The sequence below is a fragment of the Actinomadura sp. B10D3 genome, from assembly GCF_039871695.1.
GTDB classification, from domain to species: domain Bacteria; phylum Actinomycetota; class Actinomycetes; order Streptosporangiales; family Streptosporangiaceae; genus Spirillospora; species Spirillospora madurae.
The window spans coordinates 107,841-160,864 of sequence record NZ_JBDPLY010000005.1 but is presented as its reverse complement, the minus strand read 5'-3'; the positions used below and the strand labels follow the sequence as shown (position 1 = coordinate 160,864).

The window sequence follows — 53,024 nt, the reverse complement described above, 5'->3', positions numbered from 1 at the left end:
GGTGCCGGGTCCGGGGCGTCCGGTGGGGGACGCGGGCGGGGCGGCGCCGGTGGTGGCGGCGCAGCCGGATGGTCCGGCGCCGTGGGTGGCGACGCTGTACGAGTCGGATCGTGCGGGGGCGGAGCGGTTCCTGGAGCCGGTGGTGTTCCAGGGGTCGGGGCGTGCGTGGTGGGGTGGGCGGCGGCGCGGGCCGCAGTTCCAGCCGTATTGGCTGGGGTCGGGGGAGCCGGCGTTGGAGCGGCCGGGGCGGGTGGAGGTTCCGGGGCCGGTGGGGGAGCGTCCGCCGGAGCGGAATCTGGTGGCGGCTGTTCTGGCGTTGGCGGCTGTTCTGGCGCTGCTGGCGCTGCTGCTGGGGTTGCTGTTCGCGTGCCAGCCTGTGGCGGAGGAGCCTCCGCCTCCGCCTCCGGAGCCGACGCCGACGTTCCAGCAGCCGTCGCGGTCGCCGGCGCCGTCGTCGCCGGCGCCGTCTCCGTCGCAGCCGCCGACGTCTCCGGGTTCGCCGTCGCCATCGCCGTCCCCGTCGGGGACGGGCGGCGATGACGGCGCCCCGCTGTAGATCCGCGGGTCGCGGGGTTTGGCGCGTTGCGGGCGGGTGCGGGGGCGGTCAGCATGGGGGGATGCTGGAGAGTCTGGTCGCGTTCGCGGGCGCGGCGGTGCTGATCGCGATGGTCCCGGGCCCGTCGACGGTGGTGATCATGCGCGCGTCGATGCGGTCGGGGCCGCGCGCGGGCGTGGTGACGGCGCTGGGCAACGAGGCGGGCGTTCTGGCGTGGGGTGTGGCGGCGGCGGTGGGGCTGTCGGCGCTGCTGGCGGCGTCGCGGCTGGCGTATGAGGGGCTGCGGGTCGCGGGTGCGGTGGTGCTGGTGTGGTTCGGGGTGCGGGCGCTGTGGCAGGCGCGGCGTGGCGGCCGTCCCGGCGCGGACACCTCGGATACCTCGGACATTTCGGGCGGTGCGGACGTGGAGGGGCGGGTTGACGCCGGTGCGGGGGCGGCGGGGTGGCGGTGGTTCCGGCTGGGGCTGGTGACGAACTTCGCCAACCCGAAGGCGGGGGTGTTCGCGGTGTCGTTCCTGCCGCAGTTCGTGCCGGAGGGGTGGCCGGTGGCGGCGGTGCTCATCGGGTTCTCGGTGCTGTGGGCGATGATCGACCTGGTCTGGTACACGGCGGTGGTGTGGACGGTCGCGGCGGCGCGGCGGGCGCTGGGGCGCCCCGCGGTGCGGCGGCGGCTGGACCAGCTGTCGGGCGTGGTGCTGGTGGGGCTGGGTGTGCGGCTGGCCGCCGAAGCACGCTGACGGGCACGCCGGTTTGGCACATTTTCATGATCGCTTTTCGGGGTGGTGGCCGTAGCCTGGTGCGGTGACCGAGCTGGATGAGCTTGCCGACCGGTACGTCGAGGAGTTCGCGGCGCTGGACCCGTGCCTGGCGGCGCAGATGGGGATCGCGGGGCAGGACGCGCGGCTGACCGACTACGGTCCGGACGGGTTCGCGGCCCGCGCGGAGCTGTCGCGGCGGACGCTGGCGGAACTGCGCGGCGCCGGTGCCGGTGCCGGTGAGGCGGGGCGGGTCGCGGCGGCGGTGCTGCGCGAGCGCCTTGAGGTCGAGGTGGCGCTGGACGAGGCGGGTGTGCGGGAGGGGTCCCTGGACACCATCGACGGGCCGGTCCAGCGGCTGCGGATGGCGGTCGAGCTGCTGGACCGGGGCGCCGGCACCGACTGGGAGGCCGTGCACGGGCGGCTGCGGGCGCTGCCGGCGGCGCTGGCGGGGCTGCGGGTGTCGCTGGAGCGGGCCTGCGGGCGCGGGAGCGTGGCGGCGCGGCGTCAGGTGCTGCGCAGCGCTCGCGAGTGCGGGGACATCCGGGCGTACCTGGTGGATCTGGCGGGGCGGTACGGGGACGGGCCTTTGGCGGGTGCGCTGGGGGAGGCGGCGCGGGCGGCGTCGCAGGCGCTGGCGGAGTTCGCGTCGTTCCTGTCGGGGGAGCTGGCGGCGCGGGCGCCGGAGCGGGACGCGCTGGGCGCCGACCGGTACCGGCTGGGGGTGCGCGACTTCCTCGGGACGGAGCTGGACCTGGCCGAGACCTACGCGTGGGGGTGGGAGGAGCTGGCGCGGATCGAGGCGGAGATGGCCGCCGCGGCGGCGGAGATTCTGCCGGATGCGCCGCTGCCGGCGGTGATGGCGGCGCTGGACGCCGACCCCGCGCACCGGATCGGGGGTGCGGAGGCGTTCCGGGACTGGATCCAGGGGCTGGCGGACCGGGCGATCGCCGACCTGGACGGAATGCACTTCGACATCCCCGAGCCGCTGCGGCGGATCGAGTGCCGGATCTCGCCGGTGGAGGCGGGGGTCTACTACCTGGCGCCGGCGGAGGACCTGTCGCGTCCGGGGACGGTGTGGTGGACGTTGGAGGACCCGTCCGCCGACGTGGTGACGTGGACGGCGCCGACGACGATGTTCCACGAGGGCGTGCCGGGCCATCACCTGCAGCTGGGCGTGACCACGCTGAACCCGGCGCTGAACCGGTTCCAGCGGCTGTCCAGCGAGCTGCACCCGGGGCACAGCGAGGGGTGGGGTCTGTACGCCGAGCGGCTGATGGACGAGCTCGGCCATTACCGCGATCCGGCGCACCGGCTGGGGATGCTGGCGGGCGGGCAGCGGTTCCGCGCGGCGCGGGTGATCCTGGACATCGGACTGCACCTGGAGCTGCCGATCCCGGCGGGGACGGGCTTCCACGAGGGGGAGCGGTGGACGCCGGAGCTGGGGTGGGAGTTCCTGCGGGCGCGCAAGGGGCCCGATCCCGACGCGGCGGTGGCGTTCGAGATCGACCGGTATCTGGGGCGTCCCGGGCAGGCGATCGCCTACAAGCTGGGGGAGAAGGTGTGGCTGGAGGCGCGGGAGGAGGCGCGGCGCCGGGCGGGTGCGGATTTCGATCTTAAGGAGTTCCATCGGCGGGCGCTGGATCTGGGTCCGATGGGGCTGGACCGGCTGCGCGCCGAGCTCGCCCGCTTCTGAGGCTTCTTGCGGTCGGTCCAGGGAGCCGGGGGCGGGGTCAGAGGGATCAGACGGGTTCGGGTGGGAGCGGGAGGTGGCCCAGGCGTCCCCTGCCGTCCACACCGGTCTCGCGGAGCCAGCGGCGGGTGTTGCGCATGTGCATGACCTCGGTCTGGCCTGCGCTGGCGAGCTCCTCGGGGGGACCGGGGTCCTGCGGGCTGCTGCCGACGTGGCAGGCCTTCTCGTCGCCGGGCTCGATGACCCGCTTCTCGTAGTGGGGCGGCCACCGCAGCAGCATGCGGCGCCCGCACGTGGGGCAGGCCCACTCCTCCAGCCCTGACTCCTGTGTCCGGACCTTCCGCATCTCGTGCGTCCGATACAAGACGGTGGCCTCCTCGACCGTCGGCGGATTCCGGTAATCGGGTCGCGCAATAGTGATTGCCGACGTCAAGCCGGTTAAACGGCATGGGTAAGCGGCTTTAAGGTCTTGGCCGCGCTGGTTGTGGTCGGTCCGGAACCCCGGTGAGGGTGCGGTGGACGGCGGCGCCGAGCTCGGTGATCGCGGCGGCGGGGCGGCGCGCGAACGAGCCCCAGCCGAGGAAGCCGTGGTCCAGCCCGGTCCCGGTGATCAGGGTGACGGGCACGCCGGCGGCGCGCAGCCGTGCCGCGTGCCGTTCGGCCTGGGGGCGCAGCCGGTCGTACTCGGCGGTCGCGATGACCGCAGGGGGCAGCGTGGCCGGGTCGGGGTCCAGCAGCGGCGACACCTCCGGGAGGGTGCGGTCGGTGTCGCGCAGGTAGGCGTCCAGGGCCCGGTCGATGCGGGAGGGCGCGAAGTCTAGCCCGTCGGGGTCGGGCAGCGGCGGCGGCACCTCGCGCAGGTCCACGGCCGGGTACAGCAGGACCTGCAGGACGGGCCGGGCGGGGCCCGCGTGCCGCAGCCGCCCCGCGGCCGCGGCGGCGATCTGCCCGCCCGCGCTGTCGCCGGCGACGCCGACCCGCCCGGCGTCCACGCCGAGCCCCGCCGCGTTCGCGATGACCCAGCGGGCGGCGGCGGCCGCGTCGTCCACCGCGGCGGGGAACGGGTCCTCGGGCGGGCGCCGGTACCCGACCGACACCCACGCGACACCGCTCGCGGCGGCCAGCGCCCGCACGACCGGGTCGTAGGAGTCGACGTCGCCGAGGATCCACCCGCCGCCGTGGAAGTACACCAGGACGGGCGCCGGGCCGTCCCGCGCGGGCCGGTACAGCCGCGCGGGCAGCGGGCCCGCCGCGCCGTCCACGACCAGGTCGGTGACGGCGCCGGCGGGCGGGCGCGGGGAGCGGGCCAGGTCGGCGGCATGGGCGCGGCGCGCGTCCTCCACCGTGCCCCCGCCCGCCGCGTTGCCCGCCGCGCCGCCGGCAGGGGCGGCGAGCCGGTCGCGGATGAACGCCAGGTAGTCCGGATCGCGGCCCATCGCAACCTCCACCTCCGACCCTACGGGCCGCGCCGCCGCGGAAAACCCGTTGGGTGCGGCCGTGCGCGGGCCCTAAGATCGCCCGCGTGTGCACTATGACGAAGAGCGCGGCGCGGGTGATCGTCTCCGCCGCCGCCAACGCGCGGCTGCGCGGGCGTCGCCCCGCCCTGGACCACCGGGTGCGCGCCGCCGCCTGACCTTCCGCAGGCGACCGTTCCCCGCGTGCCGCGCACCTTCGCGCGCCGCGCGGGTCTTTTCACGCGGCCCCGTCACGGGCCGCATCCCCGGCGCCCTTTCTCCCCGGCATCCCTGGCACCGCGTCCGCTGACGGCGCGGTGCCCTCGTGCCGCGGGCCGGTGACCGTCCTGGGCCTCATCTATGTCCCTGACCATCGGGGACGGGCCCTGCCGCGCGCTTGCGCGGATTCTCCTGCGGCCCGCCCCGCCGGCCCCGCGCGGCCGGACGCCCGGAACGGCGACCGTGAACCACCCAGAACGCACCATGCCCCGCGGCCGTGCACGCCGCGAACTGTCCCAGAACCTCCTGGCCGACGCCGGCGTCATCGCCCGCTACGCCCGGACCGCCGGTGTCCCCGGCGGCCTGGTCGTGGAGGCCGGCGCCGGCGACGGCCGCATCACCGCCGCGCTCGCCGCGCACGCCGCGCGGGTGATCGCCTACGAGATCGACCCGGTGCCGGCCGCGCGGCTGCGGCGCCGCTGCCGCGCCCTCGCGAACGTGACGTGCGTGACCGGGGACCTGCTCGCCGCCCGGCCCCCGGACGCCGCGTTCCACCTGGCCGGGAACATCCCGTTCGCGGCCACGTCCCGGATCGTCGGCTGGGCGCTGGCGGCGCCGTCGCTGGGGTCGGCGACGCTGATCACGCAGCGCGAGTACGCCCGCAAGCGCACCGGCGACTACGGCCGGTGGAGCCTGCTGACCGTGCGGACCTGGCCGCGGTTCTCCTGGCGGCTCGGCGTCCGCGTGCCCCGCGACCGGTTCCGCCCGGTCCCGCGCGTGGACGGCGCCGTCCTGCACCTGGAGCGCCGCGACCGGCCGCTGGTGCCGCCCGAGGCGATGCCGGGCTACCTGCACTGCGTCGAGGTGGGCTTCACCGGCAGGGGCGGCACCCTGCACGCCTCCCTGCGCACCGTCCACCCCCGCCGCCGGGTCGACGCGGCGCTGGCGGCGGCGGACCTGCCCCGCGGTGCGATCGTCGCGCACGTCCACCCCGACCAGTGGGTCGCCCTCGCCCGCGTCCTGCACCCCTGGTGACCCGCAGGTGCCTGGCCGGCCGCCCGTGCGGCCGGCCAGGCACCGGGGCGGCCGCTCAGAAGGGGTAGGTGGCGATCTCGCCGCGGACCGTGACCCACTGCGTCTCGGTGAACGCCTCGATGTTGGCGTCCGGGCCGCCGAACCGCGACCCGTTCCCCGACGCCGCGACCCCGCCGAACGGGACGACGGGCTCGTCGTTGACGGTCTGGTCGTTGATGTGGACCAGGCCCGTCGGGACCGCGTCGGCGATCTTCATCGCCTGCCCGACGTCCCCGAGGATCCCCAGCGATAGGCCGTACTCGGTCGCCGACGCCAGCTCCACCGCCTCCTCGGGCGTGGAGAACGGCACGACCGGCGCGACCGGGCCGAACACCTCCTGCGCGTAGGCGGGCATGTCGGGGGTGACCTCGTCCAGGACGGTCGGCCGGTAGAACAGGCCCTCGTAGGTGCCGCCCGCCGCGAGCCGCGCACCGGCCGCGACCGTGTCCTTCACGAGCTTGTCGACATGGGTGAGCTGCCCCTCGTCGATGATGGGGCCGAGCGCGACCTGCCCGGACGCCGGGTCGCCGACCGGGAGCTTGTCGGCCTTGTCGGCCAGCGCCGCCACGTACTCCTCGTGCAGGCTCTCGTGCACCAGGTGCCGTCCCGACGTCATGCAGATCTGCCCCTGGTGCAGGAACGCGCCCCACGCGCCCGCCGACACCGCGTCGGCGACCCGCGCGCCCGGCAGCACGATCAGCGCGTTGTTGCCGCCGAGCTCCAGGTGGGCGCGTTTGAGGAGCCGCCCGCACACCTCGCCGATCTTGCGTCCGGCGGCGGTGGAGCCGGTGAACGACACCACCCGCACCTCCGGTGCCGCGACCACCGCCTCACCGGTCTCCCGCCCGCCGGGCAGCACGTGCAGCAGCCCCTCGGGCAGCCCCGCCTCCTGGAAGATCCGCGCGAGCGCCACCCCGCCGCTCACCGCCGTGCGGGGGTCGGGCTTCAGCAGCACCGCGTTGCCGAGCGCCAGCGCCGGCGCCACCGACCGCATCGACAGGATCAGCGGGAAGTTGAACGGCGCGATCACCGTGACGACCCCGGCGGGACGGCGCCGCGCCAGGCTCCACCGCGGCTGCGCCGACGGCAGCACCAGCCCCTGCGGATGCGACGCCAGTGCCGCCGCCTCGTAGCACAGGCTCTCCGCGAAGTGGGTCTCCAGGTCCCCCTTCGGGGGGATCGCGCCGGTCTCCCGCACGATCCAGCCGCCGATCTCGGCGGCGTGCTCGGCGAACAGCCGCCCCGCCTCCCGCAGCACCGCGGCGCGCTCCTCGTAGGTGCGGGCGGCCCAGTCCGGCTGCGCCGCCGCCGCGGACCGCGCGGCCCGCGCCACGTCGTTGGCGGACGCCTGGCCGAGCGTGCCGAGCGTCCCGCCGGTCGCGGGCTCGGTGACGTCGTAGACGCCGCCGTCCCCGGCCGTCCAGCCGCCGTCGAAGATCTTTCCGGTCCAGATGCCGGGGTCGAGCAACGTCATCGTTCCTCCTCGGAAGGGTCCGCGCTACCGGGGGCCCGCGCAGAGGGCGCACGTCCCCGACTCCACCCTCACCATGGCGGGCCCGTCAAGGAACATCATCATTCCGCTCAGCGGAAACACGGCGACGGGGAAAACCCGTTGCGGGCGGCGGCCGCGGCGGGCATTCTGGATCACGCAGGCGCCCCGGAACGGCCGGGCGCGGCACCGGTGGCCCGGACACGGAGGGAGGGGACGCAGATGAGCTGTCATTGTGGCGATCGCCCCCGAACCCGGTCCCGCGCCACCCGGCGCGCGGCCCGCTGACGCATCCGCCGCCCCTGCGGCGGCCCCGCCCGGGGTTGCGTCTCCCCGCATCTCTTCACGACCTCGTAGCTCAGCGGTCAGAGCACCGGCCCGTCACGCCGGACGCCGTGGGTTCGAATCCCATCGGGGTCGCGCGGCCCGCACCCGCGGGCCCCTGGCGCCGTGGCCGAGCGGTTAGGCGGCGGTCTGCAAAACCGTCCCAGGTGGGTTCGACTCCCGCCGGCGTCTCCCGTCCCGTCCCCGCGTCACCCTGGGGACGGGACGCCCCCTCCCCGTAGCTCAGCGGACAGAGCGCCGGCCTCCGAAGCCGGGAGCCGCAGGTTCGATCCCTGCCGGGGAGACGTCCGGGCCCGTCCCCTGCCGCAGGAGCCTTCAGCCGATGGCCAAGCTCAAGCGCCGCGACTTCCCACCCGCCTGACCGACCCGCCCGCGGTGGCCGGTGGCGACCGTCGCACGGTCTTATCAGGCCGGATGCCGTCCTGAACCTCCGGCATGCTGGGCGGCATGGCCGATCCCGCGACCCCGGTTGCTGAACCTGCTGTCCCTGCTGCAGACGCCCCGCGAATGGCCCGGCGCCGAACTCGCGGACCGGCTGGAGGTCAGCGCCCGCACCGTCCGCCGCGACATCGACCGGCTCCGCGAGCTCGGCTACCCCGTCGACGGCATCGGCGAGGCCTCCGCCCGTGCCCTGGCCAAGCTCGAACAGGTCCTGCCGTCCCGGCTGCGCCGCCGCGTTCCTCCAGGACAAGCTGTACTCCCTGGCCGCCGCCTACCGCGCCGGGGTCACCCTCCACCTGCCCGCCGCCCGAGCCGCCGCGCCCTGAACCTTCCGGCGGTCAGCCGCCCAGCGGGCGCCGCCGCGCCAGGATCCGTCGGTGGCTGATCCGCCAGCCCTCCGCGAGCCGTACCACCGTGTCCTCGTAGACCAGGCTCGCGGCCGTGCCGTCGGCGCCGATCCCGATCGCCTTGGACCGCGCCCGCACCTCATCGGCCGAGACCGGCGCCAGCACGATGTTGGTCACGTGATGCCCGACCGGGTTCCGCTCGCCCAGCTCCCGGCCCGCCCGCGCGCACGCCGCCACACCGTGCAGCGGCGGACTCCCCAGATCGCTGACGTCGTAGACGACGTCCTCGGTGAACACCTCGCCCAGCCGGTCCAGCTCACCGTCGTCGCACAGATGCCCGTGCAGCGCGATCAGCTCCCCGATGGCCGCCCTGTCCTCGTGCGTGATCACGCCCCACCGTCCCTTCCCGAACGAAACGGGGGGTTCCCCGTTTTCCGTCCGGTCACCGTAATCGGGGAGTTCCCCACTTGGCAACCTCGACCTGGCGCCCGCCACGCCCGGTGCGGCGATGGCCTGAAGTGGACGGTTGGCGGCGGACGTCCCTTCCGGGGGCGGGCGCCGGGCACACTGGCGCGCGTGCGGGAACCCACCACCCTGCGGAGCGGACGCGCGCTGGCCCTCCTGGCCGTCTCCGCGGCCTTCTGGGCCTACGTCTTCGTCTTCTGCGTCGTCCTCACCGTGACCGGGCGCCTGCCCAGCTACTCCGTCGGCCGCGTGGCCGGCATGGTGGCGATGACGGCGCTGGTCCTCTTCCTGGCCGTGGTCTCGGCGGCGTCCCTGCGCAGCCGGGTCGTGATCAGGGACGGCGGCATCGACATCGTCGGCGCCTTCCGCCGCCGCCGCCTTCCCTGGGACGAGGTCACGGGCTTGGCGCTGTGCCGCAAGTCGCTGTTCTGGGACGTGGAGATCCGCACCCGCGAGGCCAGGCACGCGGTGCTCACCACCCCGGTCAGCCTCATCCACGGCACCCACGACGAGCGCCATTTCCTCGCCCGCCGCACGCCCCCCGCCGTGTCCGCGCACGCTACGAGCGGCTGCAGGCCGCCTGGGACCGCCACCGCGCCGCTGACGCCTAGACACCGGCCGGTGCGGGGGAGAGGTCAGGAGGCGGGCCAGTCCCAGCGGGGGACCTCGCGCAGCGGGTGCAGCTCGTCGTCGGTCTCGGCGTGGGAGTTCTGCCGGGCGACCTGGGTGCCGAACTCCACGTGCTCGCGCAACGCCTGCCGGAAGGGCGCGTCGGCGGGCAGCCCGGCGGCGTCGGCCGCGGCCATGTACAGCTCGACGAACCGCAGGCGCTGCTCCTCGGTGATCTTCAGGTGCCGGTGGACGTCGATGAGGTGCGCGAACCCGCCCATCTCCCGGGAAAAGGTGTCGGGGCCGCCGAAGGTCTCGGCGGTGAAGGCGGTCAGGTGGCCGACATGGCCCGGGCTACCCTCGCCGAACAGCGGCTGGAGCAGCGGATCGGCCAGGACGCTGCCGTAGAAGATCTCGATGTGCCTGCGCAGGCCCTCGTATCCGCCGGCATGCTCGAACAGCGTTTCCATGATTACACCGTTACATGTCGATGATGGTGTGGTTCGTTTATCGCAGCGCAGTAGGGCGGCTGTCGAGGACCGCTTGTGGTCAGCGGCGTCGGTGCTCCGTCGCGTCCGGGGTGAAGGCGCGGACGGCGCGGTCCGCGCGGCGGGCGATCCCGGCCAGGTGCTCGGCGAGCTCGGGCGGGTCGAGCAGGGTGTAGTCGACCGGCAGCAGCGTGACGCGGTAGGCCAGGAACCGCATCGAGTCCGAGCGGGTGTGCAGCACGCAGGTGCGGTCGCCGGCCGGTTCCAGGACGCCCTGCCAGGCGGTGACGCGCTCTGCGGCCTCCTGGATCGGGACGTGCAGCAGCACCCGCGCCCGGATCGTCCCGGACCCGCCGGCCAAGGCGTCCATCGCCCAGGACGCGGCGTCGGCGCCGCCGGGCAGCTCGCGCCGCGGGCCGCGCACGCCCGTGCGGTGCGGGGCGGTGACCCGGTCGGCGCGGAAGGTGCGCCAGGCGGCGCGGTCCTCGTCGTGGGCGACCAGATACCAGCGGCGGCCGGCGGTGACCAGACGGTGCGGCTGCGCCAGCCGCCGGGTCGCGCGGCCGCCGGCGTCGGTGTAGGTGAAGCGGACCTTCTCGCCGGTGACGCAAGCCCCGGCCAGCAGCGCCAGGACGGCGGGGTCGGCCGCGGGCGGCGCGCCGTCCTGCGGCGGCAGCGGCACCGCCGCCTCGGTGAGGGCGGCCACCCGGTGCCGCAGCCGGTGGGGCAGGACCTGCTCCAGCCTGGCCAGCGCGCGCAGCGAGGAGTCCTCGATGCCGGCGACCGCGCCCGCGGCGGCGGTGCGCAGGCCGATCGCGATGGCGGTGGCCTCCTCGTCGTCCAGCAGCAGCGGCGGCATCGCGGTCCCGGCGGTCAGGCGGTAGCCGCCGGTGCTGCCGTGCGTGGCGTGGACGGGGTAGCCGAGGTCGCGCAGCCGCTCGACGTCGCGGCGGACGGTGCGGGCGGTGACGCCCAGCCGCTCGGCGAGCTCGCTGCCCGGCCACTCGCGGGGCGTCTGCAGCAGGGACAGCAGCCGCAGCAGCCGCCCGGACGGATCACGCATGGTCCCCATCCTGCCGCGCCACTAGGACGTTCACTGACCTAATGGGGTCCTAGCGTGGGTGGGACCGGGCCGGAACCGTCCGGCCAGGTCAGGGAACGGAGACCCACCATGCTGCGAGGATTCGCCACCATCAGCCACTGGGCGGACGACCTGGAGGCGGCCAAGGACTGGTACACCGAGCTCCTCGGCATCCCGCCCTACTTCTCGGCCCAGGGCCCGGGCGGCGGCACCGCCTACTACGAGTTCCGCGTCGGGGACTACGAGCACGAGCTCGGGCTGATCGACGCACGGTACCGGCCCGGCGGCGCCGCCACCGCCGGCCCGGCCGGCGCGATCATCTACTGGCACGTCGACGACCTGGAGGCGGCGGTGGCGCGGCTGCTGTCGCTCGGCGCCCGCGAACACGAGGGGATCACCGAGCGGGGCGACGGGTTCACGACCGCGTCGGTGGTCGACCCGTTCGGCAACATCCTCGGCGTGATGTCCAACCCGCACTACCTGGAGATCCTCGTCAAGGCCGCGCCCCGCTGACCCGCCGGCAGGCGGCCCCCGGCGGCCCCCGGCGGCCGGCGGATGTGACGTGCGTCTCTCCCCGACCCGAAGGTGTCACATCAGGGGATCCAGCGGCCTCATTAATCATATGGAGACCTTCGCGGTCCAGCCGCGCGACACCACGTGCCACACCCTGATGCACGCCGCCCACGACGCGTTCCGCCGCGACCTCGACCGGCTCGCGGCGGCCGCGGCGGCGGGCAAGGGGCGGGCCCCGTACGTGCGCGCCGGCTGGGACAACCTCAAGGAGCAGATCCGGCTGCACCACGGCCTGGAGGACGGGTGGCTGTGGTCCCGGGTGCGGCGCGCGGTGGCGGGACGCCGCGCCGAGCAGGCGGTGCTGGCGGAGATGCGCGCCGAGCACGCCCGGCTCGGCCCGCTGATCGACGCGGTCGACGCGGCGATGGCCGGCACCGGCGACCTGACCGCCGCGGTCGAGGATCTGCGCCGGGAACTGGGCGCCCACCTGCGGCACGAGGAGATGAACGCCCTGCCGCTGGCCGAGACGGTGCTGGCCGAGGAGGAGTGGAAGGCGGCGGCCGCGACCGGCCGCGACTGCGAGTCCGGCACGCCGCTGTTCGTCCCGTGGGTCGTGGACGGCATCGGGCCGGTGGAGCGCAGCCGCGTCCTCACCGCGCTGCCCCGCTCCCTGCGCAACCTCAACCGGGTCAGGTGGGAGCCCCGCTACCGCAAACGCCGCCTCTGGAGCATCTGACCCCAGGACACCGGGGCGGTCACGGGGTCCCGGTAGCCTTCCAACGGATTTCGCTGACCTGCGCTAACGCGGAGTCTCAGCGCCTGTCGTCCCCGTTGTTTTGGTGCGGTCGAGAACGCGGTAGACGGTTGCACGGCCGATGGAGAAGACCTCCATGAGTTCGGCGATGGTGTAGTCGCCGGTGGCGTGCATTCGCGCCAGTTCGGCTTGCTGACGGGCGGTGAGCTTGGGCTGGCGGCCTTTGAGCTTGCCGCGGGAGCGGGCGATGGCCATGCCTTCGCGGGTGCGCATCTTCAGCAGATCGGCTTCGAACTCGGCGAACACGGCCAGCATGGAGTCCATGTCCCGGATCCACACCGTGCCGGCCGCGTAGGTGGCCAGCCATTCTCCTGACGATGGCAGGACGCAGTCGTATATCCAGTTCGACCCGTCGGCACCGTGATCGAAGGTCGGCCCAGGCCGCCACGTACGAGCGTTCCAGAGCCGAACCGCATTTCGCCTATCAGAGCTGAATCCGCTGCTGATCGACACCAGCCAATGGCCGTCCGGCGACCAGGCGCACCAGCGGGCGTCGCCTTCTCGACCATCGAGGACCCGGGCCAGGCCAGGGGCCGGCTGATCCGACATCGGCCATCTGCTTCTCAAACCGGGGCCGGGCGACATCGCGCGAAAGGCCTCCACCATCGACGCCAGCTCCGGTACGCCGGTCAACCGAAGTATCAAAGCATCGCGCAACTCCCTTTCGGACTCGGCGCGGGACAGCAGGTGCGCCGCCCGAGCCAGAGCACGGCGCAACGCATCGGCCACCGGACCGCCAGCGCGCGCCAGGTCTTCCTCAACGGCCGGCAGGCCGTTCCGCCAGAGCTTTGCCGCCACCTCGGCGAGCGCCGACGGATCGGAGATCAACATGAGGTCCTTACTCTTTGGTCCGACAACGTCCGAAGCCGGCTGACCGCATCGGTCACCACTGCAGGCTCAGATCGGGCGCTGCTGGGCGTAGCGGCCGCCACCCGCCGGTGTCGAGCTTGGCGAGTTCGCCTTCGACGTCCACGGTGATGACGCCGAAGAAGTTGACGTTCTCGCTGTGGGCCGGGGAGATGGGCCAACAGCTCGTCGGGCACCTCACGACCACGGGCGCGCAGATCTTTTACGGCCAGCTGGTAGTACTCGGTCGTCCACGTGATGACCGCATCGGTCAGTAACGTCAGGCACCACGCCTGCTCAGTCTGGTCGGCCAAATGCGGCGCGGCGATGGTGCCCTGCTGAGCGTAGTGCAGGTCACGGCGCAGCGCGTGCAGGCTTTCGCCCTTGTTCAACTGCCGCCCGATCCGCCGACGATAGGAGGGATCAGACAGGTACTTCGCGGCGTGGATCGTACGGCGCAAAGTACCCCACTCCTTCAGCGCCGCCGCCAGGGTGTTCTGCCGCGAGGCGGCCGACCACTTGCCGACCACCAGCGACGCGGTCGCCTGCCCGTACTTGAGCGATCCGGCCATGCGCAGCAGGTCGGGCCAGCAGTCGGCGACCAGCGCTTCGTTCCAGCGGGCGCCCAGTAGCGGGCCGGCGTGCGGGTACTTCTTGGCGATCTCTGTCGGGGTGTCGTCTCGTACCAGGGTGATCTTCCCCAGGTCCCGGATCCGCGGCGACAGCAGCTTCCCCACCAGGTCGAACAGGGCGAAGTTGATCAGCGTGACCCCGTGGGTATCGGTCGCGTGCTCGACGATGGGAAGGTCGGTGGCGTTTCCCAGCAGCTCATCGAGCACGAATTGGGTTTCGCGCTGGGTCAGGATGAGGATCTTGGTGCCGTAGGTGGAGTGCTGGTCGGACACGTGGGTGTAGGTGGACAGCACCTGCCCGTCGGAGCAGGACATGGTGCCACCGCCGAACGCTCCTGAACAGCAAGCCCCAGGCGGTCCGCCGGGCTCCGCCCGCGGCCCGGGTCGACGAACGCGACATCAGCCGGTGTCAGCGTGAAGAACCGGATCAGATCATCGCGGCCGACACCGACGACCACCTCCACGACGTACCAGGCAAGCGGTACGAACCGTAGCGGCGGTGATCAGAACGCCCGACGCTGCCCCCGCATCACTGCAGGTCAGCGATATCCGTTGGGTTTTTCGGTCAGGACTACCGGGATTCCGTCACCAGGGGACGGCGCGGACGGTGACGTGGTCGGCGGCCGGGTCGTAGTACGACAGCATCAGCGCACCGCGCGTGCTGAGCGCGGGATGCCCGATGAGCGCGCGGCACTGGTCCAGCCCCGACCCGCCCGAGCACGGCACGATCCCGTCCCCGGCCGCCCGCCACGGGCCCTCGGGCGCGGGCGCGCGCCACAGCCGGAAACGGCCGTCCAGGCCGCGCTGCTCGACCATGACCAGCCCCCGGCCCAGCGCGGTGTAGTCGGCGACATGGACGGCATAGGGGGCGGCGCCGGCGACGACCGTGGCGGCCTGGAACGCGTCGCGGGTCCAGCCGCCGCCCGTCCGGTACTCGTAGGCGGCCGGGTCGCGCCACGCGCCGGGATCGGCCCTGACCCGCGCCAGCGTGACACGTCCGCCCGAGCACGCGCCCGGACCGTGCGCGTCGCACACCGAGGCGAACAGGTACAGGTACCCGCCGCTGAAGACCGGCGACCCGAGGTTCTGCTGGAACGGCAGCCCGGCCGGGAGCGAGAACACCCTCGCACGCCCGGCGAGGGCGTTCTCACCGGGCCGGTACTCCACCAGCCCGAACCCCTGGGTGCTGATGGTCGTGCCGTGGACGCACACGTCGGTGTAGGCGACCAGCAGCGCGGCGGTGCCGGGAGGGCGGGCGGCACCGGAGACCCACGAGGCGCTGTAGGCACTGCCGGGAACGCGGCAGGGGGCACCGCCGGGCAGGACCAGCCCCGGCGGAGTGCCGAGGAACCCCTGCGGCGCCGCCCCGCGAGCGGGCGGCGGGGGCGCGATCCCGGCACCGGCCGGGGTGGGCAGCTCGGTCAGGCCGGCGGGGACACGGCCCGGGACGGCGGGCCCGGTCGCGGCGGTCGCCCCGAGCCACAGCCCCCGCCGGGCCCCCGTCCAGACCGTGTCGCAGAACAGCCACACGCTGCGCCCGGGACGTCCGGGAAGCGGGGCGCTGTAACCGCAGTCGCGGTCGATGGCGTTCCCGGCCGCCGCGGTCTCGTAGCGCGACAGCACCCGCGCCGGCGGCGCCCCCGCGGGCGGCGGCGCGGTCCGCGACGTGCCCGCCGCCACCGCGACGGCGACCGCGAGGACCGCCGCCGGCACCGCGCCGATGACCACCGCGCGAGGACGGGGAAGACGGCGGACCACGATGCCTCCCTCCCCGACCGCCCCGCCGGGCGCACACGCGGCGGGCGGGTACACAGGGTCGCGCGCCACCCCGTCCCATAACAACACCGCCCTGAAAACGACACCGCCGGCCGGGACGGCCGCTCCTCACAAGCGGGCGGTGAGCACGGCAAGGACCGCGACGCCCGCGGTGAGCCAGGCGGCGTAGTCGCCGATGTCGCCCGAATGCAGGTCGTGCAGCCGCCGCGACACCCCGCCGGCGGCACGGCCGGCGGCGCGCCTGGCGGAAGCCCCCGCACCGGAGGGGACCAGCGCCCGGATCCGCGCCGGGACGGGACGGCGGGCACCGGCGGCGGCGATCGCCGCCGCGAGCAGCAGCGTGACCGCCGAACCGGCCAGACCCGCCCAGGTCCAGGGGTCGGCCGGCAGCGGGTGCGGATGGGTGAGGCGGCCCTCCAGCACGAGCCCGGCGTAGGCGTCCCGGTCGGCGAACACCTCGGCGGCGCGGGCGACGGGCCCGCCCGGCAGCAGCCCCGCCGCCAGCCCGCCGGCCAGCAGCACCACGCCCGGGACGACCATCGTCCAGGGAAGCGACCCGAGAGCGACGCGGGTCTCGCGGTCCTCGTGCCCGCCGCCCGGTTCGTGGCCGCTCGTTTCGCCCGGGTCCGGGTGCGGCGGTTCGCCCCGCCACACCACCAGCCAGACCCGCAGCACCGCACCGGCGGTGAGCGCCGACACCGCCACCGACAGCGGCGCGTACCACCACCAGCCCAGCGCGAGCACGGCGTGCTCGGTCACCGCGTGCCCGGCGAACAGGCCCGACGGCGGCAGCCCGGCCAGGCACAGCGCACCCACCAGGAACGTCACGCCCGTGACGGGCATACCGCGGCCGCGCCCGCGGAGCTCCCGGTCGTCGACGGTCTCATGCCGGTTCAGCAGCGCCCCCGCGCCCAGGAACAGCGCGCCCTTCACCCCCGCATGCCCGGCCAGGTAGTACGCGGTCCCCGACAGCGCGTCATGGGTGCCGGCCGACACCCCGACCAGAAGCAGCCCCACATGGCTGATGGTGGAGTAGGCCAGCAGCCGCTTGACGTGGTGCTGCAGCAGGCACATGACGGCGCCGAGCAGCGCCGCCGCGGCACCGAGCACCGCGACGCCGCGCAGCGGGACCAGCCCGGCGAACACCGCCCAGTAGGTCCGCGCGACCCCGTACACCCCGAGCTCGACCATGACGCCGGAGAACAGCACGCACACCGGGGTCGGCGCCACCGCGTGGGCGTCGGCGAGCCAGAAATGGAACGGGACCGCCGCCGCCTTCACCAGGTAGCCGGTGCAGATCAGTACGAACGCCGCGGTGACCAGCGCACCGGCGCGGGTACCGGTGTCGCCGCCGGTACCGGCCAGGGCGCGGCCGGCGGCGGCCAGGCCCAGCTGCCCCGTCCGGCCGTAGACCAGCGCGATCCCGGCCAGGGTCAGGTACGCGCCGAGGGACTGGACGATGCCGAAGTTCAGCGCGCCGTGGACGGTCGAGGGCTCCTCGGACCGGTAGCCGGTCAACGCGAACGCCACCACGCTCATCAGCTCGAAGAACACGAACGCGTCGAACAGGTCCCCGGTGTAGACGAACGCGCACATCGCCGCCAGGAACAGCAGCACCAGCACATGGAAGATCGCCTGGACCTCGGTGAAGTACCGCCAGGAGAACACCAGCGCCGCCAGGGTCAGCGCGGCGGTGACGCAGGCGAGCCCGGCGGCCGGCGGGTCGGCGGCCAGCGGGATGCCGACGCCGGTTCCCGGCCCCCACCCGCCCAGCCAGGTGACCTGTGGAGCGCGCCCGGACCGGGCGAGGGTGAGCGCGGTCAGCGCCGCGACGGCGGCGGTGGCGGCCAGCGCGATGATGTCGACGGCCGGCCGCGGCAGCCACCGCCCGGCCGCGGCGAGCAGCGCCGCCACCAGGACGGGCACCGCGACGGTGACCTGCAGGATCACGATTCCAGGGAGCGCAGCGCGCCGGGGTCCAGGGTGCCGCGGCGCTTGGCGACCTGCACGGCCAGGGCGAGCAGCAGCGCGGTGACGGTGGCGCCGACGACGATGTCGGTGAGGGCCATGGCCTGCACGACCGGGTCGGTGACGGGCCCGCCCGCCGGGGGCGGCGGCCGGTCGGAGAACACCGGCGCGGTCGCGCCCGACCGGTACCCGACGGCCAGCAGCAGCACGTAGGTGCCGGACTGGGTGACCGACAGGCACACCACGGCGTGGATCAGGTCGCGGCTGGTGACGATGCCGTAGACGCCGGCGAGCATGATCCAGCCGGCGGTCAGGTAGGGGATGAGGCTCACCGCGCCTCCCCACCGCCACCGGCCCCGGGCCCGGCCCCGGGCCCGGGCCCGGGCTTGGGCCTGTGCTGCTCGCGGACGAGGAGGGCCTGGTCGAAGAACTTGCCGAGCAGCAGCACCAGCGCGCACCCGACCTCCACGCCCACGGCGGTGTTCAGGGCCGGGACCCGGCCGGTCGCCGCGGCACCGGCGGCGGCCAGCGCCACCACCACGAACGCCGCGGCGGCCGCGGCCTCGGCGGCCTCGAACACCGGCAGGGGCCGCAGCCGCCGCAGCGCCGGATAGTCGCCCGCCAGGTACAGCAGGTGGATGGCGGTGCCCAGGACGACGCCGCCCTGGAACCCGCCGCCGGGGGACTGGTGCCCGTGCGCGACGACGTACACGCCGGTGAGCAGGGTGAGCGGCAGCAGCAGGTACCCCACGATGCGCAGCGCGTCCGACACCTCGGCGGGCCCGCGCCGCGGCGCGGCCCCCTCGTCCTCCTCCTCGCGGCGCACCGCGCGCAGCAGCACCACCGCGGCGACCGCGGCGGCCAGCAGGACGACCTCCTCGCCGAGGGTGTCGAACGCCCGCTGGTCGAAGGTGACCGAGGCGACGGCGTTGGGGGTGCCCTGCCGCACCGCCTGCGCGACGGCCCGGTCGGCGTAGGGGTGCAGGGAGCCGCCGAATTCGGGGAGTCCGAGCGTCCCGGCGGTGAACAGCGCCGCGGTGCCGGCCGCGCCGAACCCGAACACCGTCAGGCGGGTGCGGGGCCTCACCGGTCCGCCTCCTGCCCACCTGAGCCGTCGTCGCGGCCGGCGGCGCCGGTGCCGCGGTGGCGGCGGGCGGCGTACAGGGCCAGGACGACGATGAGCGGCACCAGCACGGTCCCGACGGCGATCTGGGACATCGCGACGTCGGGTGCCTGCAGGATCAGGAACAGCAGGCCCAGCACCATCCCGTACCCCGACAGCACGATCGCCTGCCGGACGGTGTCACGGGTGAGGACCACCGCGGTGGCCATGAACGCCGCCAGAGCGAGCGCGGCGGGGACCAGGGCGCCCATGCGGGATCACTCCGCTCCGCCGGCGGTGCGCCGGACGGCCTGCGCCGCGGTGACCACGGTGGCCGGGCCGGTCGCGGCCAGCAGCACCGCGATCACGGCGAGCTTGGCCACGTCGTGCCACGACGACCAGGGCCGCAGCGCCAGCCCGGCGACCAGCAGCGGCGCGGCCAGCACCGTGACGGGAGCGACGGTGTGCAGGCGGGCGGCGGCGCCGCGGGTGAACGCCAGCCGCAGCCCGGCCGCGACGGCGACGCCGGTCCCGGCCCACACCAGCACGCCGGCGAGCAGCGCACGCGTCATCGGCGTCCCTCCCTTCACAGAGTCCGGCTCAGGAACCGGGCGAACACCAGCGACCCGGCGAACGACAGCAGCGCCATCACCAGCGCGACGTCCAGGTAGGCGGGACGGCCGTAGGCGGCGGCCAGCAGCACCAGCACGAGCGTCACCACCGGCCCCGCGGCGATCAGCCCCGCCAGGCGCCCGGCCGGACCACCCCGCAGGGTCGCCGCCAGCGCCGGCAGCAGCGCACCGGCCATGAGGACGAGTGCCGGAACGGCGGTACCGGCCGCGGCGGCCGTCACGACCGCTCCCCGCCGTGCTCGCTCTGCTCGGTGCGCTCGCCGATCAGCCCGGCGTCGTGCAGGCGACGCTCGAAACGGGACGGCCCGCCGGCGAGGCGGTGCACGCGCAGCATCCCGCGCACCGGGTCGACACCTCCGACGTAGGTACCGGGAGAGGTCGACACCAGCAGGGTCGCGACACCGCGTCCGGCGGACCCGGGCGCGGCGGTCAGGGTCACCCACCGCCCGCCGGACGCGCCGCGCACCGCGATGCGGGCGGTGTCGGCGACGATCTGGGCGGGCAGCCGCACGATCGGCCGCACGAGCCGAGCGGGCACGACGGTCCCCCGTCCCGCTGCGCCGTCCCCCTCGGAGGGGCCGGTGGCGAGCAGGACGCGGCGCGCGGCGACCGCGGCGGCGGCACCGGCCCCCGCCGCCACCGCCCCCACGATGATCTCCGTCATCGACACCGTGGACACCAGCGCCAGGTAGCACCCCAGCAGCACCGCCCACCAGGCCACCGGCTCGGCGGGGGAGAGGGGCCGGGCGGGTTCGGGGTCGGGTGCGCGGGCCGGCATGACCCTCGCAATACCCGGACGGACGGTTTCAACCGCCACCGCCCCCGCCCGCCGGGCGGCGGGATGTTTGCGGAGTTTTGGCGGGGTAGGCCGCGATACGGGCCGGTACGGACCCCGAGTGTGGCCGACGAGCAGGGAGGACCGGACGCGGATGACCAGGTTCGGGTACTTCCCGTCCGCCGAGGAGCACGGGCCGCGGGAGCCGCTTCACCCTCGGCGTCGGCACCGGCGTGCCCGACGCCGCGCTGGTGGCCGAGTACCGGCACCCCCGAACACACGTGCACGGACGCACACCCCTCGACGGAAGGAAAAGATGATGGACACCCCCTCGGCGCCGGGCAACGGGTCCGGCAAGGTCGGCAAGCACGCGAACAAGGCGGCCGGGACCGCGCAGAAGGCCGCCGGAGGCACCGCCAAGGGCGCGGCCGGCGGCGCGAAGGACGCGGCGCGCGGCGCCGGCGCCGGAGCCAAGGGCACCGCCGCCACCGCCGCGCAGGGCGTGTCCCAGGGCGTGTCCCAGGGCGTTTCCAAGGCCGGCGGCCAGGTCACGGCGCTGCCCGGGAAGGTGGCGGGGCTGGCCAAGCTCCTCACCCTCGGCCGGCTGCTGCGGGCCGTCCCGCTGGTCGGCGCGGCCGCCGCCGGCGTCGTGGTCGGCCGCATCACCGCCCGCAAGCGCTGACCCCGGTCACGGCCGCCCGATGCCTCAGGCGGCCGTGGAAGGAGCCGGAGTCACACCACCATCCCGCGACCCCCCGGAGAACGCCTGTTCTCCGGGGGGTCGCGGCGTGCTGAACCACCTCCCGCCGCTTTGACTCAGGGGTGACCGGAAACGGGCAGCCCGTTTAGGAAGGTCAGCACGGGTACACCGGGGGTCGTGCAAAAGCAAGACCCCCTAGACGAGGAGATGACATGACTGGGCCGATCGCCCAGCAGACGTCGGGCAGCACCACCGTGCAGCGCGGCGGCTCGGGAAGCAGCCTCGCCGACGTGGTCGACCTGATCCTGGAAAAGGGACTGGTCATCGACCTGTACGCGCGGGTGTCGCTGGTCGGGATCGAGATCCTCACGGTGGACGTGCGGATCGTGGTCGCCAGCGTCGACACCTACCTGCGGTTCGCCGAGGCCGTGAACCGCCTCGACATCGCCCACGACGGCACGTCCCAGGGCCTGCCGCAGTTCCTGGGCGAGGCGCAGGAGTCGGGCGCCAAGAAGAAGACCCGCGGCGCCCTGGAAGGCGCCCAGGAGCGGCTGAAGGAGACCTTCGGCGGCTCCGACGACGACTCCGACGAGGACAAGCAGCCCGCACGGCGCCGCTCTTCCCGCAAGAAGGAGGACGAGGACGAATGACCACGCCGCAGACCCCCGGCGGCTCCGGGGATCGGGTCCCGCAGTACGTGTACGGGGTGGTCCGCTCGGGTGCGCCGCTGCCGCAGGACGTCGCCGGACTGGACGACCGGCCGGTGTCGCTGGTCGAGGACGGCGGCGTGTGCGCCGCGGTCGTCAGCGACCTGCCGCAGGGCCGCGCGCTCGGCGAGCGCGCCGACCTGGTGGCGCACCAGCGGGTGCTGAACGCCCTGGTGGACGCCGGGACCGTGGTGCTGCCGTTCCGGTTCGGGGCCGCGCTCGCCGACCGCGACGCCGTCGAGAAGGAACTGCTGGCCGGCAACTCCGACCGCCTCGGGCAGGTCCTGGACCAGCTGGAGGGCCGCGTCGAGCTGCGCGTCAAGGCCACCTACGTCCAGGACGCCGTGCTCCGCGAGATCATGACGGCCGAGCCGGAGATCGCCGAGCTGTCGCGCCGCGTGCGGGAGGTGCCCGCCGACGCCGCCGACGCCGTCTACTACGACCGGGTCCGGCTCGGCGAGCTGATCGCCCAGGCGATGGACCGGCGCCGCGAGGTCGACGGGCAGGTCCTGCTGGACGGGGCCGCGCCCGCCGCCGAGGCGTTCGTGCGCAAGTCCCCGGCCCGCGAGGAGGACGTCCTGGACGCCTCGTTCCTGGTCCGCGCCGACCGCCGCGCCAGGTTCGAGGAGGCCGTCGAGGGGCTCGGGCAGAGCCACGGCGACCGCATCAAGATCCGGCTGATCGGGCCCCTGCCGCCCTACGACTTCGTCCCGGAGGCGTGAGCGCGATGGGACTGTTCACCGGGCTGGTCACGCTGCCGCTGGCGCCCGTGCGGGGCGTGATGTGGCTGGCCGAGACCCTCACCGAGCAGGCCGAGGCGCAGCTGTACGACCCGGGCCGGATCGCCGCTGAGATGCAGCAGATCGCCGACGAGGTCGCCGACGGCGAGATCACCGAGGAGGAGGCCGCGGTCCGCGAGGAGGACCTGATCCGCCGGCTGAACGAGGGCCGCGCCCGCGGCTACCAGCCGGGCGGCTGACGGGAGGCCACCGATGTTGTCCGCGTCCAAGGCCGCCGAGCGCGCGGTCGAGCACGTCACCGCGATGACCGGCCGCAGCGCCGAGAGCGTGGTCGGGGTGGAACGCGCCGGCGAGGACGGCTGGCGGATCACGGTCGAGGTCGTGGAGACCCGCCGCATCCCCGACTCCGCCGACATCCTCGCGGTCTACGACACCGAGGTGGACGCGGACGGGGAGCTGGTCGCCTACCGGCGCGCCCGCCGCTATCCCCGCGGACGAGTGGAGAGGGACTGAGGGGCATTGAGTGAGATCTCCTGGACCGGCGGACGTTCCCCGGCCCGGTCGATGGCCGGGGAACGTCAGTCGGCCAACCTGGCCGACCTGCTGGAACGCATCCTCGACAAGGGAATCGTGATCGTCGGGGACATCCGCATCAACCTGCTGGACATCGAGCTGCTGACCATCAAGCTGCGGCTGCTGGTCGCCTCGGTCGACCGGGCCAAGGAGATGGGCATCGACTGGTGGGAGCACGACCCGTCCCTGTCGTCCAAGGCCCGCCGCGAGGTCGACGGCGAAGGCGGCGACGCCGGCGGGGACCGCGAACTGCGGGAGGAGAACCGGCGGCTGCGCGAGCGCCTGGCCGCGCTGGAGGCCGCCGCCGGCGACCAGCCGGGCGCCGGGACCGGGAAGGAGACCCGATCATGACCGCCGCACCGCTCGCCGGCGACACCGCCGTCTACCTGTACGGCGTGGCGCGCGGCCTGGACCCCGCCGCGCTCGGCGACACCTCCGGGGTCGCGGGCGCGCCCGTGCGCGGCGTGCACGCCGGCGGGCTGACCGCGCTGGTCAGCACCGTCCGGCTGGAGGAGTACGGCGAGGCCGCGCTGCGCGCCAACCTGGAGGACCTGGCGTGGCTGGAGGCCACCGCCCGCGCCCACCACGACGTCGTCGACCGCGCCGCGCACGCCGCCCCCACCGCGCCGGTGCGGATCGCGACGATCTACCGCGACGACGCCCGCGTCGCCGAGGTCCTCGCCGCCCAGGGCGAGCGGTTCGCCGAGGTCCTCGACCTGGTCTCGGGCCGCTCGGAATGGGGCGTGAAGGCCTACGCCGCGCCCGAACTGCTGCGCGGCGAGGAACCCGCCCAGGATTCCGGTGGGGGGGTCGTGCCGAGCGCCGAGCCCCCCACCGGCCACAACCCCCCGCCCGGCGGGCCCGCGTCCGGCGGCGCCGCGTCGGGCGGGGTCGGGACCGCGTACCTGCGGCGCCGCCAGCAGGAGCGGCACCGCCGCGCCGAGGCGGGACGCCGGGTCGCCGGGCAGGCCGACGCCGTCCACGCCGAGCTCGCCGACCACGCGGTCGCCTCGCGGCACCACCCGCCGCAGGACCCCCGCCTGTCCGGCCGGCCGGGGACGCAGATCCTCAACGTCGCCTACCTGCTGGACGACGAGCAGGTGGAGGGGTTCCTGGCGGTGACGCGCGCCGCGGCCGGACGGCTGGACGGCATCGAGGTCGAGGTGACCGGGCCGTGGCCGCCCTACTCCTTCATCGACACCTCCGGCCCCGGCGCCGCCACGCCCCCGCGGAGGGCGCGGGAGGCGGGGGAGGCGTGACGGCCGTCCTGGACCACGGCGGCGACGCGCCGCTGGAGCGGATCGCGCTGGTGGACCTGCTGGACCGCCTCCTGGCGGGCGGCGTCGTCATCGCCGGTGACCTGGTCATCTCCGTCGCCGACGTCGACCTGGTGCAGGTGTCGCTGCGCGCGCTGATCACCACCGTCCGCGACGAACTGCTCGGGGAGGACAGCCCATGAACCGACCGACACGTACCGGTCCCGGCCGGGAGCCGGTGACGGGCGAGGTGAGCGTGCACGACCCCGCCGCGGGGGACCCGCTTACCGACGACATCCTGGCGGGCCGCACCGCCTCCTACCGCGCCGCGCCGGACCGGCCCCCCTTCGACGGGGCGGCGCCGGTGCGGGCGGCGCCCGTCCGCGAGCCGCGGGAAGGGCCGCGGGAGCGGTCGTCGCGGACGATGCAGCGGCTGCGGTCCGACCCCGAGACGGTCGAGCGGGACCTGGTGAAGCTCGTCCTCACCCTGGTCGAACTGGTCCGGCAGCTGATGGAGCGGCAGGCGCTGCGCCGCGCCGAGGGCGGCGACCTGACCGAGGAGCAGGTCGAGGCGCTCGGCCTGGCGCTGATGCGGCTGGAGGAGGCGATGGGGCGACTCAAGGACCACTTCGGCCTCGACGACCACGACCTCAACCTCGACCTCGGCCCCCTCGGCCCGCTGCTGCCCGAGGACTGACCGGCGGGTTCACCGCGGTCGCCTTGAAGAAGGCGTAGTGGAACGTCCCGCCCCCGGCGGCGGTGCGGCGCAGGTCGGCGATGCCGCGGTCGAAGTCCTCGGGCGTGCTGAGCCCCGCGGCGACCGCGTCGTCGCGCACCGCCCCGACCATCGCGGTGAAGGTGTCCAGGGTGACCGCCCGCGCGAGGCCGGGCCGGGCCTCGTCGGCGTACACGGTGCGGGGGCCGGCGGTGACCCGCGCGTATCCGGCGGCGGTCAGCAGCGGCCGCAGCCGCCGCCCGACGAGGGCGTCGCCGCCGGCGGCGGCCTGCAGCGCCACCAGGTGGGACACGGCGGCGCGCGCGTGGGCGCTGTCGGGGTGGAAGAACGCCGACCCGTGGTCGCCCTCGATGACGGTGAGCGTCCCGCCGGGCCGCAGCACCCGCCGCAGCCGGGCCAGCACCGCGCCCGGGTCGGGCAGGTGCTCCAGAACGAAGCAGACGAACACGTGGTCGAACGCCCCGTCGGCGAACGGCGGGTCGTGCAGGTCCGCCCGCACCCACTCCACCCGCCCGCCGCCGCCCTCGGCCGGGAGCCCGGCCGCGGCGACCCGGGAGCGCGCCTGGTCCAGCGACGCCTGCGAGACGTCCACCGCGGTCAGCCGCACACCGGGGGAGCGGGCCAGCAGGTGCACCGTCTGCGCGCCGACGCCGCAGCCCGCCTCCAGCACCCGGCTCCCGGGCGGGTAGGCGGTGCCGTCGTGCAGCAGCGCGGCCAGCGCGTCGGCCTGGTCGGCGAGCCGCCGCGCCTCCCGCCCCGAATATCCGTGCACGTAGCCGCCCGGCCCGTCCCCGGGCCGGGCCGACCTCGTCGTGGTTTCCATGGAGTTCACGGTGGCGCCACAATGGCCTGGTGAACAGGTCCAATGGTGGGCAACACGAACGGTCCATAATCCGGGGGTCGGACTTCCTCCAGCTCGACCCGTCCGACGCCCCGCCGCGGGGCCTGTCGGACTGGCTCGCCGGGCGGCTGCGCGAGGCGATCACCGACGGCCGCCTGCCCGTCGGCTCCCGCCTGCCCGCCACCCGCGTCCTGGCGGCCGAGCTGCGCGTCTCCCGCGGGGTGGTCACCGAGGCCTACCAGCGCCTGGCCGACGAAGGGCACCTCGCCGGACGCGGCCGCGCCGGCACCGTCGTCGTCGCCGCGCCGCTCACCCCCGCCCCCGCCCCGACCGCTCCCGCCGCCCCGCCCGCGCCGCCGCCCGGCGCGCCCTTCCCCGGCGAACCGGGCGCGGACGTGTTCGACGTGCTGCGCGACCAGCCCGCCCGCATCGACCTGACGCCCGGCCTGCCGGACCTGACCGCGTTCCCGCGCGCCGCCTGGCAGCGCGCCGAACGCACGGTCCTGCGGGACCTGCCCGCCTCCGCGCTCGGATACGGCGACCCGCGCGGCGTCCCCGCGCTGCGCACCGCCATCGCCGCCTGGCTCGCCCGCACCCGCGGCATCCGCGCCGACCCCGCCGACATCGTCGTCACCTCCGGGACCGCGCAGGCCATCGCCCTCATCGCCCGCGTCCTGGTCGGCGAGGGGATCGGCACCGTCGCCGTGGAGGACCCCGGCTCGCTCGGCGTCCGCCAGCACCTGCGGCACTGGGGGACCACCACCCCGCCCGTCCCCGTCGACGCCGACGGGATCCGCGTCGACCTGCTCCGCGGCACCGGCGCGCCCGCCGTGCTGCTCACCCCCGCCCACCAGTTCCCCACCGGCGTCGTGCTCGGCGGGCGCCGCCGCCGCGAGCTGATGCGCTGGGCCGCCGGCGGCGGCCTGGTCATCGAGGACGACTACGACGCCGAGCACCGCTACGACCGGCCGCCCGCCCCGGCCCTGCGGTCCATGCTCGCCGACCGCGTCTTCCACACCGGCAGCGTGTCCAAGCTCCTGGCCCCGGCGCTGCGGACCGGCTGGATCCTGCCGCCGCCCGCCCACCTGGACGCGGTCGTCGCCGAGAAGCGCTTCGCCGACCTCGGCAACGCCGCCCTGCCCCAGCTCGTGCTGGCCGAGCTCATGGCCTCGGGGGAGATGGAGCGCGGCCTGCGGCTGCTGCGGCGCCGCCACCGCCACCGCCGCGACACCATGATCGAGGCGATCCGCGCGCACCTGCCCGGCGCCCGCGTCCACGGCGCCGCCGCCGGCCTGCACCTGACCATCACCTTCCCCGCCGGCCTCGGCACCGGGACCGGCGACGCCGACCTGGCCGCGGCGGCGCTGGACCACGGCGTCAAGACCCACCCGCTGTCCTGGCACGCGCAGCGCCCCCACCCGCCCGGGCTGGTCCTCGGCTACGCGGCCGTCCGCGGGTCCGCCCTCACCGAGGGCATCGCGATCCTCGGACGCCTCCTGCGCGAGACCACCGCACACCTGGGTCAGGCCGACAGCAGCTCGGCGTCCCACAGGTCGCGGTAGGCGCCCGGCACGGCCACCAGGTCGGCGTGCCGGCCCCGCTGCACCACCCGCCCCCGGTCCAGCACCACGACCTCGTCGGCCGCCGGCAGCGCCGCGAGCCGGTGCGTGACCAGCAGCAGCGTCCCCCCGCCCGGCGCCTCCAGCAGAGCGCGCGTCAGCGCGTCCGCCACCGGCGGCTCCAGCGCCTCGGCCGGCTCGTCCAGCACCAGCACCGGCGGGTCGGCCAGCAGCGCCCGCGCCAGCAGCAGCCGCTGCCGCTGCCCGCCCGACAGGCCCCGCCCGCCCGCGCCGACCACCGTGTCCCACCCCTGCGGCAGCTCCCGCACCACCTCGGCGAACCGCGCCCGCTCCGCCGCCTCCCGCAACCGCGCCTCGCCCGCGTCCGGGCACGCCAGCAGCAGGTTCGCCCGGACCGTCCCGGCGAACACGTGCGCGTCCTGCGCCAGCCCCCGCACCACCGCCCGCACATCCCCGGGCGCGTACGCCTCCAGCGGACGGCCGCCCAGCACGACCGCGCCCGACGCCGCCTCGACCTCACCGCACACCGCCGCCAGCAGCGTGCTCTTGCCCGCGCCGCTCGCCCCGACCACCGCGACGCGCCGGCCCCGCTCCACCCGCAGATCCACCCCGTCCAGCGCCGCCCCGCCCTCGCCCTCGCCGTCGCCGTCGCCGTAGGTGACGGTGACGCCGAGCAGCTCCACCTCCAGCGGCCCCGCCGGCACCGGCGCGGGACGCTCCGGCCCCACCACGGGGGCACCCGACGGGGGAGCGGCCAGCACCGCCGCGACCCGCCGCAGCGCAGGCGCCACCTCCCGCAGCCGCTGCGCCGCACCCGCCAGCGGCAGCACCGACTCCACCGCCACCAGCGCCGTCAGCGCCAGCACCGCCGCGCCGACCTCGTCCACCCCCGCGCGCAGCCCCAACCAGGCGACCGCCGCGACGGTGACGCCCTGCACCACGAACCCGGCACCCGCCACCAGCGCCGACACCCGCGCCGCCGCCCGCTCGGCGCGCTCCAGCCGCCGCGCCGCGTCCCCCGCCCGCGCCGCGAACCGCGCCGACGCACCCGCCATCGCCAGGTCCGCCGCGCCCTCCAGCACGTCCAGCGCACGCACCGCCAGCGCCTCGCGCCCGGCCGCCGTCCGCGCCGCCGCACGCCCCCCGGCCACCGCCGCCGCCACCGGCAGCACCACCCCCGCCACCAGCAGGCCCGCGGCCAGCACCGCCGCCGCCGGCACCCGCACCAGCGCGCACACCGCCACGCCCGCCGCCCCGCACACCACCGCCGCCACCGCCGGCAGCACGCACCGCAGCAGCAGATCCTGGACGGCCTCCACGTCCGACACCATCCGGGTCAACGCGTCACCGTCGCGCACCCGCCGCCGCACGTCCGCACGCGCCGCCGCCAGCGCGTCGAACACCCGCCCCCGCAGCTCCGCCAGCACCCGCAGCGCCGCGTCATGCCCGGCCAGCCGCTCCACGTACCGCAGCGACCCCTTCGCCAGCGCGAACCCCCGCACCGCCGCGATCGCCAGCGACAGCGCCGCCAGCTCCGGCCGCTGCGACGCCCGCGCGATCAGCCACGCCGCCGACGCGACCAGCCCCAGCCCGCACAGCTCCGCCGCCGCGCCCGCCAGTCCCGCGGCCGCCAGCCGCACCGCATGCGGACGCACCGCACCCCACACGCCGCCCGTCCCCGTCACGCCGCCTCCTCGGCCGCCCGCGGCACGACCCGGCCGCGCTCCAGCCGCACCACCCGGTCCGCCGCCCGCAGCAGCGCCGGACGGTGCGCCACCAGCACCGCCGTCCGGCCCGCCAGCAGCCGCGCCGCCGCGTCCACCAGCACCCGCTCGCTGTGCAGGTCCAGCCGCGCCGTCGGCTCGTCCAGCAGCATCACCGGCCCGCCCGCAAGGAACGCCCGCGCGATCGCCAGCCGCTGCCGCTGCCCCGCCGACAGCCCCGCGCCGCCCTCACCGAGCACCGTCGCGAACCCGTCCGGCAGGTCCTGCACGAAGCCCACCGCGGCCGCCCGCGCCGCCTCCGCGACCCGGCCCATCCCCGCGCCGGGGTCGGCGAGGCGGATGTTGTCGGCCACCGACGCCGCGAACAGGTGCGGACGCTGCGGAACCCACCCCAGCCGCGACCGCCACGCTCCGGCGTCCAGCTCCGCCAGATCCACCCCGTCGACCAGCACCCGCCCCGAATCGGGCGCCACGAGCCCCGCCAGCACCAGCAGCAGCGTCGACTTGCCCGCGCCCGACGGCCCCGTCACCGCCACCCGCTCACCCGCCGCGATCCGCAGCGACACCCCCTCCAGCACCGCCCGCCCCGCCCCCGGGTAGCGGACGGTCACCTCCTCCAGCACGATCTCCGGCGCCCCGCGCCCCGGCACCGCCCCGCCCGCCGGCGCTTCCGGCCGCACGTCCAGCGCGGCGAACGCCGCCTCCGCCGCCGCGACCCCCTCCGCGCTGGCATGGAACCGCTGCCCCAGCGCCCGCAACGGCAGGTACACCTCCGGCGTCAGCACCAGCACCAGCAGCCCCGCCCGCAACGCCATACCGCCCTCCAGCAGCCGCAACCCCACCGGGACCGCCACCACCGCCACCGACAGCGCGCACACCAGCTCCAGCACCAGCGACGACAGGAACGCCACCCGCAGCGCCCGCACGCTCGCCCGCCGGTGCTCACCCGCCAGCTCACGCACCACCGCCGACTGGTGCCCGGTCCGCCCGAACGCCCGCAACGTCCCCAGCCCCGCCAGCACGTCCCGGAAATGACCGCCCAGCCGGTGCAGCAGCCCCCACTGCCGCCCCGTCAGCTCCGCCGTCCGCAACCCCACCAGCGCGCCGAACACCGGGACCAGCGGCACCGTCACCGCCACCACCAGCGCCGACGCCCAGTCCACCGACGCCAGCCGAGCCAGCACCACCACCGGCACCACGCACGCCGCCAGCAGCTGCGGCACATACCCGGTGAAGAACGGGTCGACCGCGTCCAGGCCACGCGTCAGCAGCGTCACCCGCGCCCCCGCCACCCCCTCCTCGCCCGGACGCCCGCGCAGTAGCCCCTCACGCAGCCCCCGCTTCACCCGTGCCGCCGCCCGGCCCGCCAGCCGCGCCGCCGCCCACGCCAGCACCGCCCGCGCCGCGACCGCACCCGCCAGCCACGGCAGCGGCCCGGCGTCCACACCGGCCACCGCCCGCACCAGCAGCTCCGCCTGCACCACCAGCAGAACGCCCTGCCCCGCCGCCAGTACCCCCAGGCCCGCCACCGTCCGGCGGGGCAGCAGCCCCAGCAGCCGCCGCTCGACCTTCTTCACCCCGGCCCCGCTACAGGTAGGAGGGGGCCTGCACCCGGCCCCGGAACGTCCACCACACCAGCGCCTGCGACGCCACCAGCAACGGCAGCACCGCCGCCGTCACCACCGCCGTCATCGTCAGCCCCGCGCCCTCGGCCACCACCCGCGACCACGGCACCTGCGACCCGGCCACCACCGGCACCCACGCCATCACCAGCGCCGACAGCCCGTACCGCGCCGGGAACCGGCCCGCCCGCTCCGCCAGACCCGCCGGCAGCCGCCACCGCGCGAACCCCGCACCGTGCCAGGCGAACAGCGCCGCCAGCGGCAGCCCCAGCACGCTCCCGGCGTTCAGCCCGCCGCCGGCCACCACCGACCCCAGAACCGCCCCCCACGCCAGAGCCAGCGCCCAGCTGCCCGCCACGACCGCCCCATCGCACGAACCGCGCCACGCCGCCGCGTCCACCCGGCCCCGCAGCCACAGCCCCATGTCCCGCACGACCCAGCCGATCAGCAGCACCACGACCAGCGGATACAGCTCCTCCAGCAGCCGGTGCTCCAGCCCCGGGAACGCACCCGCGACCAGACCCACCACCGCCACCAGCCACACCTCGTTGCCCAGGAAGAACGGCGCGAACGAGGCGATCACCAGCCGCCGCTCCCGCTGGTCGCGGCCCAGCCACGGCAGCAGCATCCCCACCCCGACATCGGCACCGCCCAGCACCAGATACCCGCCGGCGAACAACGCCAGCAACACCACCGCGAGAGACTCCATCGAACAGCTCCTGTCAGAACGTCGCGCTCAACACCGGCTCGGCCGGACCCGCCGGGGGAGCGGCCCCCAGCCCCGCACCCCCCGGACCGCGCCGCGCGAACCGCGCCAGCAGCCACGCGTTCACCACGAACAGCACCGCGAACAGCACCGAGAACGCCGCGAACGACACCGTGACCGTCCCCGCACCCACCTGCGGCGACAGCGCGTCCCGCGTCTTGAGCACCCCGTAGACCATCCACGGCTGCCGCCCCACCTCGCGGAACACCCACCCCGACACCATCGCCACATACGGCAGCGGCACCGCCGCGATCATCAGCACGTGGAAGACCCGGCCCCGCACCAGCCACCGCCCGAACGGCAGCTTCACCAGCGCCACCGCCGCGATCATCAACATCAGCAGCCACATCGTCACCATCAGGCCCTCACCGACGCCCGCCGGCCCCGGAGGCATGTAGTCGTCCGGCCCGAACCGCGCCGTGAAGTCGGCCACCGCCGCCCGGGCGTCGTCCCCGCCGCCCTTCGTCGGCTGGATGTACGCGAACTGCGTCCCCCCGAAGATCACCACCGGCATCACCGACACGATCACCGTCATCAGCCCGATCCGCATCGACCGCCGGAAGAACTCCACCTCCGCCGTCCGCCGCAGCAGGTGGTAGCCGCTCACCCCGGCCATGAAGAACCCCGCCGTCAGCAGCCCCCCGAACAGCACATGGAAGAACGCCAGCACCGCCGTCGGATTCGCCAGCAGCGCCCCCGCATCGGTCAGCCGCGCCGCACCGTCCACCATCTCGAACCCCACCGGCCGCTGCAGCCACCCGTTCGCCACCAGCACGAAGTACGCCGACAGGTACGCCGTCAGCGTCACCACCCAGATCAGCGCCAGATGCACCCACCGGTTCAGCCGATCCCACCCGAAGATCCACAACCCCAGGAACGTCGACTCCACGAAGAACGCCACGATCGTCTCCAGCGCCAGCGGCGCCCCGAACACGTTCCCCGTCACCCGCGACAGACCCGACCAGTTCAACCCGAACTGGAACTCCATCACCAGACCGGTGACGATCCCCACCGCGTAGTTGACGACGTACAGCTGCCCCCAGAACCGCACCATCCGCGCATGCACCGCACTGCCCGACACCGCCGCCCGCGTCTGCGTCAACGCCACCAGCGTCGCCAGCCCCAGCGTCAACGCCACGAACAGGAAATGCGTACCGGCCGTCAACGCGAACTGCACCCGCGCCAGAACCAGCGCGTCCCCACCCATCAGCACACGCTCCAAGAATCGAACCGCAACGACCCCACGATCCTCGGAGCGCACACACCTCCGCCGAATCGGACGCGAGCGTGCAACCGCCCTGCGCCTTTGGCGCAGCAACCCCCGCCCGCCTACATCTCCCGATGTACGCGCCCCCGCCGCGCCCCCAACCCCAGGACGACCGCCGTCACCAGATACGGCACCGCCGCCGCCCCCATCAGCACCCCCGCGCCCGCCCACCGCGAACCCAGCGCATACCCGGCGAACGCCAGCACCGCCACCGTCTCCGACCCGAACCCCGCCACCGACGTCACCGTCGCCCGCGCCCCATCACCGATCCGGTCCTGCAACCGCGCGTCCGCCGCCGCCATCGCCCACCGGAACACCCCGAACGCCACCGCCACCAGCACCAGCCCACCCGGCCGACCGCCCAGCGACCCCACCGCAAGGCACACCGCACCCACCGCCAGCACCGGCGCCAGCCACCGCACACCCCGCCCCGCCAGCCAGCCGCCCACCGCGTCACCGACCGTCACCACCAGAACCAGCAGCGGAACCGACGCCGCCGCCACCCCCGTCGACCGCACCAGCAACGGCACATACTCGTCCAGCGCCGTCACACCCTCCACCACCACGACCAGCAGCAGCGCCCACCGAACCGCCGCCTCACCCCGCACCTGCGCCCACCCCTGACGCACCACCGACCCCAGCGACGGCTCCGGCTCATCCTCACCGCCGCCCCGCGACTCCGGCAGGAACCACCCCGCCACCGCACACGCCGCGCACACCGCCACACTCGCCAACCCCAGCGCCCGGTAACCCCCCGCCGCCAGCACCGGCGACGCCACCGCCGACGCCGCCACCACCGCCAGCAGAGACACCGCCTCAGAACGCCCCATCAACCGCGCGTACGCACCCGCCGCCCCCACACGCTCCAGCCGCTCGTACACCAGCGCCTGCATCGTCCCCGACCGCAGCGCCGTCCCCGCACCCCACAGCACGAACCCCGCGGCGAACGCCGCATACGAGGGGAACAGCACCCACAACCCGAAACCCGCACCCGCCAGCAAGGGAGAAACCACCAGCAGCAGCCGGCGCGAGAACACATCCGCCCACACACCGGACGGCAGCTCAAGGGAGAACGTCGTGACCGACCAGGTCACGAACAGCGACGAGATCGCAGCGGGCGACAACCCGGTCTCGGCGAACAGCACCGCATACACCGGGTACAGAAGAACGAAATCCTCGAGGAACGCGTAGGCGTACAGCCTCCGCGCGAGCCCCGCCTCAGGTGAAGATCAATGTCGACGTCGCATACCCCGCACCCTAACCCCCGCCACCGCGCTCCCGCACCCCCCTTATTCCGGGGGACCCTCCACCGGCGCACCCGCGGGGGAGCGGCCGAACAGCGCCAGCAGCCGCGCCTGATCGTCGGCATCGTCCGGGACGGCCACCTCCGGCCCCAGCATGCCCGCCTCACGCCCCCACGGCGCCATCCGCTCCGCGGTCTTCAACGCCGAAGCCACCAGATCCGCGTCGAACACCACCGCCCGCCCGGTCGCCTGCGCCAGATCCCACGTGTGCACCAGCAACTCCAGCGGAGACTGCTCCAGCCACTCGCGCATGCTCATCTCCACACCCGTGGCCAGCTCCAACCGCCGATCCAGCACCTCGGGCGTCAGCAGCGCCATCACACGGCCGCGCACCTCCCGCCACGACGCCAGCGGATCCGCGCCCGCCACCGCCCGCCAGTCCGGATCCTCCCGCGGGAGAGGACGCCCGGCCGCCCGCATCTCCACCACCAGCAGACCCGCCGTGACATGCCCCGCCACATCGACCGCCGCCCACCCCTCGCACGGCGACGGCGAAAGCCACCGATCCGCCGGCGTCGCCGCCAGCACCGCCTCGAAACCGTCCAGCGCACGGACGAACTGCTCTGGAACCACGACGCCCACATCCCGTTCCCGACGCCCACACCCGCACGGCCCCGCCAATGTAGCGACCGCCGTCGCCCGCCCAGCGCCCCATGGCCACGACCGGCCCGCGCTAGACGCCCGCCACCAGCATCTCGATCAGCGCGGCCGTCGCCGGCGGATCCGGCGGCTCGCCGTAGGTGACCGCGAAGATCCTCCGGGTGCCGCCCTCGATCTCCGTCGCGTGCACCCCCGGCTCCCGGGTGATCAGGTAGAGCGGGTCCTGCAGCAGGGGAGTCAGCCGGAACCCCTCCTCCTCGTCCGGGGTGTCGGCATGCCGGAACACCAGCGCGACGTCGACGCGCCCATCGCGCAGCATCCGCAGCCCCTCCACCGGATGCACATCGACCAGATTCAGCTCCACACCCGGATACGACGCCGCCAGCGCCGCCGCCCGGCCAGGTCACCGAAATCCACGACCACCTCGTGTGGTGCTCCTTCCTCGCCCTGCAGGGCACCGAAACCGAAACCCTCTACGACATCGACGGCGACCACCTGATCCAGATCGGCGAACGGCACCGCCCCACCGGATCGGTCAGCGGCACCGCCCCGCCCGACGACATCCACCGCGTCCGCAACACCGGAGACACCGTCGCTATCACCTTGCACGTCTACGGCGCCGACCTCAGCAACAACACCAGCGTCCGCCGCACCTACCACCTGTCAGACGACCGTCCACGCACCCCATGACCCCGCCGGCGGCTCGCCTTCCTGGCGGGGGAGTAGGGCTTGCGCAACACCTCTGCGAGATCGTGCGCCCAAGCCCCTGCCGCTCTTCGGGACCAAGCGGCTACGGACGCCCGATTCCGACACTCCGACCCGCCCCCGCTTGGAGATCGCGCACTAATCCATGGGGTCAGGTCAAAAGGCGTCGACCTCGATGCCAGCGCCCAGTTCCGCCGCCTTCCGGTAGGCGGCCTTGAGATTGGCGAAGTTGGCTTCAAGGTACCCGCGGTCTCGTTTCTCGTCGTAGTCTCGGCCGAGATCCGAGCGCCGGAACGCGGCCAGGAACTGCTCGAAGGTAAGGTCCTTCAGCTCCTGCCAGCCGCTTTCGACCAGCCGGGGACTGATACTGCCGGAGTAGCCACCGTCAGAATCCTCGGAGACTTCATCATCGTCAGATGCGTTGGAATGGCCGACAACCAGGACGTCGCCGTCAAGCTCCAACTGATCCAAGCCATCGCTGAGGTAGTAGTAGGCGGTATCGACATCGTAATCATCACCTACCGGCTTACCGTCCTTGACTATCCGATAGTAGGTAACCATACCCATGAATTGCTGACCTTTCCTCGTGTCGCGCGAGTTCAACGCGTTCAGCCTGGGTGGCCCACCTCTCCGATGAAGGGGAGGAAGGTGAGTTCGTCGGGCTCATGATGCTGCCGCCTGCGCATGGTCCCGATCAACCCGACGATCCCACCGTCTGCGATCTGGGGTGCGTGCAGGCGTCGCAGCCGTGGGGGAGCAGGCGGCCGAGACACGCCCGCGTGCCACAGCCGCAAACAACCCCATGCCCCGCTCAGCGGGCCCGGTCGTAGACCAGGGACAGCGCGCCGTGCTCACCCGCGGCCTGGGTGGCGAGCGTCCACCGCGCCTCGGGCAACCCGTCCTCGAACAGCCGCGGACCGCCGCCGAGGAAGACCGGGAAAATCATGATCGACAGCCGGTCGACCATGTCGGCCGCCAGTAGCGCCTTGATGACGCTCGCGCTGGAAGGCACGAGAATGTCGCCGCCCTCACCCGCCTTCAGTGCCGCGGCCACCTCCGCCGCCGGCCTGTCGACCACCCTCGTCCGCTCCCACGGAGCTTCCTTGAGGGTGGACGACATCACCACCTTCTCCACGCCGACGAGCCACTTCGCAAAGCCCTCGTCCCGCGGATCGGCGCCTTCCATGCCGATCACGGACGGCCAGAAACCCATGAACCCCTCGGCGTTCACCCGCCCGAGCAGCACCGTCGTCGCCGTCTCCCAGAGGCCGCTCATGTGGTCCCGGGCGACATCGGTGACGGCGAACGGCATCACCCAGCGCATGTCCTCCGGGGCGTCCTGCCTGGCATAGCACCCATCGAGCGACAAGTTCATGTTGACGACAACCCTGCGGCCGCCGGCCTGCTCCGTCATCTCATACTCCCTGTGTCGTGTTGCCTGTGTCGTACTCAGTGCCGCCAGCCTCCGCGGCCACGAGCGCGACGAGCTTGTCCAGGCTCTGTCCGAACCCCATCTCGATCCCCGCGATGAAGTCCGCGGAGTCGATCGTGCTGTCCGTGACCCGGTACAGGACGTCCAGAGCCGCCCCGGGTCTGGTGTCCCGAAGGCCGAAGTCGACGTGGGCGGTGAAAGCCACGCCGCCACCGGGAAGCAGCGGCGAGCTCCGGTAGGCGAGGCGCTCACCAGGGCGGACGTCCTCGACCACCCCCTCCGCGCGCCCGACGACCGCGTCGGAACCGTCCTCATCCTCGACATCGCGGTACTCCAGGACGACCCGCCCACCCGGCCGCGCCTCGAACACCAGCTCCGAGACACGCAGGTCCTCCGGCGCCCACCAGCGGGCGAGCAGGGCAGGCTCCGTCAGATGGCGCCACACCAGATCCGAGCCCCCTGCCAGCGACCGGTGAAACCGGAACGAGCGGCCATCGGCCCACCCCGCCTCCTCAGCCGCCAGGCGCTCCGCCTCGAGACTGAGCCCGTACCGGTCGAACGTCTCCCGGGCCCCGCCGGCCCGGTCCGCGGTATCGGCCAGCCGGCTGAGCTCGGCCGCCAGATCCCGCAGGGGAGCAGGCTGGAGTGCGTAGACGCGGCGCTGGCCTGAGCGTTGGGACGTGACGACGCCCGCACGTTCGAGCGTCTGCAGGTGCTTGGTCGTCTGCGGCTGGCGCGCACCGGCGAGCCGGGCAAGCACCCCGACCGAGCGAGGCCGCTCGGCCAGCAGCCCCACCAGCCGCCAACGAGCCGGATCGGCCAACGCGGCGAGAAGTTCCTCCATGGCCAGAAGTATTCTGCTCAACGAATATTCGTGTCAAGGAATATCTTTGATCACCAGGGGAGCGAGGCATGGGGGACCGGCTGAGGAGTCGTCAGGGGCATCCAGCGCGCCGCCACGGCGACCAAACCTCCGAGTAGCGGGTGCCACCGGAATACGGCGGAAACGTCAGCGGGCTGAGAGTGCGGCGTATGCCGTGGATCTGCCGATCTTGAGGGTGCGGGCTGCTTCGGTGACGGAGACGCCCCCGTCGACCAGTCGTCGCAGGGCGGCGAGTTCAGCGGGGCCGATGACTCGAGGTCGGCCGATGCGCTGCTTGCCGGGCAGCAGCTTCCCCTCGGCCTCGCGCCGCTTGGCGGCGGCGATCCCCTCGGCCTGACGTTCGGCGCGCAGTTCCAGCTCATACTCGGCGGCCGCCGCGAGGACCGCGAACATGAAGCGGCCCTCTTTGGTCTCCAAGTCGAAGTTCTCGGTCAGGCTGACCACGCGGACACCCCGCTCGCGCAGCTCGGTCACCGTGGTGAGTACGTGTCCCGCGCTGCGGCCCCATCGGTCGGACTTCCAGAACTTCAGCGTGTCCCCGGCGACCGGCTTGGTGAGCAACTCCTCCCACTCCGGCCGTGCGGTGCCGCGCTTGCCGGACTCCTTCTCCATCACCAGCTCGTCGTAACCGTCGGCCTCCAGGGCGTCGAGCTGGAGCTGCGGGTTCTGGTCGCGCGTCGACACACGCGCGTACGCCCATACCTTCCCGGTCATCCAACCTCCAGCCGTCCGGAAACATATATATTTCTGGACACTCTAACGACCAGGCGCGATATCGTCCAGAAATCCATGTCCAAAAAATCCATGCGAACGTGGCGGCGTGGAAAGATCTTGTCCATGAGGCTGTCTCAGCCAGATGACCTGACCTCGCTCGCGCCGCGGACCGACTCCAGCGATGACGCGAAATGGCAAGCGTTGCTGTCGGTGCTCGATAGCCGGAGTGAGTACGGCGACGCGACCTACGTCAGCGATCCCGCTTACGCGGATGTGACCGTCCAAAGCCTCGTCGAGGCTGACACGGCCGCCGTGGAGGATGGCCGATGGAAGGGAACGGGGCGGCCATGACAACGGGTGATCGGGCGCCGAGCCAGGGGGCCACGGGCGATAGCACGTTCCGGCGTGGCGTCGAGATAGTCGGCGGTCCGTTCGAAGGCATGGCAGCGACGCTGGACAGCGTCGATGACGGGCAGATTTGGGTGCAGGTGTCCATTTTCGATCAGTGGACGCGGATCTCCCTGCGTCGTTGTCAGGTGGCCCTGCCGAGGGAACTGCACCGGTTCGGCATGCACACCACCCGGGTGCAGCCGGTCGACCTCGCCGACCACCTTCCCGAGTTGCTGCCGATGGCCCGGACGACGACCCGGCTGCACCCATGCCCGGGGTATCCATCGACGTCGGACAGCTCGGTGGGTGGACCGCTGCGCTGGCCCGCCGTCGAACCGTGGCCGAACTGCTCGATGCCCCACCACGCCCCAGACGACGTCGCCGTCCCGGGCAATGTTGCCGATCAGCCCCGGAAACCGGTGCCGCTGGTGCCGATCGTCCAGTTGTACGCACGGGACGTGTCGGAGTTGCCGTTCCCGCCCGGGACGGACCTGCTGCAGGTTCTTTGGTGCCCGTTCGACCATCTCGACGAGGACGAGGGACCTTGGCCCCGGCCGATGCTGTACTGGCGGAACGAGGCGGCTGTCGGTGCCCAGCTCGCCGCCGGCATACCGGAGCCATCGGAGGACAGTCCATTCGGGACGGTGCCGCGGCCATGCCTCATCGATCCGGAGCCGATCGTCGAGTACCCGAACCCCGATGAACTGGCGTACCAGCCCGATCAGGCCAGCCGGATGGACGCTATCGAGGCGGCGACCGGCTGGTCGTACTCCCGCCATCTGTCCGTGGCGCCGGGAGTCAAGGTCGGTGGCTGGCCGGGCTGGACTCAGCCGCCACGCTGGCCGGAGTGCGCCTGCGGCCGCCGGATGGAGCACATGCTCACGGTCTCCAGCCGCGAGTACGACGTGGAGAGCGGAAAGCGCTGGGCACCGATCCAGCACGTCGGTGCCGACATCGATCCGCGAGTCGACTCAATCGAACGGGGCTTCAGCCCAACCGACCTCTGCATCGGTGACATGGGTGGGATGTACCTGTTCATCTGCCCAAGTTGTCCGGACACACCCTGGACGTACCGCTTCGACTGCTCCTGAACGGGACTATTCGGACCTCCCTCAGGGGGCGAACAGGACGCGGGATTCGAGATCGAGGTGCGTGGTCGGGGCAGCGGCCGGCGGGGTCAGGTTGAGGATCCAGTTGCCGAACCGACGGATGACGTGGGTGATGTAGGGCGAGATGGTGGCCAGGTTGTCGGGGTCGACGGGGCGGCCTTCGGCGGCGATGGCGTTGGCGGCGTCGGTGATGTCACAGGCGGTGGAGTGGATCACGCAGTTGGCGAGCAGCTCGTTGAACTTGATGATCTTCTCTTGGTAGTCGGGGTCGTTGTGGCCGATGAGCTTGCCGCCGAACATGAGCCAGTCGCCGTGGAATGCCTCGTTGCGGTTGGTGACCTGGGTGATCTGCTCGCGCAGGTCCGGGTCGGACAGAAACCGCAGCAGCGTGATGGTGCGGGCGGCGCGGCCGAGTTCGCGGAAGGCCCGGTAAAGGCGGTTCTTGCGGGAGAGGTTGCCCAGGCGGCGTAGCAGGGTGACCGAGGAGATCCGGTTCTGCCGGATTGAGATCGCAGTGCGCAGCAGGTCGGTCCAGTGGGTCTCGATGAGTCGCCAATCGGAGGCAATATCGAGCTAGGGGACTGGATCCACCACCAGCAGCCGGGCCAGCCCCGCTCGGGCCGCAGCATCGACCCGGCCCGACACCAGCGTGAAGACCCCCCGGTTCACCTCGGTGCGGATCTTCTTGGTCAGCTCATCCAACGTCGTATAACCGGGCAGCTCGCACTGCGCGCGGACCAGCTCCTCTGCGCCGCCCTGCGGATCGCCTCGGCCGCCACCGCCCGAACCCCGGCCGCGTCGTAGGTGACGCCCATCCGGGTGCGCACGAAACTCCGGTGCCGCTCCGCGGCCTTGGCCAGCATCACGCCCTCAGGCAACCCGACCACGCTACGGATGTGCTCAGCGACCACCGCCGGGACGTCCGCCAGCTTCGGGAAATACCCCAGCCGCTGGTAGGCCTTCAGCCACACCAGCAATGCCAGCAGGTGCTGGTCATCCTGCGTCTTGCCGCGCGCCCACTCCACTGGGGCATCCCCAACTCGTCTCACCGACCCAGCCGGGCGCTCCAGAAGGAACCGCTGGTGTTACGCAGGATTCCTGACGGCAAGGAGGCGGAGGTGGCCCGGGGGGGACCCTCAGAGCGGCCGAGGTCGACGCCGACCTCGGCTAGGGCGACGTGCCGTGGACGGTCCTGGCCGACCCGGAGGGCAACGGGTTCTGCGTCCTCGGCCGGGGCTTGTGGGTGCGGGCGAGCCGGGCGGCGCGCAGCGCGGGAACAGTGCGCGCGTCGCCGGTCTTGTCGACCCGCCAAGGGTGCCGGGGTCGGCTCCATTCGGCGTTCGAGGTGCCTACTTAACATAATGCTCATTATCGACCAACGGTCGAACCGGGCGAAGTGGGGCGGACCGTCGGTCCGGAACGGTGCGGTCAGGTGTTGCGCGACGCGCGCTCGATGCCGAGGTCGATCCAGAAACGGTCCTCGCCGCGGGCCCGGCCGTCGTGCACACCGCCGTTCGCCAAGATCACCCGGCGGGACGGCTCGTTGTCGGCCGCGCACGTCAGCAGCACACGCTCCAGCCCGACGCCGCGGCATTCGGCGAGGCCCGCGGCCAGCATCCGCGTGGCGTGGCCCTGCCGCCGCCGGGCCGGCACGACGTGGTACCCGACATGCCCTCCGGCCTCGGCCAGCTCGGGCGTCAGCCGGTGCCGGATGATCAACGTGCCGATGTAGTCCTCACCCGAGACGTACCAGTACGTCGTGCACGGCACGCCCCAGCGCCGCTGGACGCCGCGCCGCTCGGCGACGAACGCCTCGAAGTCCTCCTCGGCGCCCTCGAGCCAGTCCCCGGAACCGGACGCCGCCAGGTCGGCCCGCTCCCCGGCCAGGAACGACTCGCGGACCGCCGTCGTCGGCGGCACGAGGCACGGCGTTCGGCTCGGGGCGTCCATCTGCCCTATTCTCGCCCGAATTCGATGAAACCGGCGACGAAAAGCGCGAGTCTCACCCCCTGTACCTGATCCACCCGAAGGAAGGTGACCGTGAGCGAACACCTCGACCAGGTCTTCGGACAGCTCGTGAAGCGCAGCTGGCAGCGCTTCTCCGAAGAACTGCACACCCGCGAGATCGACGATCTGCTCGTCGGCGCCGTCATCACCGCGGCGGTCGCCCAGGGCAACGCACTCATCGACCTGAACTCCGACGGCAACCACCACTACCTGCGGTTCCAGCACCGGGAGCGCAAGCACCGCCTGATGTTCCAGCTGACGCACCGTGCCGGGACCATCACCGCGGCCAAGACCCTGGGCCAGCACGCCGCGGTCACGATGGCCTACGGCGAGTACGTCCAGGACGCGCGGACGGTGTGGCAGGCGCTGAAATCCGAGGTCAAGAGCAGCTTCCTCGACGTCGGCGAGCCCGGCGTGCTCACCGTCGACGCCGACCTCGGCACCGGCTACGTCTACGTCCAGGTGCCGCTGCTGCTGGACCTGGACCAGTACTTCGCCGACCAGTACACGGTGAAGTACCCCGTCCTGCAGGAGCACATCGCCGCCGTCACCCAGGCCTGCGCGAAGTACCTGCACGGCCGCATCGCCGCCTGAACCGGAGGACACCGCCATGCTTTCGATGATCAACAAGTTCAAGAACAACGCCGAGGCGCGGGAGAGCAAGGACGAGGCCCTCATCGGCGAGATGGTGTTCACGATGGCGCACCTCGGGTGCCCCGTCATCGGGATCAAGTCCGGCGCCGACCTGCAGTACGTGCGGTTCAAGCCGGTCGGCGACCCGGTCCTGTACAGCTTCACGATCGCGCTGGACCGCAAGACCGGTGACAGCGCGCTGCAGCAGGCCGTCCTCGGCAGCAAGGCGACCCTCACGTTCGTCGCCGAGGTGAAGAACCACATCGCCGACCCCGACGACCTGGTGGCCATGTTCCGCACCGACATGGCGAACATGCTGCGCAGCCCGTGGTTCGGCGACATCAAGCTCGATCACCAGCTCAACTCGGTCACCGCGACGAAGAAGCAGCTGATCGACATCGACGACTACGCCGACGCCGACGGCGCCGACCGTGAGCGGCTCAAGCAGCTCCTCCAGGGCACCATGCAGGAACTGCGCGAGAAGGTGGGCCCGTACAAGAAATGAGTGGGGCGGCGGGTGGCGCGGGCGAGGAGTCCGCGCCACCACTCCTCCGCATCGGCCGGCAACCTTCTTCACCTCAAACCAGACAGAAGGAGGATTCTGTCTGGTTTCGGGCACACTGCTCCCGCCGTTTTCTCGGTGAAGGGCCACGACCCGTTCGCGGTATCGCCAGCCGCTGGTCTCGGCGCCGGTGTTCGATCTCCGGTGACGGATCTCGTGCAAGGGACCGCTCTGCTCAACTCGAGCGTCCTGGACGATAGGCGGCTTGGGGCGTGGGGGCGTCCACTCCCCTGCCGGGTTCGAGGTGGCCGGTGAGGGCGGCGAAGCGGAGGGCGTTGCGGACGGCGGCGCCGCCTGGGTCGTTGTTGAAGTAAACGTAGGCGTCGTCCGTGCCGCCGAGTTCCGTGGCCCAGGTCTGGAGTGTCTCGTCGTCGTAGTCCGGCCAGGGTTCTGCCGGGCCCTCGTGGAAGCGCAGGTAGAGCCAGCCGGTGGTGCGCCAGAGGGGGGTTTGGGCGCGGCCGAGGCGGTCGGCCCAGCACAGGGCGGCGCCGTGCTGCTCCAGGACATGGCGGGTCTCGTCCGTCCACCAGGTGGGGTGGCGGGGTTCGACGGCGATGCGGACGTCGTCGGGGAAGCGGTCCAGGCAGGCGGCGAGGCGGTCGGGGGCGACGCGCAGTGTGGGCGGGAGTTGGAGCAGGACGGGGCCGAGGGTGGGGCCGAGGCCGGCGGCGGCGTTCATGAGGCGTTCGACGGGTTCCTCGGGGTCCTTGAGGCGTTTCATGTGGGTGAGGTAGCGGCTGGCCTTGACCGCCATGACGAAGCGGGGCGGGGTGCTGTCGCGCCACTGCTCGAAGGTTTCGCGTGAGGGCAGCCGGTAGAAGGCGTTGTTGTTCTCGACGGTGTCGAAGACCTCGCTGTAGCGGGGCAGCCAGCGGCGCTGTGGGAGGCCGGGCGGGTAGAGGACGCCGCGCCAGTCGGCGTAGTTCCATCCCGATGTCCCGATGAGCACGGCCTCTCCCCCGCTTGGTGGTCCGTGCCCGTGGTCATACCCGTCGGTGGGGTTCCAGTGCGCGGATGTAGTCGACGAGGCGGACGCCGATCTCGAAGGGCAGGTCGGGGGTGGTGAGGTCGGCGTCGGGCCAGGTTTCGGAGATGCGGCGCCAGGGGGTGGGGCCGAGGAAGGCGCCGGCCTGGGGTTCGTCGCCGAGTTCGGCGCGCCAGGCGGGTTCGGTGGCGAGGAGGCGGGTGAGGGCGGCCTGGTTGTCGGGTTCGGCGCGGTGTTCGGCGTGGTAGCCGATCTCGATGGCGTGGGTGCGGCAGCCGGGGGCGATGTCGGCGGGGATGATCTGGGCTTCGTAGTGTTCGCGCTGGGGTGCGGGGTCGCCGAACCAGGCTTTGACGCCGTTGCCGCGTACCTGGACGTGCGGGTGTCCGAGGCCGGGCGGGGTGGAGCCCCGGATGATCTCGCCGACCTGGTCGAAAAGCGCCCAGTCCTTCATCGTGGCCCGATTTTACGGCGGTTCTGTCGGTGGCGGGAGGTAGCGTCCGGCGGGTGCGTCCTGTCGATGTTCAGCGTCTGTCGGTGGCCGAGTGCGTTGATCGTTATGCGGAGCTGGTGCGTGCGAAGACGTCGACGGGGGCGTTGTCGCCGGCGACGGCGGAGGTGTACGCGCGGGATGTGCTGACGTTCGCGGCGCTGGCCGGTGGGGATCGGGTGCTGGACGATCTGACGGGTGCGGACGTCGATGAGGTGCTGTTGCGGTTCGCGCGGAAGCCGGATGAGCGGCGTCGTCGGGGGGCGGAGGGCGGTGCGGGTACGCAGAGTGCGGCGTCGCAGGCGCGGTTCCGGCGGTCGGTGTCGGCGTTCTTCCGGTATGCGGTGGTGGCGGGGTGGGTGCAGCTGGATCCGATGCGGGCGGCGACGGTGCGGCCGAAGCAGCGGGGCGGGTTGCGGGCGGAGCGTCGTGCGTTGACGGCGGAGCAGGCGGAGGGGTTGCTGGGGGCGGCGCGGGGTCTGGCGGAGGAGCCGGTGGCGCGGCGGCGTGCGGATCAGCGGACGGAGTTGCGGGACGGGCTGATCGTGCTGCTGCTGGCGGCGGTGGGGCCGCGGGTGTCGGAGCTGACGGCGGCGAACGTGGAGGATTTCTTCGTCAATGCGGGGACGCGGTATTGGCGGATCTTCGGTAAGGGCGGGCGGACGCGGGATGTGCCGTTGCCGCATCCGGTGGTGGAGGTGCTGGACGCGTATCTGGCGGAGGGGCGGGTGCTGCTGGATCGGGGGCGGGAGCCGAAGGCGCTGTTGCTGTCGTGGCGGGGGCGGCGGTTGGCGCGGGGGGATGTGCAGGGGGTGATCGATCGTGTGCTGGAGCGGGTGGAGCCGGGGCGGCGGCGGAGTGTGACGCCGCATGGGCTGCGGCATACGACGGCGACGCATCTGCTGGCGGCGGCGACGGACATGGACGCGGTGCGGCGGGTGCTGGGGCATGCGGATCTGTCGACGCTGGGCCGGTACCGGGATGAACTTCCGGGTGAGTTGGAGGCGGCGATGCGGGTGCATCCGCTGCTGGGGCCGGTGGAGGGCCGGCGGGGTGGGTGAGCGGCCCGGGGGCGGGGGTCAGTGGGGTCGGAGTGTGCGGCCGAGGGTGTAGGCGGCGGTGAGGTCGGTGCCGCGGTAGTCGAGTGCGGCGATGTCGGCGAGGTGGTGGTCGGCGTTGACGGCAACGGTGTTCGCGAGGTGGCGGAAGAGGGGTGCGTCGGACATGGAGTCGCCGTAGGCGGTGCAGTGGGCGGTGGTGAGTCCGTGTCTGGTGAGGAGGTCGTCGGTGAGGCGGACCTTGTCGTCGGGGGTGAGGACGCCGGCGGGGTCGAGGGTGCCGGTGAAGGGCATCGGGGGGAAGCGTGAGGCGATGACGTCGTCGAAGCCGAGGTCGAGGAGGTGGCGGGCGAAGAAGTCGGGCGACATGGTGATGACGGCGGAGTGCTCGCCGCGGGCGCGGATGTCGGCGCAGACGTCGGCGATGCCGATGATCCAGGCGGCGGCCCGGTAGGCGGTGGCGACGAGGTCGAGGGTGAGGTGGCGCCAGAGCCGGTGGATCTCGGTGGAGAAGCCGCGTGTGTCGAGGGTGCCGGCGGCGAAGCGGGCTTCGAGGTCGTGGAGCTCGGGGAGGGTGCCGAGGTGGCGGGCGATCTCGAGGTTGGCGGTGGTGCCGGTCAGCAGGGTGCCGTCCATGTCGAAGATGTGCAGGTGTGTCACATGGGTGAAGTGTGGCTCATGGGCGGGTCCGGCGGCGAATCGTGTCCGTGGTCAGTCGTCTGAGGGCCAGATGGCGTAGGAGATGAGGATGGCGGCCCAGATGCCGAGGGGGACGGCGGGCCAGAAGCGGGTCCACTCCCCCGCGCGGAGTGAGGCGACGGCCCAGATGGCGGTCATGATGACGGCGCCGCCGGCCCAGTAGCCCCATTCGTTGTTGCAGGCGCGGCGGTCGGCTTCGGCCTTGGCGGCGCGGCGGGCCTTCTCGGCGCGGTCGCGGGCGGTGGGCGAAACGGGCAGGTCGGCGGTGAGGGGGGCGAGGTCGCCGTGGGTGGTGGCGGTGAGGGCGTGGTGGAGGCGGCGGTCGTGTTCGGCGGGGTCGAGGGCGCCGTCGGTGAGGGCGTCGGCGAGGCGCTGGACGGTGTGGTCGCGGTCCTGGTCGGAGGCGCGGACGTGGTCGTCGCCGGTCCGGTGGTGTGTTCCGGTGGGGTGGTCCATGGCGGGTTTCCTGTCGGTGGGTGTTCTGGGGTCACCGCGGTGAAGGGCCGGCGGGGTTCTCGTTCCAGGGTCGCGCGGGTTCGGGGGGCGGGTCGTCCTCCGGGGTGAGGATCGGGGTGTACTTCGTTCGCAGGATGGGGTGTCCTCCCCTGCCGAAAGTCGGGGGTGGCGGTGGCCTTTCGCGGGATCCGCCGGGCGGTGGTGTTTTCCTAGCGTCGTGACCCATGGACGGGATCTTGGGTGTGGTGGACACGGCGGTGACGTCGCCGTGGTTCTACCTGGTGTTGTTCGCGGTGGCGGCGATCGACGGGTTCTTTCCCGTGGTGCCGAGCGAGAGCTTGGTGATCACGGCGGGGGTGTACGCGGCGTCGGGCGAGCCGCGGCTGGGGTGGGTGGTGGTGCTGGCGGCGCTGGGTGCGTTCACCGGTGATCATGTGTCGTTCCTGGTGGGGCGCCGGGCGGGTGGGCGGTTGGTGCGGGCGGCGCGGCCGGGGTCGCGGCGGGCTGCGGCGTTCGGGTGGGCGCGGCGGACGATGGCCGAGCGGGGTGGGTTGATCCTGGTGGTGGCGCGGTATGTGCCGGGTGGGCGGACGGCGGTGACGGTGACGATGGGCGCGGTCGGTTACCGGTTGCGTTCGTTCTCGCTGTTCGCGGTGGTGGCGGCGGTGTCGTGGGCGGTGTACGGGGCGTTGCTGGGTTATGTGGGCGGAGTCGCGTTCGAGCACGATCCGGTGAAGGGCGTGGCGGTCGGGCTGGGGTTGGCGCTGTCGGTGACGGCGGTGGTGGAGGCGGTGCGTTTCGTGCGGCATCGGCGTGCTCGCGGGGCGGCCGATGCGGCGGGGGCGAAGGACGGGGTGCGGGAGCCGGATCCGGTGGGGCCATTGTCCGGCGGGTGACTGTGGTGAGGTGAAAGGGTTGCTTTCTGGTGGCCGTAGGTTGAACTTCGGCGGTCCGTCCGGTGTCTGAAAGATGTCGGGCATGGGTTGCCTTCGGACGTGAGGGAGAGCATGGGAGCGCCGGATTTCAGCGCTGATCTGTACCGGGAGATCACCGAGTTCGCGGAGGGCACCCCGTCGTGGGTGCATTCGGCGGCGGAGGTGGGGACCGACGGGGGGCTGCTGCTGTTCGCCGCGCTGTTCGTGGCGGGCTGGTGGCGGGCCAGGGGGCGGGACGCGCGGCAGATGGGGCTGGCTCTGGCGGCGCCGTTCGCGGTGGTGGCGGCGTATCTGGTGAGCGAGGTGTCGAAGAGCTTCATCCAGGAGGAGCGGCCGTGCCGTGCGGTGGCGGGGGCGGTGCACATCGCTGCGTGTCCGGCGCCGGGTGACTGGTCGTTCCCGAGCAACCACGCGACGATCGCGGCGGCGTCGGCGGCGGCGATCGTGGTGGCGTGGCGGGCGTTGGCGCCGGTGGTGCTGCCGCTTGCGGCGCTGATGGCGTTCTCGCGGGTGTTCGTGGGCGTGCATTACCCGCATGATGTGGCGGCGGGGTTCCTGGTGGGCGTGGTGGTGGCGCCGGTGGCGGCGCTGGTGCTGGTGTGGGCGCTGCGTCCTTTGGTGGAGGCGCTGCGGGGTGTGGCGGCGGGTGCGTTGCTGCTGGGTTCGCCGGTGGCGGCGGGTCCGGTCGGCGGGTCCGGGGTTCCGCAGCCCGCAGGAGGTGCGCCCGGGGGTGCGGCGCCGGTGATGGGTGGGGCCAATATGGCTCAGCAGGCGCCGTCGGGCGGGGCCTGGGCCGGTGACGCGTCGGTGACGATGCCGGATGTGATGGGCGGTGTGCCGCCGCGCCCGGGGTCTGGGCCGGGCCGTATGCCCTGACCGGTGTTGGCCGGTCGTGCGGGCCGCCTCGGGGTGGTGCTTCGGCATCGCCCGGGGCGGCCCGTTCGCTGTGTTCGGCGTGAGTGCGGGCGAGTGTCAGGGGGGTTCGTCGGTGGTGTCGACGAGGCCGGCTTCGTAGGCGATGACGGCGGCTTGGACGCGGTTGCGGACGTCCAGGCGGGTGAGGATGGCGCTGACGTAGGCCTTGACGGTGCCTTCGACGACGTGGAGGCGTGCGGCGATCTCGGCGTTGGACAGGCCGGCGCCGAGCAGGGCCAGGACGTCGCGTTCGCGGGGGGTGAGGGCGGTGGTGCGGTGGCGGGCGCGGGCGCCGCCGGCGAGGCGTCCGCCGCCGAGTTCGGTGATGACACGGTGGGCGACCTTCGGTGACAGGTAGGCGGCGCCGCCGGCGACGGCGCGGACGCCGGCGATGAGCTCGCGGGGGTCGCCGGACTTGAGCAGGAAGCCGCTGGCGCCGCCGGACAGAGCGCGGGCGATGTACTCGTCCTCGCCGAAGGTGGTGAGCATGATCAGGCCGGTGGCGGGGGCGACGCGGCGCAGTTCGGCGGCGGCGGCGAGGCCGTCGAGGCGGGGCATGCGGATGTCCAGGAGGGTGACCTCGGGGCGGTGCCGCAGGGTCAGGTCGATGGCCTCGTGCCCGTCGGCGGCCTCGGCGACCACCTCGATGCCGGGGTCGGCGGTGAGGATCGCGCGGACGCCCGCGCGGATCATCGCCTCGTCGTCGGCGAGCAGTGCCCGGATCACGGGTCCTCCCGGTCGTCGCGGTTCTGGACGCTGAGCTGGTGGGTGTCGTAGGAGTTCTTGGCGGTGAGGCGGCCGCCGGTGAAGCACAGGCGGTAGATGCGGGCGGTGCCGAGCAGGTCGGCGTCGGGCCGGTAGTAGCGGCAGTCGGCGTCGGCGGGTTCGGGGACGACGTCGCGGACGACGGCGGTGCCGGTGGCCTCCCTGGGCGGCAGTGCCTCCTCGACGCGGTCCTGGGGGGTGCCGACGCGCAGTGCGGCGTAGTCGTCGGGTGGCAGGACGGAGTTGAGGGTGGCGTAGACGTGGTAGCCGAGCATGATCGCGCCGAGGAGGGCCATGAGGGCGGTGGGGACGGCGATGGCGGTGATGAGGCCGCGGCGTGCCTGGCGTCGTTTGCGGGCCAGGTGCCGGGCGGATTCGGTGGCCCACCCGTCCTCGGAGGTCCGCTCCCCCGGCGCCGTCCGGCCGGACGAGGCGAAGGATGTGAAGCCGAGAGCGCTGCGCAGGGCGTCGCGGCCGGTTGGCCCGGGCGCATTGACCGTGTCCCCCGTGTCCCCCGTGTCCGTCCTGTCGGGCGGTGGGTGCGCGGGCAGGTGCGGGGTGTCGGGGAGCTCGGCGGTGACCTGGAAGCCGCCCTCGGGTGTGGGTGCGGCGTGCAGGGTGCCGCCGAGGAGGCGGACGCGTTCGGTGAGGCCGGCGAGCCCGCGGCCCCCTGACGCCAGCGCCGCTCCCCCGCTGGGCGGGCCGCCGGGCGGTGGGTCGTTGGCTACGGTGACGGTGATGGTGGCAGGGTCGCCGTCGCGGCGGGCGAGGGTCACGGTGACGGCGGCGCCGGGGGCGTGTTTGGCGGCGTTGGTGATGGCCTCCTGGACGACGCGGTGCGCGGTGAGCGCGGTCAGCGATGCCGGTTCGGGCGGCGCGTCCCCGGAGGCGCCGACGGGGCCGGTGGTGAGGGAGACCGGGACGCCTGAGGCGCGGGCGCGGGCGACCAGCTCGGGGATGCTTTCGCGCGCGGGCGGCACCGGCACTCCCCCGCCCGCCGGAAGGGCGCCTGCGGAGTCCGCGGGGGCGTCGCCGGGGGCGTCGTCGCGCAGGACGCCGATGATCTCGCGGAGGTGCTCGGTGGCGTCGGCGGCGCCCGCGCGCAGTTCGGCGGCGGCGGCGCGGTGCCGGTCGCCGAGGTCGGCCGCGACCTCCAGGGCGCCGGCGCGGACGGCGATGAGGGCCAGCTCGTGGCCGAGGGAGTCGTGCATGTCCTGGGCGATGCGGGCGCGTTCGCGGAGCCGTTCGCGTTCGGCGATGATGCGCTGCTGGTTCTCCAGGTGCTCGGCGCGTTCCCATCCGGCGCGCAGGAGCTTCTGGTACTGGCGCCAATAGCGGCCCACCAGCCAGGGCAGGACGCCCAGCAGGACCAGCCAGACCGTCGAGGGGAACCAGGTGGTGACGTCCAGGCCGCGGGCGACCGACAGCAGGGAGCCGCCGACGAACACCGCGGTGAACCCCCACAGCAGCGGCCGCGCCCGGGCGGTCCGCAGCCCCGCCAGGTAGGACATCACGGGCATGGCGAACACGAAGTTGCCGTGGACGAGGATGAGCGCGATGGCGGTGAGGAGCGCGGCGGCCGGCCAGGCGCGGCAGACCGCGACCGCGGCCGCCAGGACGCCGAGCCCGGCGACCTGCGCCCACCAGGAGGGCAGGGCGGGCTGCAGCGGGGAGATCAGGTTTGCCGTGACGGGCAGGGCCAGCACGCCGAACAGCAGGACGTCCTTGATCAGGGCCGTGCGGGAGGGCCGCCGGGTCACCGCGCCCCGCAGCGCGTCCCTGGCCGCATCCCGCACCGTGCCGCTCACCGTGTGCGTCACGGTGTGCGTCAGCGCGTGCGCCGCCCGGCGGAGCGCCGGGCGGCGGGCGGGCGTCGCGGTGCCGGGGACGGGGGCGGCGGAGTCGTTCACGCGGTCCACGCTACTGGCCGGTGATCTGGGGCGTTACTGACGAAAGTCAGGGGTCGGGGGCGGTGCCGCACCACAAAGATCGGCGCGACGCGCACAAGGGGGGCGACCTGAAATACGGTTGGGCCGTGACAGCGCCCCCGGAACGCCGCCGACGCCTGCCCGCCGTGCCGGGCCGGGCGTGGTGGCCGCGCGGCCGGGCCGCCGACGTGGCCGATGCGATCCTGGCGGGCCTGGTGCTGGTGGTCACCCTGTGGATGAGCGTCGCGGCGGCCAAGCCCGCCGACCGGCCGCTGTGGCCGGGCGGGCTGGCGCTGATCGCGGCGGGGGCGGGCGCGCTGGCGTGGCGGCGGCGGTATCCGGTCGCGGTGCTGCTGATCGCGGTGGTGGTTCCGCCGCTGTACTACCCGCTGGGGTACCCCGACGGGCCGGTCTTCGTGGTGCTGTGGGTGGCGCTGTTCACCGCGGCCGTGGAGAGCCGGCTGCTGGTGTCGCTGGGCGCGGTGATCGTCGTCAACGCCGAGTTCCTGGCGGTGGCGGTGACCTGGGGCGGCGGCGGCGACCCGGACGCGATCTTGGACGCGCGCGGCGTGGCGTCGCTGTCGATCGGGCTGCTGCTCGCGGTCGGGCTCGGGCAGTACGTGCGCAGCCGGCGGGAGATGGCCGAGGCCGCCCTGCGCCGCGCCGCCCAGGCCGAGCGCGACCGCGAGGAGGAGGCGCGGCGCCGCGCGGTCGCCGAGCGGCTGCGGATCGCGCGGGAGCTGCACGACGTGCTGGCGCACCAGATCTCGCTGATCAACGTGCAGGCCGGGGCGGCGCTGCACCGCCGCGACGACGCCGACCGCGCGTACACGGCGCTGGAGGCGATCAAGACGGCGAGCAAGGAGACGCTGCGGGAGCTGCGCGAGGTGCTGGGCGTGCTGCGGCAGGTCGACGCCGTCGACGCCGCCGATGGAGCCGGTAAGGACGAGCGGGGGGACGGGGTGGCGGTGCCGCCGCCGTCGCCGGTCCCGGCGCTGGAGCGGATCGGGGACCTGCTCGACCGGACCGCCGCGGCCGGACTGTCGGTCCGGCGCGCCGGCGACCTCGCCGGGTCCGGTGAGGAGGCACTGGCGGGGCTGCCGGCGCCGGTCGGGCTGGCCGGCTACCGGATCGTGCAGGAGGCGCTGACCAACGTCGTGCGGCATTCGGGCGCGACGTCGGTGACGGTCGAGGTGCGGCGGCTGCCCGGCGAGGTGGTCGTGCGGGTCGACGACGACGGGACGGGCCCCGGGCCCGCCGCGGCGGGCGGGAACGGGCTGCGGGGCATGCGCGAGCGGGCCGCCGCGGCGGGCGGGGAGCTGACCGCCGGGCCCGGCCCGGCGGGCGGGTTCCGGGTGTGGGCGCGGCTGCCGCTGGACGGCGCCGCGGAACTGGGCGAGCGGGAGGACGAGGCGTGATCCGGGTGATGCTGGCCGACGACCAGACGCTGGTGCGGGCGGGGTTCCGGTCGATCCTGGAGGGCGAGGACGACATCGAGATCGTCGCCGAGGCCGGGAACGGCGAGGAGGCGGTGGCGCGGGCCGGGGAGCTGCGTCCCGACGTGGTCCTGATGGACATCCGCATGCCCGTCCTGGACGGTCTGGAGGCCACCCGCCGGATCATCGCCGACCCGCGCCTCGCCGACGTCCGTGTGGTGATCTTGACGACGTTCGACCTGGACGACTACGTCTACGGCGCGATCAAGGCCGGGGCCAGCGGGTTCCTGGTCAAGGACACCGAACCGCCCGAGCTGATCCACGGGGTGCGGGTGGTGGCGCGGGGTGACGCGCTGCTGGCGCCCACGGTGACCCGGCGGCTCATCGCCGAGTTCGCGTCCCGGATCACCGCGCCTCCCCCGGCGGTCGAGCT

Annotated in this window: 65 protein-coding genes, 3 tRNA genes and 2 pseudogenes (2 of these 70 cut by a window edge); 31 read left to right on the top strand and 39 right to left on the bottom strand. The window is 73.7% G+C overall.

The window, feature by feature from the left end:
• The 3 genes from ABGB11_RS11450 to ABGB11_RS11440 all read left to right on the top strand — a co-directional run.
• Positions 1 to 556: the 3' portion of a hypothetical protein gene (locus ABGB11_RS11450; protein ID WP_347631670.1), read on the top strand. The gene continues 200 nt to the left of window position 1, outside the view; only the last 556 of its 756 coding nucleotides appear in the window; its start codon lies off the left edge, out of view; its stop codon occupies positions 554 to 556.
• A gap of 61 nt (positions 557 to 617) precedes the next feature.
• Positions 618 to 1,292: a LysE family translocator gene (locus tag ABGB11_RS11445; protein WP_347631668.1), complete on the top strand. Its 675-nt coding sequence runs from the start codon at positions 618 to 620 to the stop codon at positions 1,290 to 1,292.
• 64 nt (positions 1,293 to 1,356) lie between these two features.
• Positions 1,357 to 3,006, top strand: a complete 1,650-nt coding sequence (locus ABGB11_RS11440) for a DUF885 domain-containing protein (RefSeq protein WP_347631666.1) — start codon at positions 1,357 to 1,359, stop codon at positions 3,004 to 3,006.
• Between the two features lie 46 nt (positions 3,007 to 3,052).
• Here the strand turns inward: ABGB11_RS11440 and ABGB11_RS11435 are convergent, their stop codons facing one another.
• A complete protein-coding gene (locus tag ABGB11_RS11435; protein ID WP_347631664.1) occupies positions 3,053 to 3,367 on the bottom strand; it encodes a hypothetical protein in 315 nt (104 codons plus the stop codon).
• A 97-nt stretch (positions 3,368 to 3,464) separates the two neighbouring features.
• A complete protein-coding gene (locus ABGB11_RS11430) occupies positions 3,465 to 4,439 on the bottom strand; it encodes an alpha/beta hydrolase (RefSeq protein WP_347631662.1) in 975 nt (324 codons plus the stop codon).
• 501 nt (positions 4,440 to 4,940) lie between these two features.
• Between ABGB11_RS11430 and erm the strand changes: the two genes are divergently transcribed.
• Entirely contained in the window at positions 4,941 to 5,711 is a 771-nt protein-coding gene (erm, locus tag ABGB11_RS11425) for a 23S ribosomal RNA methyltransferase Erm (protein ID WP_347631660.1), read from the top strand.
• Between the two features lie 55 nt (positions 5,712 to 5,766).
• Here the strand turns inward: erm and ABGB11_RS11420 are convergent, their stop codons facing one another.
• Positions 5,767 to 7,224, bottom strand: coding sequence for a benzaldehyde dehydrogenase (locus ABGB11_RS11420; protein ID WP_347631658.1), 1,458 nt, complete (start codon positions 7,222 to 7,224; stop codon positions 5,767 to 5,769).
• A 362-nt stretch (positions 7,225 to 7,586) separates the two neighbouring features.
• Between ABGB11_RS11420 and ABGB11_RS11415 the strand changes: the two genes are divergently transcribed.
• From ABGB11_RS11415 to ABGB11_RS11400, 4 genes and pseudogenes are all read left to right on the top strand, one after another.
• Positions 7,587 to 7,659: transfer RNA gene (locus ABGB11_RS11415), tRNA-Asp, on the top strand.
• Between the two features lie 24 nt (positions 7,660 to 7,683).
• Positions 7,684 to 7,755: transfer RNA gene (locus ABGB11_RS11410), tRNA-Cys, on the top strand.
• 40 nt (positions 7,756 to 7,795) lie between these two features.
• A tRNA-Arg gene (locus tag ABGB11_RS11405) sits at positions 7,796 to 7,868 on the top strand.
• Positions 7,869 to 8,038: 170 nt separating this feature from the next.
• Positions 8,039 to 8,263 (top strand): annotated as a pseudogene (locus tag ABGB11_RS11400) (helix-turn-helix domain-containing protein); the annotation flags it as partial.
• A 100-nt stretch (positions 8,264 to 8,363) separates the two neighbouring features.
• On the opposite strand, the gene ABGB11_RS11395 reads toward ABGB11_RS11400, so the two are convergent.
• The 4 genes from ABGB11_RS11395 to ABGB11_RS11380 form a co-directional block, all read right to left on the bottom strand.
• Positions 8,364 to 8,762: a nuclear transport factor 2 family protein gene (locus tag ABGB11_RS11395; protein WP_347631656.1), complete on the bottom strand. Its 399-nt coding sequence runs from the start codon at positions 8,760 to 8,762 to the stop codon at positions 8,364 to 8,366.
• A 308-nt stretch (positions 8,763 to 9,070) separates the two neighbouring features.
• On the bottom strand, positions 9,071 to 9,331 hold the full coding sequence (locus tag ABGB11_RS11390) for a hypothetical protein (RefSeq protein ID WP_347631655.1): 261 nt from the start codon (positions 9,329 to 9,331) through the stop codon (positions 9,071 to 9,073).
• A 141-nt stretch (positions 9,332 to 9,472) separates the two neighbouring features.
• Complete coding sequence (locus tag ABGB11_RS11385; protein ID WP_347631653.1) at positions 9,473 to 9,916, bottom strand: oxidoreductase; 444 nt, start codon at positions 9,914 to 9,916, stop codon at positions 9,473 to 9,475.
• Between the two features lie 79 nt (positions 9,917 to 9,995).
• Positions 9,996 to 10,997 carry a YafY family protein gene (locus ABGB11_RS11380; protein WP_347631651.1) on the bottom strand — a complete coding sequence of 334 codons (1,002 nt, stop codon included), beginning with the start codon at positions 10,995 to 10,997 and terminating at the stop codon, positions 9,996 to 9,998.
• Positions 10,998 to 11,105: 108 nt separating this feature from the next.
• Here ABGB11_RS11380 and ABGB11_RS11375 point away from each other — a divergent pair, with 108 nt between their 5' ends.
• Positions 11,106 to 11,528 (top strand): VOC family protein, encoded by a 423-nt coding sequence (locus ABGB11_RS11375; RefSeq protein ID WP_347631649.1) that lies wholly within the window; start codon positions 11,106 to 11,108, stop codon positions 11,526 to 11,528.
• Positions 11,529 to 11,637: 109 nt separating this feature from the next.
• Positions 11,638 to 12,264 (top strand): hemerythrin domain-containing protein, encoded by a 627-nt coding sequence (locus ABGB11_RS11370; protein ID WP_347631648.1) that lies wholly within the window; start codon positions 11,638 to 11,640, stop codon positions 12,262 to 12,264.
• A gap of 63 nt (positions 12,265 to 12,327) precedes the next feature.
• On the opposite strand, the gene ABGB11_RS11365 is transcribed toward ABGB11_RS11370, so the two are convergent.
• The 10 genes from ABGB11_RS11365 to ABGB11_RS11320 form a co-directional block, all read right to left on the bottom strand.
• Positions 12,328 to 13,173 (bottom strand): helix-turn-helix domain-containing protein, encoded by an 846-nt coding sequence (locus tag ABGB11_RS11365; RefSeq protein WP_347631646.1) that lies wholly within the window; start codon positions 13,171 to 13,173, stop codon positions 12,328 to 12,330.
• Positions 13,167 to 14,135: a Tn3 family transposase gene (locus tag ABGB11_RS11360; protein ID WP_347631644.1), complete on the bottom strand. Its 969-nt coding sequence runs from the start codon at positions 14,133 to 14,135 to the stop codon at positions 13,167 to 13,169. Before ABGB11_RS11360 ends, ABGB11_RS11365 begins: the two co-directional genes overlap by 7 nt.
• Before the next feature lie 270 nt (positions 14,136 to 14,405).
• A complete protein-coding gene (locus ABGB11_RS11355; RefSeq protein WP_347631642.1) occupies positions 14,406 to 15,578 on the bottom strand; it encodes a hypothetical protein in 1,173 nt (390 codons plus the stop codon).
• 126 nt (positions 15,579 to 15,704) lie between these two features.
• The gene (locus ABGB11_RS11350; RefSeq protein ID WP_347631640.1) at positions 15,705 to 17,546 is read right to left on the bottom strand and encodes a complex I subunit 5 family protein; all 1,842 of its coding nucleotides are present in this window, start codon (positions 17,544 to 17,546) and stop codon (positions 15,705 to 15,707) included.
• Positions 17,543 to 17,896, bottom strand: a complete 354-nt coding sequence (locus ABGB11_RS11345; RefSeq protein WP_347631638.1) for a cation:proton antiporter subunit C — start codon at positions 17,894 to 17,896, stop codon at positions 17,543 to 17,545. Before ABGB11_RS11345 ends, ABGB11_RS11350 begins: the two co-directional genes overlap by 4 nt.
• The gene (locus ABGB11_RS11340; RefSeq protein ID WP_347631636.1) at positions 17,893 to 18,651 is read right to left on the bottom strand and encodes an MnhB domain-containing protein; all 759 of its coding nucleotides are present in this window, start codon (positions 18,649 to 18,651) and stop codon (positions 17,893 to 17,895) included. The genes ABGB11_RS11345 and ABGB11_RS11340 overlap by 4 nt, the downstream gene beginning before the upstream one ends.
• Positions 18,648 to 18,938 (bottom strand): DUF4040 domain-containing protein, encoded by a 291-nt coding sequence (locus ABGB11_RS11335; protein ID WP_347631634.1) that lies wholly within the window; start codon positions 18,936 to 18,938, stop codon positions 18,648 to 18,650. The genes ABGB11_RS11340 and ABGB11_RS11335 overlap by 4 nt, the downstream gene beginning before the upstream one ends.
• 6 nt (positions 18,939 to 18,944) lie before the next feature.
• Positions 18,945 to 19,238, bottom strand: coding sequence for a monovalent cation/H(+) antiporter subunit G (locus ABGB11_RS11330; protein WP_347631632.1), 294 nt, complete (start codon positions 19,236 to 19,238; stop codon positions 18,945 to 18,947).
• Positions 19,239 to 19,252: 14 nt separating this feature from the next.
• A complete protein-coding gene (locus ABGB11_RS11325) occupies positions 19,253 to 19,519 on the bottom strand; it encodes an MrpF/PhaF family protein (RefSeq protein ID WP_347631630.1) in 267 nt (88 codons plus the stop codon).
• Complete coding sequence (locus ABGB11_RS11320) at positions 19,516 to 20,076, bottom strand: hypothetical protein (protein ID WP_347631628.1); 561 nt, start codon at positions 20,074 to 20,076, stop codon at positions 19,516 to 19,518. Before ABGB11_RS11320 ends, ABGB11_RS11325 begins: the two co-directional genes overlap by 4 nt.
• Positions 20,077 to 20,392: 316 nt before the next feature.
• Here ABGB11_RS11320 and ABGB11_RS11315 point away from each other — a divergent pair, with 316 nt between their 5' ends.
• The 9 genes from ABGB11_RS11315 (at position 20,393) to ABGB11_RS11275 (ending at position 24,746) form a co-directional block, all read left to right on the top strand.
• A complete protein-coding gene (locus ABGB11_RS11315) occupies positions 20,393 to 20,755 on the top strand; it encodes a hypothetical protein (protein ID WP_347631627.1) in 363 nt (120 codons plus the stop codon).
• Between the two features lie 230 nt (positions 20,756 to 20,985).
• The gene (gvpJ, locus tag ABGB11_RS11310) at positions 20,986 to 21,423 is read left to right on the top strand and encodes a gas vesicle protein GvpJ (protein ID WP_347631625.1); all 438 of its coding nucleotides are present in this window, start codon (positions 20,986 to 20,988) and stop codon (positions 21,421 to 21,423) included.
• Positions 21,420 to 22,202 carry a GvpL/GvpF family gas vesicle protein gene (locus ABGB11_RS11305; RefSeq protein WP_347631622.1) on the top strand — a complete coding sequence of 261 codons (783 nt, stop codon included), beginning with the start codon at positions 21,420 to 21,422 and terminating at the stop codon, positions 22,200 to 22,202. Before gvpJ ends, ABGB11_RS11305 begins: the two co-directional genes overlap by 4 nt.
• A gap of 5 nt (positions 22,203 to 22,207) precedes the next feature.
• The gene (locus tag ABGB11_RS11300) at positions 22,208 to 22,459 is read left to right on the top strand and encodes a gas vesicle protein GvpG (RefSeq protein WP_347631962.1); all 252 of its coding nucleotides are present in this window, start codon (positions 22,208 to 22,210) and stop codon (positions 22,457 to 22,459) included.
• 13 nt (positions 22,460 to 22,472) lie between these two features.
• The gene (gvpO, locus tag ABGB11_RS11295) at positions 22,473 to 22,733 is read left to right on the top strand and encodes a gas vesicle protein GvpO (protein WP_075022399.1); all 261 of its coding nucleotides are present in this window, start codon (positions 22,473 to 22,475) and stop codon (positions 22,731 to 22,733) included.
• 51 nt (positions 22,734 to 22,784) lie between these two features.
• Positions 22,785 to 23,144, top strand: coding sequence for a gas vesicle protein (locus tag ABGB11_RS11290; RefSeq protein ID WP_347631960.1), 360 nt, complete (start codon positions 22,785 to 22,787; stop codon positions 23,142 to 23,144).
• Positions 23,141 to 24,052 (top strand): GvpL/GvpF family gas vesicle protein, encoded by a 912-nt coding sequence (locus ABGB11_RS11285; RefSeq protein WP_347631619.1) that lies wholly within the window; start codon positions 23,141 to 23,143, stop codon positions 24,050 to 24,052. Before ABGB11_RS11290 ends, ABGB11_RS11285 begins: the two co-directional genes overlap by 4 nt.
• A complete protein-coding gene (locus ABGB11_RS11280; protein WP_347631617.1) occupies positions 24,049 to 24,252 on the top strand; it encodes a gas vesicle protein in 204 nt (67 codons plus the stop codon). Before ABGB11_RS11285 ends, ABGB11_RS11280 begins: the two co-directional genes overlap by 4 nt.
• Positions 24,249 to 24,746, top strand: coding sequence for a gas vesicle protein K (locus ABGB11_RS11275; RefSeq protein ID WP_347631615.1), 498 nt, complete (start codon positions 24,249 to 24,251; stop codon positions 24,744 to 24,746). Before ABGB11_RS11280 ends, ABGB11_RS11275 begins: the two co-directional genes overlap by 4 nt.
• Here the strand turns inward: ABGB11_RS11275 and ABGB11_RS11270 are convergent.
• On the bottom strand, positions 24,700 to 25,608 hold the full coding sequence (locus ABGB11_RS11270) for a methyltransferase domain-containing protein (RefSeq protein WP_347631613.1): 909 nt from the start codon (positions 25,606 to 25,608) through the stop codon (positions 24,700 to 24,702). The two genes, ABGB11_RS11275 and ABGB11_RS11270, sit on opposite strands and share 47 nt — an antisense overlap.
• Before the next feature lie 29 nt (positions 25,609 to 25,637).
• Between ABGB11_RS11270 and ABGB11_RS11265 the strand changes: the two genes are divergently transcribed.
• The gene (locus ABGB11_RS11265) at positions 25,638 to 27,188 is read left to right on the top strand and encodes a PLP-dependent aminotransferase family protein (protein ID WP_347631611.1); all 1,551 of its coding nucleotides are present in this window, start codon (positions 25,638 to 25,640) and stop codon (positions 27,186 to 27,188) included.
• Here the strand turns inward: ABGB11_RS11265 and cydC are convergent.
• The 7 genes from cydC to ABGB11_RS11230 form a co-directional block, all read right to left on the bottom strand.
• Positions 27,149 to 28,891, bottom strand: a complete 1,743-nt coding sequence (gene cydC / locus ABGB11_RS11260) for a thiol reductant ABC exporter subunit CydC (protein WP_347631609.1) — start codon at positions 28,889 to 28,891, stop codon at positions 27,149 to 27,151. The genes ABGB11_RS11265 and cydC overlap by 40 nt on opposite strands.
• Positions 28,888 to 30,507: a thiol reductant ABC exporter subunit CydD gene (gene cydD / locus ABGB11_RS11255; protein ID WP_347631607.1), complete on the bottom strand. Its 1,620-nt coding sequence runs from the start codon at positions 30,505 to 30,507 to the stop codon at positions 28,888 to 28,890. Before cydD ends, cydC begins: the two co-directional genes overlap by 4 nt.
• 10 nt (positions 30,508 to 30,517) lie before the next feature.
• The gene (locus ABGB11_RS11250) at positions 30,518 to 31,261 is read right to left on the bottom strand and encodes a cytochrome d ubiquinol oxidase subunit II (RefSeq protein WP_347631605.1); all 744 of its coding nucleotides are present in this window, start codon (positions 31,259 to 31,261) and stop codon (positions 30,518 to 30,520) included.
• Between the two features lie 13 nt (positions 31,262 to 31,274).
• Positions 31,275 to 32,525 carry a cytochrome ubiquinol oxidase subunit I gene (locus ABGB11_RS11245; RefSeq protein ID WP_347631603.1) on the bottom strand — a complete coding sequence of 417 codons (1,251 nt, stop codon included), beginning with the start codon at positions 32,523 to 32,525 and terminating at the stop codon, positions 31,275 to 31,277.
• Positions 32,526 to 32,647: 122 nt separating this feature from the next.
• On the bottom strand, positions 32,648 to 33,784 hold the full coding sequence (locus ABGB11_RS11240; protein ID WP_347631958.1) for an MFS transporter: 1,137 nt from the start codon (positions 33,782 to 33,784) through the stop codon (positions 32,648 to 32,650).
• A gap of 90 nt (positions 33,785 to 33,874) precedes the next feature.
• On the bottom strand, positions 33,875 to 34,471 hold the full coding sequence (locus tag ABGB11_RS11235) for a TIGR03086 family metal-binding protein (RefSeq protein WP_347631601.1): 597 nt from the start codon (positions 34,469 to 34,471) through the stop codon (positions 33,875 to 33,877).
• 91 nt (positions 34,472 to 34,562) lie between these two features.
• Positions 34,563 to 34,853 carry a hypothetical protein gene (locus ABGB11_RS11230; protein ID WP_347631599.1) on the bottom strand — a complete coding sequence of 97 codons (291 nt, stop codon included), beginning with the start codon at positions 34,851 to 34,853 and terminating at the stop codon, positions 34,563 to 34,565.
• A 62-nt stretch (positions 34,854 to 34,915) separates the two neighbouring features.
• Here ABGB11_RS11230 and ABGB11_RS11225 point away from each other — a divergent pair, with 62 nt between their 5' ends.
• Positions 34,916 to 35,179, top strand: coding sequence for a hypothetical protein (locus ABGB11_RS11225; RefSeq protein WP_347631597.1), 264 nt, complete (start codon positions 34,916 to 34,918; stop codon positions 35,177 to 35,179).
• A 171-nt stretch (positions 35,180 to 35,350) separates the two neighbouring features.
• Here the strand turns inward: ABGB11_RS11225 and ABGB11_RS11220 are convergent, their stop codons facing one another.
• The 4 genes from ABGB11_RS11220 to ABGB11_RS11205 all read right to left on the bottom strand — a co-directional run bounded on the left by ABGB11_RS11220 (position 35,351) and on the right by ABGB11_RS11205 (position 38,223).
• Positions 35,351 to 35,797: a hypothetical protein gene (locus ABGB11_RS11220; protein WP_347631595.1), complete on the bottom strand. Its 447-nt coding sequence runs from the start codon at positions 35,795 to 35,797 to the stop codon at positions 35,351 to 35,353.
• Positions 35,798 to 36,005: 208 nt separating this feature from the next.
• The gene (locus ABGB11_RS11215) at positions 36,006 to 36,608 is read right to left on the bottom strand and encodes a dihydrofolate reductase family protein (RefSeq protein ID WP_347631593.1); all 603 of its coding nucleotides are present in this window, start codon (positions 36,606 to 36,608) and stop codon (positions 36,006 to 36,008) included.
• A gap of 1 nt (position 36,609) precedes the next feature.
• Positions 36,610 to 37,491, bottom strand: coding sequence for a metalloregulator ArsR/SmtB family transcription factor (locus tag ABGB11_RS11210; RefSeq protein WP_347631591.1), 882 nt, complete (start codon positions 37,489 to 37,491; stop codon positions 36,610 to 36,612).
• Between the two features lie 144 nt (positions 37,492 to 37,635).
• A complete protein-coding gene (locus ABGB11_RS11205; protein WP_347631589.1) occupies positions 37,636 to 38,223 on the bottom strand; it encodes a recombinase family protein in 588 nt (195 codons plus the stop codon).
• Positions 38,224 to 38,346: 123 nt separating this feature from the next.
• Between ABGB11_RS11205 and ABGB11_RS11200 the strand changes: the two genes are divergently transcribed.
• Positions 38,347 to 38,574, top strand: coding sequence for a hypothetical protein (locus ABGB11_RS11200; protein WP_347631587.1), 228 nt, complete (start codon positions 38,347 to 38,349; stop codon positions 38,572 to 38,574).
• Positions 38,550 to 39,704, top strand: a complete 1,155-nt coding sequence (locus tag ABGB11_RS11195) for a DUF1963 domain-containing protein (protein WP_347631585.1) — start codon at positions 38,550 to 38,552, stop codon at positions 39,702 to 39,704. Before ABGB11_RS11200 ends, ABGB11_RS11195 begins: the two co-directional genes overlap by 25 nt.
• A 21-nt stretch (positions 39,705 to 39,725) precedes the next feature.
• On the opposite strand, the gene ABGB11_RS11190 is transcribed toward ABGB11_RS11195, so the two are convergent.
• Genes ABGB11_RS11190 through ABGB11_RS11180 form a run of 3 tightly spaced genes read right to left on the bottom strand, consistent with a single transcriptional unit; the run spans position 39,726 to position 40,747 of the window.
• Positions 39,726 to 40,268, bottom strand: a complete 543-nt coding sequence (locus tag ABGB11_RS11190) for a Tn3 family transposase (protein ID WP_347631956.1) — start codon at positions 40,266 to 40,268, stop codon at positions 39,726 to 39,728.
• A gap of 27 nt (positions 40,269 to 40,295) precedes the next feature.
• Positions 40,296 to 40,424, bottom strand: a complete 129-nt coding sequence (locus ABGB11_RS11185; protein WP_347631583.1) for a hypothetical protein — start codon at positions 40,422 to 40,424, stop codon at positions 40,296 to 40,298.
• Positions 40,412 to 40,747, bottom strand: coding sequence for a hypothetical protein (locus tag ABGB11_RS11180; protein WP_347631581.1), 336 nt, complete (start codon positions 40,745 to 40,747; stop codon positions 40,412 to 40,414). Before ABGB11_RS11180 ends, ABGB11_RS11185 begins: the two co-directional genes overlap by 13 nt.
• 128 nt (positions 40,748 to 40,875) lie before the next feature.
• Here ABGB11_RS11180 and ABGB11_RS11175 point away from each other — a divergent pair.
• Positions 40,876 to 40,950, top strand: a pseudogene (locus ABGB11_RS11175) (VOC family protein); the annotation flags it as partial.
• Positions 40,951 to 41,150: 200 nt separating this feature from the next.
• Here ABGB11_RS11175 and ABGB11_RS11170 read toward each other — a convergent pair.
• Entirely contained in the window at positions 41,151 to 41,672 is a 522-nt protein-coding gene (locus tag ABGB11_RS11170; protein ID WP_347631579.1) for a GNAT family N-acetyltransferase, read from the bottom strand.
• Positions 41,673 to 41,762: 90 nt separating this feature from the next.
• On the opposite strand from ABGB11_RS11170, the gene ABGB11_RS11165 reads away from it, so the two are divergent.
• Positions 41,763 to 42,323, top strand: coding sequence for a hypothetical protein (locus ABGB11_RS11165; RefSeq protein WP_347631577.1), 561 nt, complete (start codon positions 41,763 to 41,765; stop codon positions 42,321 to 42,323).
• 16 nt (positions 42,324 to 42,339) lie between these two features.
• Positions 42,340 to 42,867: a hypothetical protein gene (locus tag ABGB11_RS11160; protein WP_347631575.1), complete on the top strand. Its 528-nt coding sequence runs from the start codon at positions 42,340 to 42,342 to the stop codon at positions 42,865 to 42,867.
• A 232-nt stretch (positions 42,868 to 43,099) separates the two neighbouring features.
• Here ABGB11_RS11160 and ABGB11_RS11155 read toward each other — a convergent pair whose 3' ends face one another.
• Together ABGB11_RS11155 and ABGB11_RS11150 are read right to left on the bottom strand one after the other, a co-directional pair.
• Positions 43,100 to 43,873, bottom strand: a complete 774-nt coding sequence (locus ABGB11_RS11155) for a DUF72 domain-containing protein (protein WP_347631573.1) — start codon at positions 43,871 to 43,873, stop codon at positions 43,100 to 43,102.
• 34 nt (positions 43,874 to 43,907) lie between these two features.
• Positions 43,908 to 44,363: a hypothetical protein gene (locus ABGB11_RS11150; protein ID WP_347631571.1), complete on the bottom strand. Its 456-nt coding sequence runs from the start codon at positions 44,361 to 44,363 to the stop codon at positions 43,908 to 43,910.
• A gap of 53 nt (positions 44,364 to 44,416) precedes the next feature.
• Between ABGB11_RS11150 and ABGB11_RS11145 the strand changes: the two genes are divergently transcribed.
• Entirely contained in the window at positions 44,417 to 45,460 is a 1,044-nt protein-coding gene (locus tag ABGB11_RS11145) for a tyrosine-type recombinase/integrase (RefSeq protein ID WP_347631569.1), read from the top strand.
• A gap of 18 nt (positions 45,461 to 45,478) precedes the next feature.
• On the opposite strand, the gene ABGB11_RS11140 is transcribed toward ABGB11_RS11145, so the two are convergent.
• Both ABGB11_RS11140 and ABGB11_RS11135 read right to left on the bottom strand, forming a co-directional pair.
• Entirely contained in the window at positions 45,479 to 46,117 is a 639-nt protein-coding gene (locus ABGB11_RS11140; protein WP_347631567.1) for an HAD-IB family phosphatase, read from the bottom strand.
• A gap of 51 nt (positions 46,118 to 46,168) precedes the next feature.
• Positions 46,169 to 46,612: a DUF1707 domain-containing protein gene (locus tag ABGB11_RS11135; protein ID WP_347631565.1), complete on the bottom strand. Its 444-nt coding sequence runs from the start codon at positions 46,610 to 46,612 to the stop codon at positions 46,169 to 46,171.
• A gap of 224 nt (positions 46,613 to 46,836) precedes the next feature.
• On the opposite strand from ABGB11_RS11135, the gene ABGB11_RS11130 reads away from it, so the two are divergent.
• Together ABGB11_RS11130 and ABGB11_RS11125 are read left to right on the top strand one after the other, a co-directional pair.
• Complete coding sequence (locus tag ABGB11_RS11130) at positions 46,837 to 47,508, top strand: VTT domain-containing protein (protein WP_347631563.1); 672 nt, start codon at positions 46,837 to 46,839, stop codon at positions 47,506 to 47,508.
• A 111-nt stretch (positions 47,509 to 47,619) separates the two neighbouring features.
• Entirely contained in the window at positions 47,620 to 48,423 is an 804-nt protein-coding gene (locus tag ABGB11_RS11125) for a phosphatase PAP2 family protein (RefSeq protein WP_347631561.1), read from the top strand.
• Between the two features lie 96 nt (positions 48,424 to 48,519).
• On the opposite strand, the gene ABGB11_RS11120 is transcribed toward ABGB11_RS11125, so the two are convergent.
• Both ABGB11_RS11120 and ABGB11_RS11115 read right to left on the bottom strand, forming a co-directional pair.
• Complete coding sequence (locus ABGB11_RS11120; RefSeq protein WP_347631559.1) at positions 48,520 to 49,188, bottom strand: response regulator transcription factor; 669 nt, start codon at positions 49,186 to 49,188, stop codon at positions 48,520 to 48,522.
• Complete coding sequence (locus ABGB11_RS11115) at positions 49,185 to 51,137, bottom strand: histidine kinase (protein ID WP_347631557.1); 1,953 nt, start codon at positions 51,135 to 51,137, stop codon at positions 49,185 to 49,187. The genes ABGB11_RS11120 and ABGB11_RS11115 overlap by 4 nt, the downstream gene beginning before the upstream one ends.
• Positions 51,138 to 51,262: 125 nt before the next feature.
• Between ABGB11_RS11115 and ABGB11_RS11110 the strand changes: the two genes are divergently transcribed.
• Entirely contained in the window at positions 51,263 to 52,573 is a 1,311-nt protein-coding gene (locus tag ABGB11_RS11110) for a histidine kinase (RefSeq protein ID WP_347631555.1), read from the top strand.
• Positions 52,570 to 53,024 carry the 5' portion of a response regulator transcription factor gene (locus ABGB11_RS11105; RefSeq protein ID WP_347631553.1) on the top strand. The gene runs 211 nt beyond the window's last position, so the window shows 455 of its 666 coding nt (coding positions 1–455); it begins with the start codon at positions 52,570 to 52,572; its stop codon lies off the right edge, out of view. The genes ABGB11_RS11110 and ABGB11_RS11105 overlap by 4 nt, the downstream gene beginning before the upstream one ends.

Bases quoted from the DNA above. Each gene is read 5' to 3' on its own strand.
- ABGB11_RS11445 (WP_347631668.1), top strand. From the start codon at position 618: ATGCTGGAGAGTCTGGTCGCGTTCGCGGGCGCGGCGGTGCTGATCGCG.
- ABGB11_RS11430 (WP_347631662.1), bottom strand. From the start codon at position 4,439: ATGGGCCGCGATCCGGACTACCTGGCGTTCATCCGCGACCGGCTCGCC.
- erm (WP_347631660.1), top strand. From the start codon at position 4,941: ATGCCCCGCGGCCGTGCACGCCGCGAACTGTCCCAGAACCTCCTGGCC.
- ABGB11_RS11420 (WP_347631658.1), bottom strand. From the start codon at position 7,224: ATGACGTTGCTCGACCCCGGCATCTGGACCGGAAAGATCTTCGACGGC.
- ABGB11_RS11390 (WP_347631655.1), bottom strand. From the start codon at position 9,331: ATGAGGCTGACCGGGGTGGTGAGCACCGCGTGCCTGGCCTCGCGGGTG.
- ABGB11_RS11385 (WP_347631653.1), bottom strand. From the start codon at position 9,916: ATGGAAACGCTGTTCGAGCATGCCGGCGGATACGAGGGCCTGCGCAGG.
- ABGB11_RS11380 (WP_347631651.1), bottom strand. From the start codon at position 10,997: ATGCGTGATCCGTCCGGGCGGCTGCTGCGGCTGCTGTCCCTGCTGCAG.
- ABGB11_RS11375 (WP_347631649.1), top strand. From the start codon at position 11,106: ATGCTGCGAGGATTCGCCACCATCAGCCACTGGGCGGACGACCTGGAG.
- ABGB11_RS11370 (WP_347631648.1), top strand. From the start codon at position 11,638: ATGGAGACCTTCGCGGTCCAGCCGCGCGACACCACGTGCCACACCCTG.
- ABGB11_RS11365 (WP_347631646.1), bottom strand. From the start codon at position 13,173: ATGTTGATCTCCGATCCGTCGGCGCTCGCCGAGGTGGCGGCAAAGCTC.
- ABGB11_RS11360 (WP_347631644.1), bottom strand. From the start codon at position 14,135: ATGTCCTGCTCCGACGGGCAGGTGCTGTCCACCTACACCCACGTGTCC.
- ABGB11_RS11335 (WP_347631634.1), bottom strand. From the start codon at position 18,938: ATGGGCGCCCTGGTCCCCGCCGCGCTCGCTCTGGCGGCGTTCATGGCC.
- ABGB11_RS11330 (WP_347631632.1), bottom strand. From the start codon at position 19,238: ATGACGCGTGCGCTGCTCGCCGGCGTGCTGGTGTGGGCCGGGACCGGC.
- ABGB11_RS11320 (WP_347631628.1), bottom strand. From the start codon at position 20,076: ATGCCGGCCCGCGCACCCGACCCCGAACCCGCCCGGCCCCTCTCCCCC.
- ABGB11_RS11315 (WP_347631627.1), top strand. From the start codon at position 20,393: ATGGACACCCCCTCGGCGCCGGGCAACGGGTCCGGCAAGGTCGGCAAG.
- gvpJ (WP_347631625.1), top strand. From the start codon at position 20,986: ATGACTGGGCCGATCGCCCAGCAGACGTCGGGCAGCACCACCGTGCAG.
- ABGB11_RS11305 (WP_347631622.1), top strand. From the start codon at position 21,420: ATGACCACGCCGCAGACCCCCGGCGGCTCCGGGGATCGGGTCCCGCAG.
- ABGB11_RS11300 (WP_347631962.1), top strand. From the start codon at position 22,208: ATGGGACTGTTCACCGGGCTGGTCACGCTGCCGCTGGCGCCCGTGCGG.
- gvpO (WP_075022399.1), top strand. From the start codon at position 22,473: ATGTTGTCCGCGTCCAAGGCCGCCGAGCGCGCGGTCGAGCACGTCACC.
- ABGB11_RS11290 (WP_347631960.1), top strand. From the start codon at position 22,785: ATGGCCGGGGAACGTCAGTCGGCCAACCTGGCCGACCTGCTGGAACGC.
- ABGB11_RS11285 (WP_347631619.1), top strand. From the start codon at position 23,141: ATGACCGCCGCACCGCTCGCCGGCGACACCGCCGTCTACCTGTACGGC.
- ABGB11_RS11275 (WP_347631615.1), top strand. From the start codon at position 24,249: ATGAACCGACCGACACGTACCGGTCCCGGCCGGGAGCCGGTGACGGGC.
- ABGB11_RS11270 (WP_347631613.1), bottom strand. From the start codon at position 25,608: ATGGAAACCACGACGAGGTCGGCCCGGCCCGGGGACGGGCCGGGCGGC.
- ABGB11_RS11250 (WP_347631605.1), bottom strand. From the start codon at position 31,261: ATGGAGTCTCTCGCGGTGGTGTTGCTGGCGTTGTTCGCCGGCGGGTAT.
- ABGB11_RS11245 (WP_347631603.1), bottom strand. From the start codon at position 32,525: ATGGGTGGGGACGCGCTGGTTCTGGCGCGGGTGCAGTTCGCGTTGACG.
- ABGB11_RS11215 (WP_347631593.1), bottom strand. From the start codon at position 36,608: ATGACGGAGCAGGCCGGCGGCCGCAGGGTTGTCGTCAACATGAACTTG.
- ABGB11_RS11205 (WP_347631589.1), bottom strand. From the start codon at position 38,223: ATGACCGGGAAGGTATGGGCGTACGCGCGTGTGTCGACGCGCGACCAG.
- ABGB11_RS11200 (WP_347631587.1), top strand. From the start codon at position 38,347: ATGAGGCTGTCTCAGCCAGATGACCTGACCTCGCTCGCGCCGCGGACC.
- ABGB11_RS11195 (WP_347631585.1), top strand. From the start codon at position 38,550: ATGGAAGGGAACGGGGCGGCCATGACAACGGGTGATCGGGCGCCGAGC.
- ABGB11_RS11170 (WP_347631579.1), bottom strand. From the start codon at position 41,672: ATGGACGCCCCGAGCCGAACGCCGTGCCTCGTGCCGCCGACGACGGCG.
- ABGB11_RS11160 (WP_347631575.1), top strand. From the start codon at position 42,340: ATGCTTTCGATGATCAACAAGTTCAAGAACAACGCCGAGGCGCGGGAG.
- ABGB11_RS11150 (WP_347631571.1), bottom strand. From the start codon at position 44,363: ATGAAGGACTGGGCGCTTTTCGACCAGGTCGGCGAGATCATCCGGGGC.
- ABGB11_RS11135 (WP_347631565.1), bottom strand. From the start codon at position 46,612: ATGGACCACCCCACCGGAACACACCACCGGACCGGCGACGACCACGTC.
- ABGB11_RS11130 (WP_347631563.1), top strand. From the start codon at position 46,837: ATGGACGGGATCTTGGGTGTGGTGGACACGGCGGTGACGTCGCCGTGG.
- ABGB11_RS11125 (WP_347631561.1), top strand. From the start codon at position 47,620: ATGGGAGCGCCGGATTTCAGCGCTGATCTGTACCGGGAGATCACCGAG.